Origin of the sequence: Bartonella acomydis (assembly GCF_039543025.1) — a bacterium.
GTDB classification, from domain to species: Bacteria; Pseudomonadota; Alphaproteobacteria; order Rhizobiales; family Rhizobiaceae; genus Bartonella; species Bartonella acomydis.
Window position 1 is genome coordinate 1 of record NZ_BAABIY010000001.1, and the last position, 57,671, is coordinate 57,671.

Consider the following 57,671-nt stretch of genomic DNA (forward strand, 5'->3'; position numbering starts at 1 on the left):
TTCATCTAAAAAAGCCCAAGTGGTAAAGGCACAAAACTCTCTACGCTCATTTTGGTAGAGTTTGTATTGCTCTGTCTGTAAAGCTGGTCTAAGTTTCGTTCAATATCCCAGATTAGCCAGCGGCGGTGTAGGGGGGATTGAAGCATTAAAACAACCATAGCACCCAAAGCCGTTATTGGGTCTATGAATGAGGGCGATGAAGTTTCATTCATACAGATTATCTTTCTTTTAGGGTTTGTTCTAAAACTTTAGTAATAGGTTCAAAGAAATAAGAAATGAGACGCCGTTTTGAAATAATGACATTAGCTTTTAGAGTCATGCCAGGGATAAATTAAACTCTTTTGATTAAAACAGCATAAACACCGTTAATTTCTTGCTCATGGCGCGTTGTTACACCTACATTCATAACGGTACCGTAGATAACACCATAACGTTTAGGTGGAAAGGCAGAAAATTTTATATAAGCATGTTGGCCTTTTTCTAAAAAAACAATATCTCGATTATCAAAGAAAGCTTCAACAATGAGCTCACCTGAGCCAGGGACAATACGCATGAGCGTTTTACCTGCTTCTACAAAGTCATCCAAAGTATGGATATGTAAATTGTCAATGCGTCCATCCACAGGGGCGTAAAGTGATAAGTGGTCAAGACGATATTGGCTGCTGTCAAGTTTGGCTTTTAATCTTTGCAGAGAGAGTTCTGTCTCACGAGAAAGCTGCCGATAGTGGGTGATTTCATCAGAAATAAGGTTTTGACTTTGTTGGGCGGAGAGCTTCTATTTCAGCGCTGTTTTCTTCCAAGCGTCTTTGATTGGCTAAAATTTCATGTTCCACATTTTTAAAGTCATGTAAACGTTCTAAATAAAGAGAATGGCTGATGACTTTTGTTTCCATCAAGCTTTTGGCAGCTTTAAGCTTTTCTTGGCTTAATTGCTGATCATCTCGTAATCTATCTAATTGTGCGTATTGGACAGCACCGCTTCGTGTAACACGATCAGCTTGGGCTTTGAGTGTTTTTATTTTATCTTGTAGTGATTGAAGGATCGTATGGATGAGCTTTTCTCCCTTCATTTTCGCTGTTTTGTTGCTAGAGAAAGAGATTTGCAAATAAGCAAGCCCTTTGGTCACAAAATCTTTATCCAAAGGATCTCTTTCACTCAAGGCAGCTAAAATCGCAGCGGCAATTTGCCCTTGAAGGGTCTGTTGAGCGATATCGGCTTGGGTACGTGCGCGCTCATTTAAAGCTTCACGCGGATCCAATTGAATAAGAAGGTCTTCTTATGGTAAAAAGGTCACCAAAAATATGGCTTAAAGCCCTATTTAAAAGGTGAAATTTACCGGTAGTGAGACTTTGATCGAGGCTGCGGGCTAAAGTTTCTTGCATTCGTATCGTATGAGCAGGTTCTTTTACGTGTGCTTTGATGGCTTCAAGATTGGTAAAGCTTTCAATAAGGCGTGATTATGGGCGGCTTGCAGAGTGAATGTACGGCGTAATTGGCAGCGTAAAAAGGGGCCGACCAATGCCAAAGAGCCCATTTGTAAGGGTAAAATGATAAGGACGATAAAGGTAAGTTTTAGACTAATGGAAAAGAGTGCAGCAAGATAAATAATTGCGAACAGAATATTCAGGACAGTTGTGGCGATGGTTCCTGTTAGAAACCCGCGAATTATATCAACCTCCCAATACGCGAAAACAATTCCCCCACTTGCCAATGACGTAGAGTGGGCAAAGAGAGGCTTAAAAGATGGATATAAATACGCCGTCCAAACTCTAGCGTAAGCCGATTGGCTAAATAAGTATCTAGGTAACCTGATAGAGTGCTAAGAGTGGTGCTAAACAGCATGATTAGCAACCACCAAGGCAACGTAACATAGAGACTTTCAAAGCGCTGAAAAGGGAGAATACGGTCAATAATCGCTTGAAAAATAAAAAAATTACCAAACCCAGCAAACGCAAAACGATGGCCACACAACTGAGTTCGATGACATAATAAATATATTTCTTTGTTGTTCTTGTAAACCAAGAGAAGGCTACAGGTTTTTCTTGTGAGTGCTCCATTTGAATTTATGTTTGTTTAAGAGAAAGAGCGATGGATGACGCATATTTAAACAGTATTGTAAATAGTATTATTACTCATTCTATTTGATATTTATTAATATAGTATAATAATGAAATTTCCACTGTACCATTGTAATACAGTTTTTTAAATAGATATTAGGAGATTAAAAATGGGGAGTTCAAGCTCATCACATGATTCAAATAGTTCACATTCATCAAGTTGGTTTCACTCTGACAGTTGTGATATGGATGGTTATACTCATGATACAGGTCACGGTGCATTGGCAGGAGGAGTTATCGGAGGACTAGTTGGTGCAGGTGCTGGTTTTATAACTGCTGGTCCCCCAGGTGCACTAGCAGGATTGGTCGAAGAAGGGCTAAAGGGCGCAGCAGCAGGTGGGCTTTGGTCTGGTGCACATAAGGTAGATGAATGCATTAATAGGTAAATTAAAGGTATGCTGTTTCTAATTTATTAGAAAATAGCGAGAAAGATATTTTTAATAGTTGGTCAAATATTTCATCAATGAACTTTTCAAGTAGTGGATCACAGCTTGGGTGTACTGTTGAAGATTATCTCTCTGCAGGATTTTCAATGGGACATAATATGGGAGTGGTAATTGGTGGACTTATGGGGGCAGTTGGAGGACCAATGGGTGCTGTGGAAGGTCTATTCTTAGGAGGAAGAGTTGGCTCTGCAGTAGGATTTGTTACAGGTGTGGGATATACAGCCCCTATGGATGTTATCGCTAATATAAAAATCAGCAGATATTTCTAAAATGAACAAGCTTGTAGGCATAATTATGTGTCTACAAACTTGACAGGAAGGTTTAGGTGCATAACTTTACAAAATTATATATTTAATTTGGAATTTTTTTTATGAATGATCTTATTCGTATTATTCTAGAATTATTATCTTCTATAGGTGCTTTATTTATATTTTTCTATGCAATATTTTTACAGTATAAATCTAAAAGTTATAGAAAAAAAGAAATTAGGAAAAAATTTTGTTAAGAACGTTTTTGTTCATTATATTCACTATATTATTTTCTATGACAGTTTTTTTGTATATGTTATTTATATGAATAATGATTATTTATTATCTTTATATGATAATGCTTTGATATGAGTTTTATAATAATTTATTGAAAAATAATCTTTTTTTATGAAATAAAGTACCTTATATCTCTTGATGGTTATCCATCATCTTGTGAAAGAGGAAGTGAAGCGATTTCTGTATCAAGGGCATCCATAAAATCGATAATAAAGGCAGCATTGGTTCCCAAATCTCTTGGCAAATAACGAGAAGCAGAACGCATATCAACAAAGGTGGTAGCACCTTCATCAGTTAAGCGGATCACAATGTCTGAAATGAAACCAAGGTAAAAAGTTTTAGCTCTCGTTTCAATATAAATCTCATTTTCTTCGCCTTTAAATTCTCGTTGCGCTACAATAGGCCAATCATACGCAGCCAAAATATTGAGAACGGATTCGCGAATACGTTCAGGTGAGCCATCATAACGGCGCCCTGACATTTCTGGCCATTGTGATTTCTGTAATGTTGCTTGTTCGATCAAAACACTTTTGAGCGGTAAAGCATCGCTGGGACGTATTGTGCGAAAAAAAGCTGGTGGTCTTTGTGTATCGGTAGAAACATCGTAAAGAGCAGGTAAGGTAAACCAAAGTCCAAAAAATAATACCAATGGTGTTGCAGTTATGAGTGAATAAATAATTCCCTTTAAAGCTTTCATTCCCCCTAGAGCCCCACAGACCCACAGACTATGAAGTGCTTTAATAGCGAGAAAAAGAGAGACAATAACACAGAAAGCAGAGACGATGATCAAAGTGATGAAATCAATGACATCAATTACAGAAAAACGTTGTAAAAGAATTGAAAACAATAAAATAAAGAATGCCAATCCGCCAAAACGAGGAGACCATACGGCTGCTCTTGAGATTAATCGAACATATGCCTTCTTCATGAAGCTTTTTCCCCCTCAACTATAGACTAGAAGCATAATCTTTTTAATTCGATATTTTACAAAAGCTTCTGATTATAACACAAAAATAAAGCACTTTCCTTTAAGATCAAGGATACGTGATGCTTCATTCATTATTCATTTAGTCGTTATTTCTCGTTAGCGCATTGAAGGAAATGGCCACTTTCTTTATAGTTTACCATAGTATCGCATTAATTTTATAAGAAGAATTGTTATCATGTAAAAATCGATTTAGCGAACAAGCTGTATGTTTTCTATAAGTCCGTTTATACAGTCTTTTTAGTTATATTTATGATTTTTGGGGATAAAGAAATGTTTTTCTGTCGAATATAATATGATTATTTGTAACAAAAACCGTATTCTTTTTTATATTTATAATCAACCTATTGGCTTATTCTGTGTATTGAGGTAGCGGATTTATGTTTCAATAGGGCAAACATTTGTAAATGATTTTTATTTCAGTAAAAAATTTGTTTTTTAAAAGTTGAAATGAGAAATATATTTTTGCTCTTTTTATAGAAAGAAGCCTTTATACTATGAGAGGTTCTTGTACTTTTATTCATTCAGTATATGACAGGATGCAGATGAAAAAAAGGCTTCGCTTTTTTTCTTGGCAAGGTCAGAAGGGGCAAAGATACGTAAGAGTGCAAAACCTTTCTGCAAATTTTTAGCAACCAAAATTGCATTTCTATTATTTTGAGAGTTTGACTGTTTGAGCTCTATGATTTGTATGGGTTTTCCAATGATGAGATCGAGTACCGCATCAGGGGCTGTTCGGTCATTAAGGCTGTAAAAAATAATTCCGGTTTGTGTATAAGCTGCGAGTGACCAAAATTGTGTTGTTTTCGAAGCTGTTAAATGAACAGGACCATTTTCGAGATTAAATCTGCAAACTTTAAGAAGAAAGAGTGGATCAGCAGATTGTTGAATAGGATTATCGGGAGTAAAATCAACAAATTGATAAGGGGTTCCAGATTTTTTAAGGCTTGTCCATATATTATTTTGTGCCCAAGTGGGGATCAGAAAAAGAACACAAATATGAACGATAATAACGCCAATGATTGCAAGAAGTGCGGTATGAATAAATCTAGTCACAATTTATTTGTCCTGATGGGATTTGTTCTATTGAGGGCATTGTGAGCTTTTGCAATGGCGTTGCAGAGATGATGGAGGTATCATATAAAGTGAGAATAAGTCCGAATTCTTTTTGACTAACCGTTGCAAGCCAATTACCGGTTTGGGGTGTTGGTGAGATATTGATACGTAATGTGCCATCACTTTCATAGGTAATATTGTTGGTATAAAGTTCGAAAGGTATTTTCTTGGATGAAGTATAGGGTTTGAGTGATCTGTCCGCTGTATAAAGAGTAAAGAGACGGGTTGTAGGGATATTTCCTTTAAGTAAGTAATGGCAATAGGGACGTAGTGGACGTCCGCGATTATCTTGCCAAATTTGAAAAATAAGCCCTTCTGTGTGTCCCATTGAAATATCCCCTCGTTTGGCAGCGCGTGCCCGCGTATAGGGGTCTGTATTGAGAGTTCCCACTTGAGGGTAAGCACTCCAAGCTCCAATTGTGAAGCGTCCAAAATAATTAAAGGAATTGAGTATATAATTGACACTGAGTATCCCACATAAAATAGAAAAAGCAAAAATAAAAAAGGGAATTATAATCTTAATAAACATTATAGGATATCTCGAATTCAAAATTTTGAAGCGCCGATAATTTTTTTCTCAAAGAGAATGCAGATAGCTTTTTCAGATCGTCATGAATCAGACGTAAAATATTTAATGTTTCAGATGAGAGCATATAGGGTATTTGGTGGGAAAATTCAGAATCATTGTGGAAAGGAAGCGTTTGTGGATGATAAGGAAGGAGAGAATTTTTGACACCATAGAGTTGTTTAAGCATGATATTTTGGTGTGCAAAAAGCATAATGCGATGCCATATCATGGCAGGAATACCGCCACCAAAAGCACGATTCATGGGTGAAAAATTATCATTACCCATCCATACAGCTCCTGTATAATTACCGGTAAAACCAACAAACCAAGCATCGCGATAGGATTGTGATGTACCAGTTTTCCCAGCAACAAGGGTCATAGGGAGAGCCGCACGTTTTCCCGATCCTCGTGTTGTAACACCAACCATCATTTGGTTCATATAAGCTGCTGATTGTTCACTGAGTACTCGATGGAGTCTATTACCGTTATGCTCAAAGTCCCAGACGATATGTCCATCTATTGTTCGAATTTGTGTGAAACCATGGCGATTCCCAGCTATCCCTCCATTGGCAAAAACATTAAAACCGGTTGCTTGATCCATAGGCGTCATATTGGATGTGCCTAAAACCATAGTTTTGTGTGATAGAATCTGTGCCTCAATTCCCATATTTTTGATAAGATCTATGATGGGTTTTGTATTACGGTTAAGATATTGATAAGTAAGATAAACAGGCACGGTATTGATGGAAAAAGCGAGAGCCGTTGCCAAATCAATTTTACCAAGATAACGACCAGAGTTATTTTTTGGTGACCAGCCTCCCCAATTGATAGGAGCATCTAAGACGACTGTTGAGGGAGACAGACCATGTTCCATTGCGGCTGCGTAGACATAAGGTTTGAATGAAGAACCAGGTTGTCTGCCGCCCTGTGTTGCTCTGTTAAATTGGCTTTTATTATAATCCACTCCTCCAACAATTGCACATACAGCACCGTTATTATCAAGTATAACAGTAGCAGCTTGTGTAACGCGATATTGTTGTCCATATTGCTGTAAATAATATGCGATTGATTCTTCTGCTGCTTTTTGAATATCTGGATCAAGAGTAGTGTGAATAATTAAATTATGGCTTGGAAGTTGATCCCCCATTTTTTTGATTTCATTGAATGTCCAATCAAGAAAATAATCGGGTTGCGTATTTTTTATTTTTGTAAGTGCCTTAGCAGGATGACGATGAGCGTTAATAATTTGGCTCTGCGTCATAAAACCGCTATTAACAAGATTAGCAAGGACCACATTGGCACGTGTTCGGGCCGCAAACAGATGACTGTGAGGAGCATATTTTGTTGGGGCTTTGAAAAGCCCTGCTAGCATAGCAGATTCGCTAAGGGATATATCGCTTATATTTTTTCCAAAATAAAATTTTGCAGCAGCTGCAATACCAAAATTATTTCCTCCCATATATGCACGGTCAAGATAAAGTTGCAAAATCTGTTTTTTGTTAAAATTTGCTTCTAACCAAAGCGCAAGATAGGCTTCTTTGATTTTGCGTGTTATGGTTCGCTCATTTGTTAAGAACAAATTTTTAGCTAGTTGTTGAGTAAGTGTTGAACCGCCTTGAACCACACTTCTAGCTTGCATATTTTGTGAGATTGCTCGCGTTAATCCTTGTAAGTCAATCCCCCAGTGATCAAAAAAATGACGATCCTCTGTTGCGAGAACAGCTTTAATAACATAATCGGGCATTTCTTCAACGGGGACAGACACAATTGGTAATGCACCACGATGGCCTATGGGATTTCCATAACGATCTAGAAAAAGAATGGAAAAATTTTTTGGTAAATACCAATCTTTTTTTGTTAATTGAAAAACAGAAATACCAACGATAGTGAAAAGAGAAAAAGCAATTAATCCTAATGTCAGTATTTCATCAAGAAACTCTACTATAAAGCGTTTCCATCCACGAATATGAAAATACTGTGAGATAATTTTTGCTGTGTTCCAAAAGGAATTATGAGCAGAACGGATACGATAAACTGCTGTGTCAAACAGTGCATCTAATTCAATAAGTGCAGGGCTGTGAAATGGCTTGTCTTGTTGTTCTTTCTTTTTTTTAAAAAAACCAAACATTTAAAGAAAGCCTATGGCAAAGCAATGCAATAACAAATCTACAATAATCTATATGGAGCAAACGTAATTTTTTGCTATAGCTCTAGCAGTGAAAGAGTTTATTTTTAAAATGATGGTAGTTTAATTATTAAAAATTATGTATAGAGTTTTTATATTTCTTTTAAATTTTCTATTTGCATTTTTATACAATTGTTAAAAAGATTTTAGTTTAAAATTTTAAAAATTTTAAGTACCATAGACCTATGATTTTTTATACAGAGATTAAATCTTTATCCTAGTATGATTTTGAATAAACCAAAATCATTGTTCATTCTATATTCATTTAAAATAGATTATGAAGTGTCTATGATGAAAAAAGTTTTCTTATTCTTGACAATAGCATTTTTTTTAGGAGCGGATTCTGTTTTAGCTGCTGAGTGTACTGAGATGGGGAGAAAGGTTGCTTCCCAAGAAAATGGGGTATTGGTGCGTTCAAAACCGGTTGTTCAGGATGGAAAAGATATGTGTATGATTGTGGTTGTTGTCCCAGCCCGTAACGGTGAAAAACTGCGCCGTGTTGAGGTTGTGGTTCCTGTCGATTAGTGTTTGATAGATGTTATCATGCGTATTTTAATTGCCGAAGATGATCGCAATCTCAATCATCAATTAGCGGAAGCCGTAAAAAATGCGGGATATGTTTCTGATAGTGCTTTTGATGGTGAAGAGGCTTATTTTTTAGGAAGTACAGAATCTTATGATGCTGTGTTGCTTGATATAGGTTTGCCACATATAGACGGAATTCGTATTATTGAAAAGTGGCGCCAAGAAGGGTGCACCATGCCTATTTTAATATTAACGGCACGAGATCGCTGGTCTGATAAGGTGCGTGGAATTGATGCAGGTGCTGACGATTATGTTGTTAAGCCATTTCACTTGGAAGAAGTGATGGCGCGTTTGCGGGCATTAATTCGTCGCGCAACAGGACATGCAACAAGCATGTTATGCTGCGGAAATGTTTTATTGGATACTAAGACTTCTCGTGTTTTTGTTGACGATCAGTTGATTAAATTAACATCCTACGAATTTAGACTTCTTTCATATCTCATGCATCATTGTGATAGGGTAATTTCAAGAACAGAACTTACTGAACATCTTTATGATCAGGATTTTGATAAAGATTCCAATACAGTGGAAGTTTTTGTCGGACGCTTACGTAAAAAACTTGGAGTAGATTTAATTGAGACTATTCGAGGAATGGGTTATCGCGTGAGAACGCTAGGTGATCAATGAATGTTTTAAAGAAAAATAACCGACTTCAGAAGCTATTTTTTTTCATTAGTAGATCTCTTAGTTTACGCGTTATGGTTTTCTCAACATTATGGGTTGTTATTTCGCTTTCATCAATTTCTGCAGTCAGTATTTTATTTTATAGGCGCTCAAGTGAACAAAGCCTAGAACGTATTCTCTCTGCTCATCTGTATAGTCTCATTGCAACAGTGACGGTTTCATCAGAAGGGAATTTAAGAGGAAGTGTTGGGATTGATGATATTCGTTATTCTGATTCAACAACGGGATGGTATTGGGAAGTTGTTGCAATATCACATAATCTAAAAGGAAGATTAACATCACCTTCCCTAGGGGAGGGAAAGATATTTTCACCCAGCGATATCGATGTACCTTTTGATAACAAATTCTTTCGCTCTTATCGAATAGAGGGGGATAATGGTCAGAAGCTACAAGTCATTGAGAGTGATGTTGTTCTTGATAATCAAAATCATATTGCACGTTTTCGTCTTGTTGGGAATATCGATGAAGCTCATGCACAAGTGCAAGAATTTAAGCAGACTTTACAAATTTTTCTTTGGAGTTTTGGTATAGGTAGTGTTCTTATCAATATTGCTCTTATTTTCTTTAGTTTTCAACCATTGAGGCTTATTCGACGAGGACTGAATGATATTCGTGAAGGAAAAGTTCATTATGTGAATACGGATTTAGTAAGTGAAGTCATGCCGCTAGCACAAGAGATGAATGCTCTCATTAATAATAATCAACGTATTATTGAACGGTTTCGCACACAGGTTGGAAATCTTGCACATTCATTGAAGACACCTCTCTCAGTGATGATGAATGAGGTTGATAAGATGTGCGGAGAACAAGCTTTTTTATTAAGAGAGCAAACGCAAATAATGCAGGCCCAAATAAATCATTATCTCCAGCGTGCGCGGATTGCAGCACAATGTGATAGTATCGTTTGTCATACATCTGTTCGCAGGGTGGTTGATCGTTTGGTAAGGGTTATGGCAAAGCTTAATCCTGAAAAACAGTTTGAATTTATTATGGAAGTTGATGATATTGTTTTTTCTGGTGAAAGGGAAGATTTAGAGGAAATTATAGGAAACTTAATTGAAAATGCTGCCCAGTGGTCTCATACAAAAGTCCTCATCTCCTGTTTTTTAGAAGAAAATATTGAAAAAACAGAATATTTTAGTATCTTTGTAGAGGATGATGGCTCGGGTTTAACAGAAGATAAAGTTGATGAAGCGTTAAAAAGAGGGCATCGGTTTGATGAAAGTAAGCCGGGGACAGGTTTAGGGTTAGCGATTGTTTCAGATCTGGTCAATGAATATGGTGGAAGTCTTTTTTTATCACGCTCTATCCTAGGAGGGTTGTGCGCAAAAGTTGTATTACCAAGGAGAAGATAAACTATTTTTTCTTTACTAAGAAACATATTAAAAATAAGCATATAGCATTGTTTTCAAGAGTTATTTTAAAATTCTAAGGGTATCTGTTTACAATAAAAATGTAAAATTTTGTTTTGCTGCCCTTGATAGTTATGAGAAAAATAAGTGATAAACATTCACAATGTTCTTGATAAGAAAAGGGGGGACTATCATCAGTATCTTTGTTAAATGGGGAGGGGGGAAAAATTGGTTAGTTTTTTAATTTTCACATTGGTAACAAAATGACATGCTCTTATTCATTTTGGCAGCATTTTTTCTCATGTTGCTAGCGAATATTCTTTTTTTTTCGCTTCATCATTATGGGACAAAAAAAGAGTTGAGAATTCAAGCCATTGATAATGGTAGAAGCCATATGTATGCGGTTAATTCTGAGGAGACTTATCCGCAAGATAAAAAGAGACACGCTCTTAAAGCTTTGAGTATTTTTTTTGTTCTTCTTATAACATGGAGCATTTATGGTTTTACAGGCAAACCAGAAGTTAAAAGTTATTTTTTTAATGAACTCATGCATAAGGACCCTACAACGCTCAATAAACGTGAACAGCTTGTTCGTCTACAAACACTTTTTTTGCGCTTCCCTTATGATGGCAAATTAGCAGATGCGTTAGCAGTAGGTTACCTCGAAGAAGGTTATTTTCAGGATGCTGTGAATATTTATTTAGACGCGTTGCGCTTGAATGGAGAAACAGCTCCAAGACTTGTTGGATATGGATTGGCATTGGTTGGCTATGAAGAAGGTATGATTACGCAAGAAGCACAAAATGTTTTTCAAAAAGCAGTAGATTTAGCTCCAAAAGATTTTTATCCTCGTTTATTAATTGCTGAAGCGCTTCATCAAACAGGCAAATCTGCGCAAGCAGTACAGTTTTTACAAAATTTTCTTGATACAATGCCTGAAGATTTTACAGGACGATCACGTGTTGAAGCTATGATTATTCAGTTACGTGATGCACCCAATTAGAATCTTAAGAAAGGTAACTGTAGTCAATTTAGATTATGAAAATCAAGAAGGATATTTCTCCGTGGTAAAGACATTGGATAAAAGTTGCATCCCTATGCAAGATATGCCAAGCTTCTATACAATATAAAGCATGGAAATATCCAATGTTTATACACCACATTTATAAAAGAATTTTCGTAGATAGTTTATGAATAATCAATCGTTTCATAGCACTTCTTCATTGAGAGTTATTTTAAAGCAGCGGAAAAAAAATCGATTGCTGATCATTTTATCGTGTTGTTTGGTGATAGCAATTGCAACAAGCCTTATTATCTATGCAATGCGTAATACGGTAAGTTTTTTTCGAACACCCTCTGAAATTACAAGAAAAGATATTTTAACAGGGTACCCTTTGCGTTTAGGTGGTTTTGTTAAAAAGGGAACTGTTGAATATAGTGAAGAGAAGGGCGTTCTTTTTTTTGTAACGGATAATACAAAACATCAAAAAGTAATTTTCAATGGTATCTTACCGGATCTTTTTCGTGAAGGACAAGGGGTTATCGTAGAGGGATATTTTGATCAACATGGCTTTTTTATAGGTACGCGTATTTTAGCAAAACATGATGAGACCTATATGTCTAAAGCAACGGCTGATCGTTTAAAAAAACATCATAGTGTGGAGAAATAATTCGATTGTGCTTATCGAACTAGGTCATATTTTTTTAACTGCAGCCTTTGCAGTAAGTTTATTAGGGGCTTTTTTACCTGCTTTAGGCGTTTTGTGGAGAGAGCGTTTGCTAATGCAAACAGTCGTGCCCCTGACCTATATTACTTTTATCTTATTATTCTTATCTTTTTTAATTGTTGTTCATGCCCATATTGTCTCTGATTTTTCTGTTTTGAATGTAGTTGAGAATTCTCATTCCGAAAAACCAATGCTCTATAAAATCACAGGTGTTTGGGGAAACCACGAAGGTTCCATGTTGTTGTGGGTTTTAAGCCTCGCTTTTTTTAGTACATTAGTAGTGTTCTTTAATCAGCATTTGCCAGAACAATTGAAGACACTTATTTTAATATGCCAAAGTTGGTTGATGAGCGCTTTTCTTTTATTTATCCTTTTTATGTCCAATCCATTTTTACGTGTTGATCCACCGGCATTGCAAGGAAAAGATCTCAATCCTCTTTTACAAGATATTGCGTTAGCAATTCATCCTCCGCTTCTTTATTTAGGCTATGTTGGTTTTTCACTTTGTTTTTCTTTTGCGGTTGCTACATTGATTATAGGATATGTCGATAGACTTTGGGCGCGTTGGGTTCGCCCGTGGCTTTTACTTTCTTGGTGTTTTTTGACATTAGGTATTATGGTTGGGTCCTATTGGGCTTATTATGAGCTAGGCTGGGGTGGTTATTGGTTCTGGGACCCAGTGGAAAATGTTTCGTTTATGCCTTGGCTTTCAGGAACGGCTCTTTTGCATTCTACTCTTGTGCTTGAAAAACGGGAAACATTGAAAAGTTGGACATTATTTTTGTCCATTCTTACTTTTTCCCTTTGTCTTATGGGAACTTTTCTTGTTCGTTCTGGTCTTTTAATCTCTGTTCATAGTTTTGCTGTTGATCCAGCACGAGGACGTGCAATTCTTGCACTTTTATTCTTTTTTACAGGAGGAGCTTTACTACTTTTTGCTGTACGCGTACCTGTTTTGACAGCAGGAAAAATCTTTCAGCCAATTTCGCGTGAAGGTTTTATTGTTTTAAACAATTTGTTACTCACAACAATAGCAGCAACAGTATTGATTGGTACGCTCTATCCTTATTTTATTGAAGCATTAACTGGGCAAAAAATTTCTGTAGGGGCCACTTTTTTTAACCTTACCTGTGGGCCTTTAATGATGTTATTGCTGTTTTTGGTGCCATTTGGATCAATGATAGCGTGGAAACACGGTGATTTACTCGCAGTCTTTGAACGGCTGTGGTTTATTTTTGCGTTAGTCTGTATAGCTTGTTTTATCGCATTTTATGCAGCTTCTTTGCGTGATATTTTTACCATTTTAGGAATTGGACTTTCAGCTTTTGTTTTTTTAGGCAGTTTAGCTGATTTTTGGGGGAAGAGTGGGCATCACAAAGTAACTTTGGGGGTGCGGGTTAAGAGATTTATGAGATTACCATGGTCGGTTTTTGGTGCGGCAATGGCGCATACGGGATTAGGTGTTACATTATTTGGCATTGTTTGTGTGGCATCTTTTGCGCAAGAGCGTATTCTAAATATGCACATAGGAGATGTGGTAATGATAGCAGGGAAAACTCTTCATTTAGATGGAGTCCGCGATGGAGTTGGTCCGAATTATTCGGCAATGGAGTTTCATTTTACAATATATGAAAATAAAGACACAGTGGGTAATATAACAGCATCAAAGCGCTTTTATTCAAGTCAAAATACCTCGACGACGGAAGTTGGTATTAAAAGTCATGGTTTATCGCAACTTTATATTGTACCGGGGCGTATAGATGATCGGGGAGTTGTTGTGCATATATGGTGGAAGCCTTACATAATATGTGTGTGGTTAGGGGCATTGATGATGGCTATGGGAGGATGTTTTTCTCTTTTAGGTTATTTTTTTCGCATCGGGCGACAAGATGCTTTTCGCATAAAATTTTTTAAAAAGTTACACAAATGAAAAAAATATTGTTTTCTATTTTATTTTTTTTAAATATGTTTTTTCCTTTACAGCCAGTAATAGCCTTAGAGCCCGATGAAATTTTACAGGATACAGTGCTTGAATCACGTGCACGAGATATTTCATCACATTTACGCTGTCCGGTTTGCCAAAATCAATCAATTGATGATTCAGATACTCTCCTAGCACGTGATTTACGTCTTTTAATTCGGGAACGATTAAAAATGGGGCATAGTAATCAACAGGTTATGGATTTTCTTGTTGAAAGGTATGGTGCGTTTATTCTCTTGAAACCGCCATTTAATCAAACAACTTGGTTTTTATGGCTGTCTCCTTTGATCATAATTCTCATAAGTGCAGGTGTGATATTTTTTAGGATAAGACAATACAAATCAAAAAATACTTAATCTTAAATGCTAATGCAGAAAAAAAGCGAAAAGAGGCGATATATGAAAAAATTGATGTCGTTGAAATTGGTCATGATTTTATTACTGTATACTTAAACCTTACAAAACTTTAACAATTTAGACAGAAAATGGTAAGGTCTGTTGTTCTATAAAGGATCGGCATTGGGATAAAAATATCATTGAATAGGAGCGTATACCAAATGGGTAAAAAAACTTTCTTTAAAACATTAGCCGCAGTAAGTTTTTCTGCTGCGTTGGAAAGTGCACTGTTTTTTAGTGGTTGTGGATCAAGTTTATTCACGACAGCGGCTTATGCAAGTTCTGTATTTACTTCATTAATACAACAGCAGGGATTTGCAGATATTGTTTCTCAAGTAAAACCTGCAGTTGTAGCGGTGCAAGTAAAGGGCAATAAACAGAAAGAAGAGTGGTCCTTTAGCAATTTTTTTAGTGCTCCAGGAGTAGACCAATTACCAGATCAACATCCTTTAAAGAGGTTTTTTAAAGATTTTTATGATTTTGATAAACCTAAAAATAAGTTTTCACAGCGCTCAAATAGACTGCATCGTATAGCTTTTGGTTCGGGTTTTCTTATCTCATCTGATGGTTACATTGTGACCAATGATCATGTAATTTCTGAAGGCACAAGTTATTCTGTTGTTCTCGATGATGGTACAGAATTGGATGCAAAGCTCATTGGGAAAGATCCCAAAACTGACATTGCAGTCTTAAAAGTAAATGACAAAAGAAAATTTTCCTATGTTGATTTTGGTGATGATTCAAAGCTTCGCATTGGTGATTGGGTTGTTGCTATTGGTAATCCATTTGGTCTTGGGGGAACTGTAACAGCAGGGATTGTTTCGGCACGTGGACGTGATATTGGTAATGGTAGTTATGATGATTTTATTCAGATTGATGCTGCTGTTAATAGAGGAAATTCAGGTGGCCCAACTTTTGATTTGAATGGCAAGGTTATTGGAATTAATACAGCAATTTTTTCTCCTTCTGGTGGGAATGTTGGTATTGCTTTTGCTATTCCGGCGGCCACAGCGAAACAGGTTGTACAACAACTTATCGAAGAAGGTTCAGTTCAGCGTGGATGGCTAGGGGTTCAGATACAGTCTGTCACGAAGGAAATTTCTGATTCGATAGGTTTGAAAGAAGCAAAAGGTGCTTTGGTTACAGATTCATTAAAAGGACGGGCAAAAGGACCTGCAGCAAAGGCTGGTATTAAGGCAGGTGATGTTATTATTTCATTGAATGATGAAAAAATTAATGATTCTCGTGATCTAGGTAGGCGTATTGCAAATATAAAACCAGGAGAAACCATAATCTTAGGGATTTGGAGAGCTGGTAAGGAGGATAAAATCAAGGTTACGCTTGCTTCAATGCCTGAAGATGACGGGAAAAAAGAGGGTTCAAAATATTCAAATGAACGTGGTGATTCAGATGAGACATTGGAAGATTATGGGTTAATTGTTGCGCCTTCTGATGATGGTGTAGGATTGGTTGTAACGGATGTGGACTCGGATTCAGATGCTGCAGACAAGGGGATTCGCCCTGGCGATGTTATTGTGACAGTGAATAATAAACCTGTTAAAAAGGCCTCTGATATTACGGATACAATCAAGAATGCTCAAAAGTTAGGGCGAAAAGCTATACTCTTACAAGTACGGACCAATGAGCAAAATCGTTTTGTTGCTCTTCCAATTTTCAAAAAATAGTACTTTAATTATGAGTGGGGCAGAGATTTTGTAGATTTTTGTCCTACAATACAATTTTATAAAAATAACGGAGATGCGTTTTATGAAAATACTCGTTATCGAAGATGATCGTGAAACGGGACGTTATCTCGAAAAAGCTTTTTTAGAGGCAGGACATTCGGTTGATGTTGCTTATGATGGGGATACTGGATACGCTTTAGCTGAGATGGAGAATTACGATGTAATGGTTATTGATCGAATGCTTTTACATCGTGATGGTCTTTCTATTATTTCTGAATTGCGTGCTAAAGGCAATGAAACACCAGTTCTCATCCTTTCCGCTTTAGGGCAAGTGAATGATCGTGTGACAGGTTTGCGTGCAGGGGGAGATGATTATTTGACCAAGCCTTATGCTTTTTCTGAACTTCTTGCTCGTGTTGAAGTGTTGCAGCGGCGTAAAAATCCTAAAGAGGCGGAAACGGTTTATTGTGTAGGCAATCTTGAGCTTGATCGATTGGCACATACAGTAAAAAGGGGTAAAAGAAATATTCCATTACAACCACGAGAATTTCGTTTACTGGAATATTTGATGCGATATGCTGGTCAAGTGGTGACACGCACCATGCTTTTGGAAAATGTTTGGGATTATCATTTTGATCCGCAAACAAATGTCATTGATGTTCATATATCTCGCTTGAGAGCAAAAATTGAAAAAGATTTTGATGTACCACTTCTCCATACTGTGCGTGGAGCTGGTTATATGCTGAAAGCACCAGATAACAAAACATGAATCGTCTGATCAATATAATGCGCACAACTGCGTTAAGGCTCTCGGCACTTTATATTTTGTTATTTGGGTTGGTTGCAATAGGGTTGTCTATTTATATGACGGATTTTTCTGCTTCTTTGTTAACAGAGCAAACAGAGCAAGCTTTACATGAAGAATTGAGATATATCGAAGATGCTTATAATTATGGTGGGCTTCCTTTATTAATACGTACTATTGATTATCGTTCACGACAACCAGGAGCGTTTCTTTATCTTGTCACGGATCCTATGGGACGTATTTTAGCAGGGAATGTTGCGCGTATTGAATTAGGCCTTTTAAATCATAATGGCTTTATTGAAAATTCTTTTTTGTATTCACGTTTTGGCGAACATGGCAAAACAAGTGAACATCGTGCTTTGGCAATTGTTGTTGATTTGCCCAATGCGATGAAGGTTCTTATAGGTCGGGATTTAGATGAACCAGAACGTTTTGCAGCAGTTATTCGTAAAGCCGTCATGATAGCTCTTGCGGCAATGGTTGGGGGAGCCTTACTCATATGGTTTTTCGTTGGTAGGCGAGCATTACAAAGGATTGATCATGTTACAGCAGCTTCACAACGTTTGATGAAGGGTGATTTTAGTGGGCGTTTGCCTGTATCTGGGGTAGGAGATGAGTTTGATCGATTGTCCGCTAATCTTAATGTTATGTTAGATCGCATTGAAGAATTAAATATTGGTTTGCGCCAAGTATCAGATAATATTGCACATGATCTGAAAACACCACTAACACGCCTTAGAAATCGTGCTGAAGAAGCGCTTTCTGGACAAAAGACAAAGCTTGAATATCGTCAAGCACTTGATGGTGTTATTGCTGAATCTGATCAACTTATTCGTACTTTTAATGCGATTTTGATGATTTCACGCATTGAAGCGGGCAGTACAATTGAGAATCTTGAGATGATAAATATGAAACTGATTCTTGAAGATGCTGTTGAACTTTATGAACCTTTTGCTGAAGAATCTGGTGTTTTGCTTCGATTAGGCGATACATTTGATAAAGAACTGAAGTTAAATCGTGAGCTTATTGCACAATCGATTTTTAATCTTATTGATAATGCGATTAAATATGCCTCTAAAGATGTTAGGAAGGCAGAGGTTTGCTTATCAATGGAATATCGTGATAAACATTTGTTGGTTGTTATTAGCGATAATGGTCCAGGAATTGCAGAGGATAAACGTGAAAAAGTAACAGAACGCTTTTTCCGCCTTGAAGAAAGTCGTACACAACCTGGTTTTGGTATTGGCCTTAGTATAGCAAAAGCTGTAATGAAACTTCACGGAGGCGAATTATTACTTGAAAATGCAAATCCAGGGCTTAGGGCTGTTTTATTATTTCCTTAAAAGGAATTTTTATTTCATTACTTGCCATACTTATGATTATTTCTCTTTGAAATATAAGGCCATGGAAAGAATGCTAAAATATTTTTCACGGGAGCGTAGATGAAGAAAGCTTTTTTAAAAACACAGCTTCTCCGTTTATCTCCTCTCGATAACAGTGGTTCTCAATGGCTGAAAGAGCTTGCAGAACAAGCGAGAAAAGAAAATTTACAATCGCTTATTTCTTTTATTTCCGACAAAGGAAAGCAGGTTGAATTTATAAGCGCGGTTATGACCTTATCTCCTTTTTTACGTGAAGCGTTAATTGCCAATCCATCATATCTTAGTCCCTTATTGCATGTTGATATAGAAACGAGATTAAGCGAGATTATAGATGATATTGCGCATCTTGATAAAAGTGAGGCTATACATGAAATTTCGTTGAAGGCGTCTTTAAGGCACCAAAAACGGGAAGCACATGTTCTCATTGCTTTAGCTGATTTAGCTGGTGTTTTTACTTATGAAGTCTCATGTATTTGGTTAACACACTTGGGGGAAGCGGCTTTAGGTACGGCGTTGCGTTTTCTCTTAAGAGAAGCACATAATCATGGTAAAATAAATTTGTCGAACCGTGAGAATCCGGAAAAAGATTGTGGCTTAATCATTTTAGGGATGGGAAAATTAGGAGCAAAAGAACTTAATTATTCGTCTGATATTGATCTGATTGTTTTTATTGATGAAATGTCACCTCATATTGGTAATCTTGCTGAGAGTGTCGATCTATTCTCCAAGATGGTACGCCGACTAATCCGTATCATTCAAGAACGTACTGCGGAGGGATATGTTTTTCGTCTCGATTTTCGGCTTAGGCCCGATCCAAGTTCCACTCCTTTAGCTTTACCAGTGAGGACAGCATTGCGTTATTACGAAGGGCGTGGACAAAATTGGGAGCGGGCGGCTATGATTAAAGCACGTCCAGTTGCTGGTGATAAAAAAGCAGGTTTTAATTTTCTCAAAGAGTTGTTTCCTTATGTATGGCGGAAATATTTAGATTACGCTGCTATTGCTGATATCCATTCGATTAAGCGTCAAATCCACGCCTATAAAAATTATGGTCAAATTGCGGCTTATGGCCATAATGTAAAATTAGGGCGAGGGGGTATTCGTGAGATTGAGTTTTTTGTTCAGACACAACAACTCATTGCAGGAGGGCGTTTCCCTCAATTGCGTGGACGACAAACAGTAGCAATGTTAGCAGAACTTCATACACTTGGTTGGATTAGTGAGAAAACGCGAGATAGCCTTATTAAAAGTTATGCTTTTTTACGAAATGTAGAGCACCGTATTCAGATGCTTGCAGATGAACAAACGCATCTTCTCCCAAATGATGTTTCTCAATTTGCCAGTGTTGCATACTTAATGGGTTACCAAGAAAGGAACAATTTTATCCGCGATTTATTAAAAACGCTACAGGTTGTTGAAAAACATTATGCTGCACTGTTTGAAAATGAACAAGAACTTGGTTTAGAAATTGGCAATTTGGTTTTTACAGGTGAGGAAGATGATCCAGAAACATTAATCACATTAAGCCGTCTAGGTTTTGAAAGAGCAAGTGATATTTGTCGTATTATGCGCACACTTCATTGTGGGCGTTATAAAGCAACACAATCTGCAGAAGCACGTGAAAGGTTAACAGAATTGACTCCTGCGCTTTTGAAAGCTTTTGGCGCGACAAAACGGGCTGATGAAGTGATGTTGTGTTTTGATCGTTTTTTACAAGGTTTACCTTCAGGAATTCAACTTTTCAGTCTTTTGCAATCTAACCCTTCTCTTTTAGATATGTTGGTGCTTATCATGGGAGCTGCTCCACGTCTTGCGGAAATTATTACACGTAAACCTCATGTTTTTGATGGAATGTTAGATCCAAGTATTTTTTCAGAACTACCAACAAAAACTTATCTAGAGAAACGTCTTGAATATTTTCTTGAAGGAGTTCTTTCTTACGAAGAAATTCTCGATCACTTAAGAGTTTTTGCTGATGAGCAACGTTTTTTGATTGGTATTCGAATTTTAAACGGTGCAATTACGGGGAAGAGAGCAGGTTTTGCATTTACTGCACTTGCTGATCTTATGATTGCAAAAACATTTGTTGCAGTTCAGGAGGAGTTTTCTCGTCTTTACGGCAATATTAAAGGAGGGCGTGTTGGCATATTGGGGATGGGTAAGCTTGGAAGTTGTGAATTAACGGCAGGTTCGGATATTGATCTTATTTTGCTTTACGAACATGATGAAGATGCAGAAATATCTGATGGAGAAAAACCTCTTTATATTTCTCAATATTATACGCGTTTGACACAGCGTTTGGTTGCAGCTTTATCCACTCTTACAAGTCAAGGTATTCTTTATGCCGTTGATTTAAGGTTGCGTCCATTAGGCAATAAGGGACCTGTTGCTGTTTCTTTCCAATTTTTTAAGAATTATTATCGTAGGCAAGCGTGGATATGGGAACATCTTGCTTTAACAAGAGCACGAGGGATTGCTGGAGATTATGATTTTTTACAAAAGTTAGAAAATGAAGTTTGTGCAATTATTGCTTTTCCTCGTGATAAGAAGAGTGTTGCAAAAGCAGTATGTGAAATGCGTACTTTGATTGCAAAAGGAAAACCGCCCAAAAACCAATGGGATTTAAAAACCATGCCTGGTGGTATCGTTGATTTAGAATTTATTGCTCAATTTGCTCTTATTACGCAGGTTATGGAATTTCAGATTGGAGCAACGACGGTAGATATTTTGTCTCAGCTGCCGAACAGTTTTCTTAATCAGTCATTTATTTCGGATTTAAATTATGCTTATAGTCTTTATACCAATCTAAGCCAAATTATACGACTTTGTTTAAATGATTCTCTTGATCCTTATGAGATGCCTCCTGGTTTAAGCGACCTTTTATTAAGTAGTGTTGGAGAGCCTGATTTACTTCGTGTTGAAAAATTGATTGAGGAAACTGGGCAATTGGTATGTTCAGCTTTTGCACATGTAATGAAACATTGAATGTATTTTATAATAGTTTATAGAAGAATTGTGTATAATTTTTGTTTAAAGTATAAAAACTATAATAAATCATTCATTTAAAATTATGTTTTATAAATTGAAACAGTTTTTCTTTTTAAAAAGCAATTTTATTAGTGTAACAATTTTTACATAAGTAACATACAATTATTCAGTTTAGTTATATGGGTTTTTATATTTTTTACTTATACAAGCTGAAAAAAATCTATTTTAAACAAATGATACGAGATTTATATTTACTTGGAAAGTTATAATGTCTCTTTTCTAACTATTGGTGAATAAGACTATTTGCTATTTTTTATTGAATATACACTATGGCATGAAACAATCATTCATATAGAAGAGAATATTAGTTCAAACATGTTCGTGAACTTAGAGATAATACAAAGTTATTTAAACATAAAAGTTTGTAAGAAGCTTTATTATATAACTTAAGATATTTATGATAATATAGATATGTATTAGTTCTTATTATCTTGATACATGAAATATATCAAATAAACATAGATAAGAGTATTCATGAATTATACAGAAAATTTCTTAAAAATTGAGATTAAAATACCCACTCATAAAAAATCTAAATTAGAAAAAAGCTTTAGAAATTTTAAAAAGAATTTATAATATAAATCATTAAAGTTTATTTTTTCTTAAACTGTGTTATTTTTGCTACAGATTTTTAAAAAAAAATATGAAAGTATTTATTTATATAAATATGAATATTTATATTAAGTGTCACTTAGCTTTTAGGGGAGCAATTATGACTAAACAATACTTAATCAAAACATCTATTTTTTCTTTAATTTTAGTTTCTACAGTACAGGCAGCGGATGTTACTATACCAGAACAGCCGGTACCTATTATTGCAGCTCCAAATTTTTCTTGGGCTGGATTTTATCTTGGAGGTCAAATTGGTAATTTTTCAAGTAAAATTGGAGCAAGTTATTTAGCAGATGAAGGTACAGGACAGTGGTTACCGCTTGAAAAGACACACTTACCTAAACTTTCCGGTTTTATCGGTGGTATTTATGCAGGTTCCAATATTGATATCGATAATGGTTTTATTATAGGTGTTGATACGGATTTCATGTGGTTTAATAAAAAGGATACAAAAGATCACGATTTGTCAAAAGTAAGTCAAACTGAAACATCTCCATCATCAAAAACGAAAGTTATAACAGTAGATACTAGTGATGATGACACTCATACGGAAGCTTCTAGTGGAGTGATGCAGCACACTTTAAAACAAAAATGGGCTGGTGCTACACGAATGAGACTTGGTTTTTCTTTTGATCGTTTGATGCCTTATGTGGCCGGAGGTATTTCTTATACACAGCTTAGCAACACAGTTTCTAAAAAGCCTGATGCGGAAAGTAGAGCTGTAGTTGATCTTGCTAATTTGGTGCATGATGAAAAAAAGACCATGATTGGTTATACTCTTGGGGGAGGGGTTGATTTTGCAATGACTGATAATATTCTTTTGCGTGCAGAATATCGTTATTCAGATTTTGGTAAGAAAAAATTTGTGCATGATAAAGTTGAAATGAGTTACAAAACGAATGATTTTCGTGTTGGTGTCGCTTATAAATTTTAAGTTATCACAGGATTAATTATCAAAAAGTCCCATTTTCGAATGGGGCTTTTATTTTCAGATGTGTGCTGTTTTTTTCTCGTTGTTATAAAAGGTTTTAATTGAGCTAACCAAAAAAGCACAAAGATAGAGAGTTTTGAGATAAATAAAAAGTTTCATATATTTAAAACCATCAGCAAATATTTGATGTTTGAATATTTTATACTCTGTATAATAATATACAATGGTACCATTAAAATGCTTTCTATAAACAGTCTTGTGAAGCAATTGATAGGAAAAAAGAATTATTTCAAGAGGTTAACAAAAAAGAGAAAGCAGGGTTATCTATTACTTTTCTAAAATAAAAGACATGATTTTTCATCTTAGGCGTAAGATGAGCAAATATAAGTGTTATTTCTTTCACTAAGAGGAGTAAGATGATACCTTATCCAAAATATAAACAATATTTTGGACTTTAGGCAAAAATATTTATTGAATTTGTTTTATTATACTGAAATTATAGATAGATTTTCATTATTTGAGTTTTTATAATCGTAAGAGTTTTCATATAAAAAAGAACAGAATTTTTACTTATTTTCTTCGTTAATAATTAAGGACCTGAATTTCAGGATAATTTTTCCTCATTTTGTAGAGATTAATACGTTTTTTTATTTCAATCATAATATTTAAATTTTTTTTTAAAATATAAAAAGGTCAAAACTCTGACTATTATTCAAAAAAGAATAGTTTGTTCGAAAAATATCTCGATAGGAGGACTTTTGATAGCAAAGTCTCAAAAGGGGATTTGTAATATAGCATTAGGAGAGAATAAAGAACAATTATTACAGGAATTCACGGCACGTTTTGGTGATGTAGAACAAGCGAAGAATGATAATGCATTTGAACGAGAAGTTGCACATATTGTAGCAATGATTGAAACTCCTAAATTGGTAAAAAAACATGATTTTCCCTTAGATATAAATGGTACAGCTTTTCAGAGAAAAGTATGGATACGATTGTGTGAAGTGCCATGTGGTAAAACAATTTCATACGGAGCATTAGCACAAGATATTGGTATGCCAAATGCTTTTCGTGCAGTTGCGAATGCATGTGCACGTAACGAATTGGCATTACTGATCCCTTGCCATCGTGTGGTGTGCAAGAATAGTTTTATTTCAGGATATCGTTGGGGAATTGAACGGAAAAAGATTTTGCTCCAACGAGAGCGAAATGAGGAAAGTTAAAATCTTTAACTTTGTTGGATTGGCATTGTAATGGTTACAGTTGTTCCTTTCATTTCTTTAGATGTAATTTCAAGCTTTCCTTTGTGAAGTTCTAGCAAGGAGCGTGAAATGGCTAAGCCAAGACCTGAACCTGTATGGGTTTTTGTGAGTTGATTTTCAACTTGTTCAAAAGGTTGTCCGAGTTTTTTAATTGCAGATGAGGGAATGCCAACACCCGTATCTTTAATTCTAAAAACAAGGTTATTTTTTTTCTTGAAAGCGCAAACATTAATACTTCCACCAGAAGGCGTGAATTTAACGGCATTCGAGATAAGATTAAGAAAGATTTGTTTAATGGCGCGTCCGTCAACTTCTGCGTGTAGTTCTGGAGCAATATTTGTTGTAACTGCAATATTTTTTTCTTGAGCCTGTGGTGTAAGCGTTCGCACTGCTTCACTGATAATGGGCTCCAGATCAGTATTTTTACAATCAAGGGTAAATCTACCAGCTTCGATTTTGGACATATCAAGAATATCATTGATAAGGGTTAGAAGATGGGTTCCTGAATTGTAAATATCGTGCATATATTCTTTGTAACGTTGCGAGCCAAGAGGACCAAAGGTAGATTGCAACATGATATCTGAAAAGCCGAGAATGGCGTTAAGTGGAGTACGCAATTCATGGGACATATTGGCTAAGAATTCTGATTTAGCTTTATTAGCACTTTCAGCGCGCTCTTTTTCTGCTTTTAAACTTTTATTCAGTTTTTCAACTTCTGTTGCACGTTGTTGTGCACTTCCTCGTGCACGTTTAAGTTCTTGAATGAAAGAAAAAAGCCGTCTTTCACTGTCTTCAAATTTTTCTTGTTGTTGTTTAAGTTCAGAAATATCTGTACCAATGCACACAAATCCTCCATCTTGAGTACGTCGTTCATTAATTTTGAGCCAATAACCATCTGCAGTTTGTCGGATACTGGTTAAATTACCTGTGCCATCATCTTTAAGAGGATATTCATTGATTGCAGGGCGAGCCATGGCTTCGACGGTTGCACGTTGGATTCCTGATTGTAAAACCTGTTTAGGGATAGCAGCATATTCGCAAAATTTGCTGTTGGACATAACTAAACGTCCTTCCTTATCCCATAATACAAAAGATTCTGAAATATTTTCAATGGCATCACGGATACGAAGATCAGCTTGGGCTGTTTCTTCTGCAAATTGACGCTGTTCACTAATATCAAAAGCAATACCGACCAAATGCGGTTCTTCTTCATCTGTAACTTCAGCTCTAATACGCATCCATACATAATAGCCATTGGCATGTTGCATGGGCACATTAATATCAATATGCTTTTTTCCTCCCTCCATTAATTCTTGCGCAAGATCAAAAAAATTAGCATCATTTGGGTTGATAATAGCGGTAATTTGCGAAATTGACAACAATGCATCTTGAGGCACATAACCAAGCATTTCATACATAGCCCGTGACCAATAAACACGCCCACTTGCCATATTCCAATCCCATAACCCACAACGTCCACGCATCATTGCCATATCAATACGGTTTTGCGTTTTTTCTGAAATTAAATCCGTCTTGCGTGCTCGCACAATTTGATTGTAATAAGCATAAAGAAGAACCAAAATAACGCCGCCTGTTCCTATGAACAAGGTTATATTTAACGAGAAAATTTTGCGCCATTCCATGTAGATATATTGCTTTTTTTCGCTGATAAAGACACCATATTGTCCATTTCTTGTTTGGCTAAATGAGGCAAGGGCAGGATCATCTTTGCCCGTTGTGATTTCCATAATTCCAGCATGTTGCCCCAGAGCTTGTAAAGCAATACCCTCGGAGGTAAAATTCTGTAAGGGTTTTCCTAAAATGATCTCTGAACTAGATGAAGCTAAGACGATACCTTTTTGATCGATTATAGCAATAACAGTATGAGGGCTGATAAGGTCTTTATGAGAAAAACTGTTCAGAATATTTTGCAAATGATGATGAGAAAGAGCAGAAACTTTTCCTTTTTCAGTAACAGTAAGTAAGTCACGATCAATGGTATTACGAATATGAGAAGCGACGAGAGTAAGGGTAGAGCGTGTGTTTTTATCAATAACATGATGCCAATTATAGATTGATACAAAACGAATTGTTGCCAACACAACAAGAAATGCAAGAATGAAAAATGGAAGCAAACGTCGCAACCAGGGTTCAATAAAAAGGAACTTTTGAAAGGCTGAGCCAAAAAACAGATAAATACGCTCTGTCCGTGCTTTATGATTTTGAGCACTCGACTTTGAATTAGCATATACCTCCGTTGGCGCATTATATGCGTCCAATTTAGCCATCTTTCGTTCCTTTAATTATGGAATAATGTGTTATAAAAACTGTTTTAATATTCATAATCAAACCCCATAGGGTGTAGTGAATCAAAACAGGAGTCCTCTGTCCAGTCTTTTTTTTAAAAAAACTATTTTCCTTTAATTGAATGTGGATGAAGGAAATAAAAAGGAACTTTAAAATGACCTCTAAACAGATTTAAATGATCTGTTCAGAGGGTTATTATGGTTAAATTATTCGTTGTATTATTTTATAATATGATATTATAACATACTGATTATAAGATATTTTTCTACTTTAAGTGAGGAGACGGGATATGATCTCAGCCACATCGCTTGACAATTGGGGCGCTTCTGCAATTGTTTTTAATGCAGTTTCAAATTTTTGTTGTCGAATGGGTTCTAATTGTCTCCAAGAGCGCATCATGGTGAGTAATCGTGAAGCGAGCTGAGGATTTTTTTTGTCAATTTCTAAAATGATTTGGCAAAGAAAATGATAGGATGCACCATCAACTCTATGAAAACCTGTTAAATTATGAGCGGCAAAAGCACCAATCAAAGCGCGTACACGGTTAGGATTATCTTGTGAAAAAAGCGGATGCTGCATGAGTTTTTGAACATGCTCAAGTGTTGAAGCTCCCGCAACCATTGCTTGAATGGAGAACCATTTATCCATGACCAAAGGGTCATGCTGATATCGATTTTCAAAATCATTCAAGGAATTTCGCGCTTGCTCACTTTTATTAAAGCGCTGTACTAAAACAGTGATACTGGCTATGCGATCAGTCATATTATCAGCTGTTTCATATTGTAGAGTAGAGCGATTTGGATTGGCTTCGGCGATGGAAAGATAGTCGAGTATTATATTGCGTAATGCTCGTTTTCCAGCTTGTGCAGGAGTTGGTGAATAGGGCTCATTGTTCTCCATTTGCATATAAATTTTTGTGAAGAGTTCCTGATGCGTCTGTGCGAGTGAAGCTAAAAACTGATTGCGCACATGGTGAATACGCTCTGGATCAACATTTTTACCGATTATATGAGCAAGCTCAACTTCACTTGGTAAACTTAAGCAAAAGGCACGAAATTCTGGTTCAAGGCTTTTATCTGTAAGGGTACTTTCCATCAATTTTAGCAAAGTAGAAGGCATATCCTTTTTTTCTTGTGTTTTATCCTGAATAGCCTGAATGAGAGCTTGCGTGATCAAATAATTCAAGGATTGCCAGCGATTCAGCTGATTGTCATCTTTTTGCGCAAGAAAGATGAGTTCACTTTCATTAAGGGAAGTTTGTAGATTAATAGGAGCAGAAAAATCTCTAAGCAGTGATAAAACAGGCTTCTCGCACAGTTCCTTTAATGTAAAAATTTGTTTTTCTTTGGAAAGCAGCAGAACATTTGATTGAATATCTCCATCAGTTTCATAGCTGAGAGATTCTCCATTCTGTCCTAACAGAGCAAATGCAATAGGAATAAGCATCGGCTTTTTTGACTTTTGTTGTGGTGTTTCTGGAATATATTGTTTTGCATGAATCTCTAAAACACCATCGCGATAATGACTGTCAATTTCCACATGGGGAGTGCCTGCTTGTTCATACCACAACATGAATTGTGAGAAGTCTTGATGAGAAACTTCAGCAAAGCAGGCGATAAAATCTTCAATTGTACAAGCTTGTCCATCATGGCGTTGAAAATAGAGATCCATTCCTTTGCGAAAGAGGATTGGGCCTAAAATCGTATGTATCATGCGAACAACTTCTGCACCTTTTTTATAAACGGTTGTGGTATAAAAATTGTTGATTTGGCTGTATTGACGAGGCCGTACAGGATGAGCGAGAGGACCGGAATCTTCAGCAAATTGTGTGGCTTTTAATATTTTAATATTTTCAATACGCTGTAGACTACGTACATTTTGATCTGAGGAAAATTCTTGATCACGGTAAACAGTTAAGCCTTCTTTTAAACAAAGTTGAAACCAATCTCGGCAAGTAATACGGTTACCAGTCCAATTATGAAAATATTCATGCGCAATGACACGCTCAACATTTCTATAATCCTGATCGGTTGCTGTTTCAGGATCTGCAAGGACATATTTGTCATTAAAGATGTTAAGTCCTTTGTTTTCCATTGCTCCCATGTTGAAGTCAGAAACAGCAACAATATTGAAAACATCAAGGTCATATTCACGTCCAAAACATTGTTCATCCCAACGCATGGAACGTTTGAGAGCATCCATTGCATAGGTGGCGCGTTTGGTTTTTCCTTTTTCTACATAGATACCAAGTTTGATATGTCGACCGGATACAGTTGTAAAATGGTCTTCTAACTTATCAAGATGACCGCCAACCAGAGCAAAGAGATAAGATGGTTTTGGATAAGGATCTTCCCAAATGGCAAAATGATAATTATTCTCAAGAGTTCCTGTTTTGACGAGATTACCATTGGAAAGTAAGATAGGGATTGTTTGAGAATCCGCTTCAATTTTTACCCTATAGGTAGAAAGCACATCTGGGCGATCATAAAAATAAGTAAGACGACGAAAGCCTTCTGCTTCACATTGTGTGCAGTAAACACCATTTGAAAGATAAAGTCCCATAAGTTGACGGTTACTTTCAGGATTTACTTTCGTGACCAATTGCAAGGTAAAAGGAGAAACTGGTGGTGTTGGAATTTCTAAACGTGAAGGCGTGGCTTTATAAGCATTCTCAGACAATATTTCTCCATTAATAGCAACAGAAATTAACGTAAGATCATCACCAGAAAGCACAAGAGGTGTTAATTCTTTAGTGTTTTGACGCGCTTCAATAGCCAATGTTGCTGTAACAGAAGTTTTGGTTGGTGCTAAACGGAAATGCAGTTCTATATTTGGGATAGCATAAGGCGTTGGTTGGTAGTCTTCTAAACGATAAACGGGAACTGCTGTTTGTTGCATAATTTTTCCTGACTGTATTTGTAAGAGTGCGAATGATCAAAAGAGCGTTTCTATTTTGTGATGAGATAAAGAATTACGGGAGATTATCTAAGCGGTTTTTTACTTCTAGAAAGTCCATCCATGTAAGCTTTTTTTGACTGGGTGTTCGAAGGAGGTAAGCAGGATGAAAGGTTGGCATAACAGGTATTTTGATATTATCTTCGCTTTCATAGGAGAGCCATTTACCTCGGGTACGAATAATTCCATTTTGCGCTCCCGTAAGAAACTGGGTAGCAACACCACCAAGTGCTACAAGAATACGAGGTTTAGCTAAATAAATTTGCCTTTCAATAAAAGGGCGGCATAATGCAACTTCCCTTGGTGTTGGCGTGCGATTTCCAGGTGGGCGCCAAGGAATAGTATTCGCTATGTAAACACTCTCTCTTGTTAAGCCAATTGATGCGAGGATTTTATTAAGCAACATTCCTGCTTTTCCGACAAAAGGAACACCTTGTATATCTTCTTCTCGTCCTGGTGCTTCTCCTATAAGCATAAGCGGGCTTCCCGGTGTTCCATCTGAAAAACAGGTATTTTTTGCTGTTAATTTTAATGAGCAACCATTAAATGCAAGGAGAGCTGATTTTAATTCATCAAGTGTCTTCGCACTTTTTGCACTCTCTATAGCAGAAGCTTCACCTTGTAGAGTACTGAAGCTAGGCAGCGGATATTTGTCTAACTTTTGAGTTGGTAATGTTTGTTGATGATGGGAAACTATTTCTTGGATTGCTTTTTTTTCTAAGCAAGCGGCCTGATTGAAGCGATCAATAGGTACATTTGTTAAAACAGCATCCGCACCACTTTCTTTATAAAAGTTCAAGAGTTCTTCATATGAGATTAAGTACGGTATTTGATTTAACATTTTATCATTTTCTAATGATCCATTGATTATGAATAGACCAGATAGAATTATCCTTCAAGTGTTATAATGTCTTCGTTAGAGGTTTATGTTTGAAGCAATTCAGTTTTCTTTAAACCCTGCAAAACTATAAAGTGGAATTCTATTTTTTTCAATGTGTTATCTTATTTGTTAAATTATACTAAATTTTTCTCTAATTAAAAACGCATCAAAAATAGGAGAGATAATTTAAGCTATTCTGATAGTGAGATATTAATATAAAAACTCTTTGAATAATTATACCTTAATTTTAAGGAAAATAATCATAGAGATATGTAAAATATGACAAGAAGAGTTCAATATATTATTAAACGTTCAATAATCTTTTTGATTGTAATTGAGCAGTAATGTGTGAATGTATGCTTTTGCATTTTTTATAGCTTGAGGCAGAGCTTCATTTAATGCCAACTGTGCCGCAATAGCGCTTGAAAGAATACAGCCTGTTCCACGCATTGTTTTCGTTAAACGTGGAGTAGAAATATCAATCATTTCAGTCTTATCAACAAAGATATCGGTAGCAAGGGGACCATCTGCATGTCCACCTTTTATCAAAAGAGAACGCAGATCAAATGACAAAAGTTTTCTTGCTTGTTCTATTGCTTGCTTATGATGAGATGCTAATGGACTTTGGCTGAGAAAAGCGAGTTCTTCTCTATTGGGTGTTAAAAGAGCAACATGAGGGAGAAGCTTGTTGAGTATCACTTCTCTAATTGTTTCTGTGGTCAGCTTGCCCCCTGAGGAAGCAACAAGTACAGGATCAAAAATAACGGGAATATGAGGATAGTCTTGAAGTACGTTACAGATTGCTGTGATAATTGCCTTTGTTCCTGTCATGCCAATTTTTATTGCGCCTATAGGTTTAGCTTCCAGAGCACAGCGCATTTGTGCGATAATGAGTTCTTCGCGCATTGGCACAATTTCAGCAACATGGTGATCATCTTGTACATTAACGCAAGTAATAGCTAAATTTGCTTTTGTTTGAAAATGAGCAGCTGTTTCTATATCCCGGATAATACCAGCACCTCCCGTTGGATCAGTGCCTGCGACAATAAGAATAGAAGGTTTTAACGCCATGTTTTTGTGACTTTTATCCACTGCTTGACACGTTCTTCAGGTTTTTTATGGAGAATAATATCGGTGACAACAGCAGTACTATTGGCTCCTGCATTTAAAACACCAATGGCGCGTTCCGGAGTTAAGCCACCAATGCCCACTAAAGGTAAAGCACCAATTCGCATTTTCCATTGTTTGATTTTTTCTAGTCCTTGAGGTTCCCATTTCATTTTTTTTAAGATTGTAGGATAAATAGGTCCCAGTGCAATATAGTCAGGATGAACAGAAAGTGCGGTATCCAATTCTTGTTCATCATGTGTGCTAAGTCCCAATTTTATATCATTTTTACGAATTGCAGAAAGGTCAGCATTGCTTAAGTCTTCTTGCCCAAGATGAATAAAATTGCATTTTTCATCAATTGCGATTGTCCAATGATCATTAATAATTAATTGAGCTCCCCATTTATCGCAGATGTTTTTTGCGCACTTAATATGTTGACGGATTATTTTAAGATTTTCATTTTTCATACGCAATTGTATGAGTTTAACGCCAAGAGGAACCAAACGTTCAATCCATTGCGCGTTGTCAACAATGAGATAAAATGGATCTAATTTCATGAAAACACTGCTTTTCCAATAACTGGTGTTGAAGGAACAGCCACATTACGTGCTTCAAGAATACCTGCTTTATACCCCATACGCCCTGCTTGAATAGCTTTAGAAAATGCTTCAGCCATTAAAACAGGATCAACTGCTTTAGCGACTGCGGTGTTAAGAAGCACTGCATCATAACCTAGTTCCATAGCAACAGCAGCATGGGATGGGCGTCCAATGCCAGCATCAATCACAAGAGTTACATCAGGAAGATAAGCGCGAATAGAACGCAATCCATCGGTATTATGAGGGCCTTTAGCAGATCCGATAGGAGCGCACCAAGGCATAATGACTTGGCACCCAACATCGAGAAGCTTTTCAGCAACAATGAGATCATCTGTCGTATAGGCAAAAATGTGGAAACCTTCACTGTTTAAAATTTTTGCTGCTTCGATTAAAGAAAAAACATTTGGTTGTAAGGTATCGGGATTACCGATAATTTCCAGTTTAACCCAAGAAGTTTTAAAAAGATCTCGTGCAAGTTTTGCCGTTGTAACAGCTTCTTTAACCGTGTAACAACCCGCAGTATTGGGAAGCACTGTTATATCGAGTTTTTGCAAGAATTGCCAAAATTGTCCCCCTTGTTTGCCACCAGCCATTTCACGGCGCAATGAAACTGTCACAATTTCTGTACCGGATTTACAAATAGCATCACGCAGAATGGCAGGTGAGGGATATTGTGCTGTGCCTAACATAAGACGAGAAGAGAATTTACTCCCATACAGATTCAGCATAATTTTATCCTCCTTGCATTGGGCTTAAAATTTCAATTTTATCACCCTCGTGCAAGACAAATTGGCCTCGCTTACTCACAGGAACAATTTCAGCATTCACGGCAGTAGCGAGCCAATCTCCCTCATAACCTAATTCTTCAAGCAAGAGATGAAGAGTGATGACTTCTGTTTGAACTGTTTCCCCATTGACAAATATTTGCATGTTTTATTTCACCGTCAATTTCACCGCGCGTTTTGCCATTTCCGGAGACAAAAGAAAACCATGTCTATAAAATCCATTAATAGAAATATAATTACCATGTTTGCATACAGAAGGGAAGTTATCAGGATAAGATGGGCGAACACCAACGCCGGATTCAACAATTTCTGCTTCAGCAAAAGCAGGATGCAACGTGTAGGCGGCATTGAGCAGTTCCATCATTGATCTTACCGAAATAGCACCATCAAAGTCACTTTCGATCATTGTTGCACCAATCATAAAAATATTATCTTGCCGAGGCACAATATAGAGTGGAATGCGTGGATGGAGAAGGCGAATGGGGCGAGAAATTTTAATATCTCTACTGCGCACGAAAAGCATTTCACCACGAACGCCGCGTATATTTTTGTCTTTTCCCAAACGCGCTATACCTGTTGCATCAATAATAATATCAAAATTTGTTTCATATGTTTCGATATCAACAAAACGTGCTCCATTTTTTATCAAATTTTCTTTTAAAGCAATAAGTGCTTTACGAGGGTCAAGATGAGCTTCATTTTCATAAAAAAGCGCATAGTTAAAACGTTCTGCAAGATCGGGTTCAAGATGCGCTATTTCTTCACCATTGATAATTCTATAATGATGTGTCCGCTCTGAGAATCGTTTAAGTTCTCCCTTATCTCGTTCTGGTGCGACAACTAAAGTTCCTTTTCGGTTGACCAAATAGGGGAGTGTTTTATGCCACCATTTGATGGCTTGTATGCCAAGATCTTCAACGATTTGTTCAGCATTTTCTCTTTCACAGTAAGGCGCTAGCATTCCTCCTGCGTACCAACTTGCCGTTCCTATAGGAGAAGAAGGAGGGGCAGATACAGTAACAGAAAAACCTTTTTGTTGTAACATAAAGGCAGCTGTTAGCCCCCCTACACCTGCACCTTTGATAAGAATATTTTTCAACTGTTTACCCTCTTTTTTTGAAGGGGGATGACCTCCATATAAAGATCACCATCTTTTTGATATTCTTTAGCCATAGCAATCATACCTTCATCTTTTGTTTTTTTCATTACTGTTTCACGAATATCATGGGAAATACGCATAGAACAGAATTTTGGTCCACACATGGAACAAAAATGTACCAATTTATGGGCTTCTTTAGGCATTGTTTCATCATGAAAAGCACATGCTGTATCTGGATCAAGAGAAAGGTTAAATTGATCATGCCATCTAAAATCAAATCGTGCACGCGACAGAGCATTATCGCGTAATTGCGCTCTGGGCAAACCTTTAGCAAGATCAGCAGCATGGGCAGCAATTTTATAAGTAATCACTCCAGTTTTCACATCATTTTTATCAGGGAGACCTAAGTGCTCTTTAGGCGTTACATAACAGAGCATAGCTGTTCCAAACCATCCAATCATAGCAGCACCAATTGCTGATGTAATATGGTCATAACCAGGAGCAATGTCTGTGGTAAGAGGACCCAAAGTATAAAAAGGTGCTTCATGACAGAGCTCTAATTGTTGTTCCATGTTGTTTTTAATTTTATGCATTGGGACATGTCCAGGTCCTTCAATCATAACCTGTACGTCTTTTGCCCAAGCAATTTTTGTCAATTCTCCTAAAGTCTTAAGTTCAGCAAATTGGGCTTCATCATTGGCATCAGAAATAGAGCCAGGGCGTAGCCCATCTCCCAATGAAAGAGAGATATCATAGGTGCGTGCAATATCACAAATTTCATCAAAATGTTCATAGAGAAAACTTTCTTTGTGATGATAGAGGCACCATTTTGCCATAATAGAACCGCCCCGTGAAACAATACCTGTTAAGCGGTCAATGGTGAGAGGAATAAATGGCAATCTTAAGCCCGCATGAATCGTAAAATAGTCAACTCCCTGTTCTGCTTGTTCGATAAGGGTATCACGGAAAATATTCCATGTTAAATTTTCAGCAATACCTTGTACTTTTTCAAGTGCTTGGTAAAGAGGAACGGTACCAATTGGAACTGGTGAATTTCGAATAATCCACTCACGAATATTATGAATATTCCGTCCTGTTGAGAGATCCATAACTGTATCTGCTCCCCAACGAATAGCCCAAACCATTTTATCAACTTCCTCTACCATAGAGGATGTTACGGCTGAATTGCCAATATTGGCATTAATTTTAACCCGAAAATTGCGTCCAATAATCATTGGTTCGCATTCTGGATGATTGATATTTTGAGGAATAATCGCGCGTCCGCAGGCAATTTCATTGCGAACAAATTCTGCAGTATAAATTTCTGGTATTGATCCGTTCGATATTTTATTGAATTGCACTTTCTTTTGATTTTTTATCGCGAGCCCTTCATTTTCTCGTATAGTGACATATTCCATTTCTTCTGTAATAATACCCGCGCGTGCATATGCCATCTGTGTAATTGCTTTGCCATTTTTTGCCCGCAAAATAGGGCGCCTTTGTTCAAAGGCAGGAATAGGTTTTGTATCATAGGTTAACCTATTATCTTCGAATCTAAAAGATAGTGCACAATAAGATTCAATGTTAGCACGCTTAGAGAGCCAGGGTAAGCGAATTTTGGGCAAACCTTTTGTAATATCAATGATCATATCTTTATCTGTATAGGGTCCAGAAGTATCATAAATATTTAAAGGTTCCTCACCACTGTCATTGGTCAATGAAATCTCACGTAATGGAACATGTACATCAGGAAAAAGAGGACTTTGTTGATAAATTTTGCATGAGGCAGGAAAGGGACTGCAACTGATTGATGGAATCTTTTTCTGCATAAACTTTTTCCTTATAAACACAGAGTTCAAAAACAGATTGTGAGGTTAGGGGGAATATTTTCAAATCATCAATGTTGGCTTCTTGAGTGAAGGGGATATAATAATGCTTTTAATACCAAGACACTTCAAATAAATATCAAGAAACTTTATTGAAAAGATTGTTGCAACAGCTCTCATATTATTTACATTCCCCCTCCACTTAAAGCGCCTTTTATTGACGAAGACATGGTTGGCTTAAATATTAGTATTGTCAATCGCAAAGATATGTTTTTAACGATTTTTCTACGTTTGTTAGAAATGAAAGCAGGTAGCTAAATTAGCGAGAAAGAATATGGAAGTCTTCTATAAAGAAACGGTAAGGGCAAAATTCATTGCTAAAACAATGGGTTTTATGATTGGCTCTTCCATTGAACTTTTATTTTTTATTTTTGTGTAGCTCTTTTCCTGATCTAGTTGTGTATCTTCAGAAATCAGTACTTTGTTATAAAAAGATGTCATACTATTTTTTATTGAGCAAAAAGTTTTTTAAGTGATGATCCGTTTGTTTTGGAAATCGTGACACGTATTGTCTTAAACTTATTATTATTATCTGACCGTTTGGTAAATCCTATAATATGTTCTCAATGCTTTGTTGTGTAAAGATTTTATTGCTTTTATATACATAACGATTTCATCTTCAATATAGTTTGAAATATGATTTCTTGCTCAGGTCAAATGGAAAAACATTTGTTTGAAACTTATTTGTTATCATAACAATCTGGAGAAGCTTTATTTTTCCACGAAGAAAAAAAGCCAATCATTGTAAAGCTTTGTTCAGAGAGTTTATTATTCTTGCAAAAAAACTATATATAATAGAATACTAAGTATGAAGGGGCAATAGGCGGTTACGAATCTTCAAAGATTAGGTTATATGCATTTTGTAGAGGGCGGGGTGTGGGTTTGCTGTTTTTCAATTCTTCTAAAGAAATTTATATCTTGTCGATTTGATGAAGGTCTTGTGAGACATCATTCGTATCATGAAGATATTATTTTCAAGTAAAATTAAAGCGTAGAGAATTTATTCTCTTGAATTTCGTATTCTATGAGGTGCTAGACCGTGAACAGAAGGCGCTCAAGAGGACTTTGATATTTATCTGGAAAATTTTTCAAATTTATTTGATACAAATTACTGCTAAAAAATTATTAACTTATTGAAAAAATATAAAATATAATGGGTCTGATAAATATTTCAAATACATTAGCAGTTTTTATGAATTTAAAAAATTGTTACCTTCAAGAAAGATCATGTGAAATTTCCAAAAGGAGATTTTATGAACAATATTTGTAAAGTTTACAAAAGATGCAAAATTGCTCAATAAAATCCCAGAATTATAGTGCCACAACAAAGGTAGTGTCTGATGAGATAATTACATGCATTGGTACTGATGTTATAAAAATTGTGGCGAATTTAGTTTATTTCATTGGAAAGAGCAAAAAGAAATAAATGAATAAATACAAATACTACAGGAGTAAATAATCTATCAACGAATGGTGATGAAGGGAAGCTACACTCTGGTGCACAGAGAATAAATTACTAAAATCATTCTTAGGAATAATGGGGGTATAATGTCTAGTATTTATGATTGGTCGATAAAGGCTGATGAAAATGCGCATTCAGATAATATCATTAATTGGGCAGAAGGTCAGCCGCCTAGTTCGGTCAATGATAGTGCACGAGCGATGATGCGGCGTGTGCGTGAATATCTTGCGGATAATGGTGGTTTTATTCATTCAAATTTTATGGTCAATGTGGAAGATAAAACAACATTGATCACGTTGAAAATAGTTTTGTCTATAGAAAAATACAAAAATGATATCATCATACGTTTTAAAGCGCATAGTGTGAATATTGGTACAACAACAGTAACAGTGAATAGTATGGGAGAAAAGTGTATCTATAAAGCCACTCATACAGGTGTTATACCGTTAGAAGGGGGAGAGCTACAGACAGATGGTATTTATGAGATTGTATATAGCCAGGTTTCCATGGAAGGTCGAGATGGTTGGTATCTCTTAAATCCGACATCTCTTCCAACACCAAAGGTAGAGACTTTTCTGTGCGGATTTATTGCGACATTTGCTATGCAAGAAGTGCCAATTGGTTGGCTTTTATGTGATGGTGCGACCTATAAGTGCAAAGATTATCCGCAATTATTCAGGGCACTAGGCGACAAATGGGGGAAAGACAGTGATACAACCTTTAAAGTTCCTGACTTTAGAGGCATGTTTTTACGCGGTTTTGATAATGGTCGTGGTTTATATACGAAGAGACAGTTTGCAAATGAGCAGCAAGATAGCATAAAATCCCATACACATATTTGCACCATGGAAGAGGCCGGAGAACATACGCATAAGGTTCAATATAATGGAGTTAGGTGGAGTGCCAATGACATCGGGAGAAGAAATCCCTTTTATCACTATGAAGTTATTACGGGGACAACACAACCAGCTGGGGCGCATATGCACAAAGTAACTTTTTCTGCAACGGGTGAAACAGAAACACGACCTGTTAATGCAACGGTTGTTTATGCTATAAAGTCATGAGGCGGCTGAAGAATTAATAATCTATCCACTATTGATAATATCATTAACGCGGAATTATGCCGCGTTATTTTTTATTGTAAAGAATAAAGAGGAGAAGCTATAGTTGAAGAAGATATTTGGGATTGTTAAAAGCTCTTAAAGCGATCAAGAAAAGATTTCAAAGGTATGTAGGGGTAAGATATAAAATATTACCAAGAAGTGAACTGTGAATTATTTTATCAGTGCATGATTTGATGAAAAAATACGTCAAGAGGTCATTAAAGATTTTGTTTCTAACTGATGTGAGGGAAAAGTCTTTTTGTAAAGTATTTTTGAGAATATATAAAATTATAGCATTATTTCATGTGGATTCAAAAGAGAAAGACAAAGTCACAAAGTTATGAATAAAAATGAGAGAGAGCTACGAGACTTTTAACGAATATTGAATAAAATCAGATAGTCCTATAGAGAAGAGTTTATTATAATTCCTGAATGTCTTTTTGCATTTCATTTTGCTGTGTATTTTAACTTTTTGAGTTAAGCAAACAGATCTCTGAAAAATTATGTCCTATCATAGGCAGGATGCTGTTTGAGGGAGTATAAATGGAACATTTGTTTTAGGTAATTCAGAAACAACTAAGGAACAATGATAGACATCGCGCAGATTTTGTGTTGTCAAGACGGTAGAAGCATTTCCTTCGCAATAAATTTCTCCTTGCTTTAACAATATCATTTGATCAGCATAATGTGCGGCAAGATTAAGATCATGAAGAACGGCAAGAACACCACCACCACAACGGGCAAAGTTTCGAGCAATATCCATAACGACAATTTGATGTTGGATATCAAGGTTTGCAATAGGTTCATCTAGTATCATCCAACGAGGAACTCCATGATAAACAGGTTCCCAGATCTGACAAAGCACACGGGCAAGCTGCACTCTAGCCTGTTCTCCTCCTGAAAGTTGGTGATAATATCGATTAGCATAATCAGCAAGCTCCACGCGTTCCAAAGCTCTTTGAGTAAGACTTTGCAATTTAATTTTGTCAATAGCGTCTTGGTTTATAGAAAGACCAAGTTCGACCACTTCATGAACTAAAAATGGGAAGACGAGCACTGTTGATTGTGGTAGCACTGCACGCATTTTTGCCATTTCAGAAGTTTTTGTTTGGCTAACATCATAACCATTTAAGGTTATTTTTCCACAGTAAGGAATTTCACCACTCAGCGCTTTAATAAAAGTACTTTTTCCAGATCCATTAGGACCGATAATGATGGTAAGAGCACTGCTTTTAGCTTGAATATTAATGTGATTAAGAATTTGTTTTTTGCTGCGTTGAACGCAAATATGGGTTGCTTCAATCATGAAAAATCTGCTCCCCGTTTTTTTATAAGAATCCAAAGGAAAAAAGGTGCTCCAACAAGTGCTGTAACGATGCCAATTGGCAATTCTGCAGGGGAAACAATCAAGCGTGCAAATATATCAGCAAAAATAAGCAATGCTGCACCCAAAAGGGCAGAACAGGGAATAAGATAACGGTGATCTGGACCAATTAACTGGCGTAAAATATGGGGAACAACAATACCAATAAAACCAATACCACCACTCACAGCAACTGCGCTACCACACATGAGGGCAACGAGAAAAATAGCAATATTTTTAACTCGTTGAATATGAAAACCAATATGACCAGCAATAGCTTCTCCAAGAGCAAGAGCATTAAGTGCTCGTGATAAAAGGGGAGAAAAAAAGAGACCAATACAGATAAAAGGGAGAACAAGCCAAACTTTTAACCATGTAGCACCCGCTAGAGAACCGAGACTCCAAAAAGTAATGTCACGCAATTGTTGATCATTTGCGATAAAAACGAGTGTTCCCACAACAGCACTGCTTAAAGCACCAAGAGCAATACCGGCGAGAAGCATTGTTGCAATAGAGGTAAAACTATGATGCGTTGCTATTGTATAAAGTACAATTGTTGAGAGAAGGCCACCAAAAAAGGCACCTATGATAACTTTGTAAGGCTCTAAAAAAGGAGCTAATGAGATGGGAAAGGTAATACCAATAACAATTGCTAAAACGGCACCAAGACCTGCACCTGCTGATACGCCTACAATTCCAGGATCTGCAAGAGGGTTCCGGAAAAGCCCTTGCATGAGAACACCCGAGACAGCTAAAGATGATCCAACCAATAGCCCTAAGATAACACGAGGAAGTCTAATATCGATAAGTATGAGATAATCGCGGGTTTTACGACTCACTGAAAAATCTTGTGTAAGCATAAGATGAAAAAAATCAAAAAAAGAAACCTTTGAAGCACCAGTCACAAGCCCTCCCAAAATGCTGCAAATGAGAAATACAATGAGACTTAATAATACAGTTTTCTTTAAATTTGCACGGTCTATTTTTTTACTCTCTTGTGTTTTATGTGCATATACTGCGGATGTCTCATCTACCATTTGTATCAGCTCTTACCATTTTTGCTTGCACCATAAAGGATATTAATAAGCTCTCTCGATGCGTCTGCGGTGCGTGGACCAAATCCTAAAAGATACATAATATCCATTTGTTTAATGGCATGGTTTTTTGCGGCAGTTGTTGCTTGAACTGCTGGTATAGCTAAAATTTTTTCAAGATTAGTGGATTTTTCACCGTGCTTTACAAGTAAAATAACGTCAGGATTTGATTTTAATAATGCTTCACTATTTAATAGCTTGTATCCTTTGTAATCACTGATAGCATTGATACCACCTGAAAGCTTTATCATCGCATCGGCAGCAGTACCTGTCCCAGAAGCCATAATGCGGTCATTTTGTACAGAGAGCACAAAAAGAACACGCTTTGGTTTTGTTACTTTCGCTAAAAGTGCATCATTATCTACAAAATCACGACTTATTTTGTCAATTAATACAGCAGCTTGCGCTTCACGATGAATGGCTTTACCAACGATGCGAATCTTTTCTATTACACTTTCACGAGAATAATTTTCTGGTACAATCACAATTGGGATAGAAGTTTTCTTAAGAATATCAATTGTTGAAGCAGGACCACTTCCTTCAACAAGCAATATGCCCTCTGGAGCAAGTGATAAAACGCCCTCAGGTGATAGGGCACGCATATATCCAAGTACAGGAAGTTTGAGTGCATCTTGCGGATAAACACTTGTACTATCACGCGCTACAAGGTGATCTTGAGCTCCTAGTGCATAAACAATTTCTGTAAGAGAACCACCAATAGAGACAATCCGTGCATTTTCAGAAAAGCGCGTTGTAGGTTCAGCAATTACTGATTGAGGAAGGGAGAGAAGAGAAAATAGTGTAAAAACAAAACAAACGCTTAAAAATTTATGTAAAGAAAGCGCAATCATATCCATCTTTACCTTTCTATGCGACAATAGCTTCTTGACAGGCAGGTAGACTCTTTAATAATGAGCACCAATCTTCACGTTCTTTTTGACCTTCCTTTCGCACTCCAAAGAATTGAACAATCATCTCACCATTTTTATCGAAAATCTCAAGTGAACTGACATAACCATCACTGGTAGGTTTGCGAACATACCATACACGATCAATACCAGAAATGAGTAAATGCAGATCAAATTTAGGATCAAGAACATTAAGCCATGGCCCTACCTGTTTAATATTTTTTACTTGCCCGCTGAAAATTTGAATACATCCTCTGTTCCCAACAAAGCACATAATAGGGATTTCTTGCTTTGCAACTTTCTTGAGCATCATTTCAACAGATTCTACTGTTACTTCATTGGCAAATTCACTACCGGCATGTTTTACAGCATCATGTCGATTAATTTTGAATTCAGAAATAATCTCATGGAGCTGGTGCACATCAGTCATGTTCCGCCAACGGTTTCTGAATTGTTCAACATCAAATTCCATAGAGTTGTGTTGATTTTGAGTAGAAGGTGGAAGAACATCAAGAATAGATGACTGGTCTTCATGAAGCAATTTTTCAACAAGTCCATTCCATTTTTCCATATTTGTGGTGTCTTTAGAATAGATTTTTAAGATAGCAACACCATATTGATCAAAAAATTGCAGACTTTTTGTAGGTTTTCCAAGAACAATTACATCATACTCAAAAGCAAATTTCCATTGTTTTGAAAAAATACGCAAATCGATTTCACCAAGAGTAATAGGGATATGTGAGCTTTGAAAAATCTTTTCAAAACATCCAGTTACTTCGTGAACAGCGGATTCATTGCGTGTCAATGCCATAACTGTTCCAAGCTGAGGAGCATTTTCTAAAAAAACGGCAACATCAGCTTTTAATCTTTTTGCTTTCCCAATTGTACAATAGGCAGCAATAAGTTCTGCTTCAGAGATGCCAAGAGAAACCGCAAAATCACGGTTTCGCATTTCTTTTTTCTCTTCACGCAAACGCATAATCATTTCAGCTGTATATGACATAAACTTTCCTTCAATATTACTTGTACCGAGTTAACTTCCAACATTTTACAGTTTTGAGACAATAAGATGAATCATTCTCAACGAACGATTCAACCCATCACGAAATAAGCCCTTATGATCAACAGCAGAATAACCAAAAGTCGATAAATAAAGAATAGTTAAAGTGTTCCTTTCAACTTTTTGTGATGTAAAGAATGATAAGAATGCAAACACAATAATTTGTCCTTTTATCGATACAATTTTCTATTGGTTTAATAGTTAACAGAAGTGACTAAAACTTTTGCACGAATGACACTTTAAAATTACGACCAGGCTGACTATAATAATCTTTTGGTGTTGAGCTTTTACCTGAAGGAAGATCTGACACATTCCAATATTTTGCATTGAAAAGATTATAAACGCCAGCTCTTATAATAGGTCCCTGTTCACCGAACGGTTTCCACCATCCTGTTATATCGACGACATGATATCCTGGAACTTTTTGGTAGTCAGACCCTTCAGCAACTTTATCACGCTTGGCTGCCAAAGTAAGCATAATATCAGTGCCCCAAACTTCCGTAGCATATCCTAGTCCGATAATAGTTTTCAAAGGTGGTATGGAGCTCAGATATTGATTTTTGTCAAGATCTTTTCCTTGTAAATAGGCAAAGGTAATATTGCTATGAAAACCATTTTGTAAAATCCAATGTGCTCTTGTTTCAACGCCCAAAATTCGTACGCGCGAACGATTGACATAATGCCGACGCGCCAATCTAAATTCTTCTGATGGTCCTTTATCTATGGTATCTATGAAATTCTTATACTGATTAATAAAAGCGCTGAAAGAACCGCCAAAATTCATATTTCCATATTGTATACCAACATCATAACCATTGCTTGTCTCTGCTTTCAGATCAGGATTTCCCTTCGAGTAATAAGCAGAAGGTTTAATATAAGAGACGTAAAGTTCTGAAACACGTGGTGCACGAAAAGCTTGTGCCCATTGAGCATAGAACGTCACTTGATTGCGAATATCCCACTCCATGCGTAACTTAGGAGAGAAACGTGAACCATTTCTTTCTGGAGGAAATTTGTCAGAAATGAGAGCTTTTTCATAAGCAGAGGTTTTTTGAGGGATATATTTATACCAATCATAACGAATTCCAGGTGTTATACGGAAACGGTTATCAGCCAAACCAATTTCATCTTCGAAAGCAAAACCAAAATTGTAACTCTTTGTGTCTGGTGAATCAGATCGATTAGCAGGCACAAAAAGACAGCCGCGTGCATTTTCTGGCAAATGACAATTGTCTTTACCTAACAAATATTGATGAAATTTAGATGACGAAACATTTATAGCAAATTTTAACGTATGGTCTAAAGTACCTGTATAACCTTTTTTGAGAGCATGAGCGTTGAAACCATAACTAGTATTACGCAAAAAATTATTTCTCAAATAATCTCCTGTGGGTGCAGCTACACGAACGCCAGTCATAATGTAACGATCTGACTGTTTTTGCCAATAGATCTGCCCACGAAACGTATCAAGAACAGCATCTCCATTGCCATTATAATTATAAGAAAGGGAAAGACGTTCACGTTTTTTATTATCTTTATCATAAACAGAACCTGGAGCATATCTTTTAGATGCATCCAATGAATGAGTGTTGTTATCATAAGCAAAACGTTCTGCAGTAAAACCAATCCGGTGGTTGTCACTCAAATATTGATGAATTTTAAAGAGCAAATTGTTTTTGTCAAAACGAGAAGGGTTTTTACGTGTACGCTCATCGTATCCCCCTACAGTCCCCATATTCTTACGCTCATGACCTTCATTATGAGATCCTTGAAAAAGTAAAAATGTTTGTTGTGCACGTACTGCAACAGCTTGATCTACATGCCAACTGTTGTTAACAGAATGGTAGCCACCCTTTATGAGGCCTCCCCAATTCTTTCCTTCTTTAATAAGATCTTCAGGATTAAGGGTACGCAAAGCAACAACCCCCCCTAAGGCACCAGATCCATAAAGGCTAGAATCCGACCCTTGAATAATATCAAACGTAGAAAGTGCACTAAAATCAAAAGTTGTGTTTCCACCATTTCCACGTAGTATATCATCAAACCATGGAAGAACAATGCCATCCATTGTTGTAAGAACACGGTTTGCATTCAAACCACGGATCACGAAACTATTATTGAGTGAGTTATAGGAAACAGATGCATTAAGACGATCAACATCATGAACATCACTTATTTGTTTTTCATCAATATCCCTTGCGGTTTTCCTATTGGTGAGAATAGTTACTGAACCGGAAGCATCCTCTATTTTTTTTCCTTTAATAATAATCGGCTTAAGCTCAGTTACAGCTTCCTTATTGCTGTTTTGCGCAAAAACATATGAAGGTATACAGACCGACAAAGCACTTAAAATCACGCAGCTTTTGTGGATGTTTTTTCGTCTTATTCGCATAACACATCATAACCTTTTCTTAAAAATAAACCCCTCCATAGCCTGAAATTTATTATAGAAACGCTTGACACAAACGATCACAAATTGGTCAGTCAAACATAAAGTGATTTGATCACAAAACCACAACAAAACCATATTAAACATGACAAAATCAGTCAAGAAAAAAGTTGCAATTTCAAAATAGCTTGCTTTAATGAAGTTTAATACCAACTATTCAGCTTAGAATAGCGGCGGAAAAAACTATGATTTTTGCAAATACAAGACAGTTACTAATTCTTTGGATTGGTGGGTTTGTTTGTGCTTTCTCTTTACATATAGCATTGGGAGCACAGTTTTACTTTTCCAGTACTGGTGTCAGTAATGGCACACCCTCTTTCCCGATTATGCTAACTTTTAATCAAGAGACTCTTTTACAGGATTTTGATACAGATTCGGCTGATATTGATATAGATCTATCAAATATTAGCACCGAACCAGAAATATTGCAGCCTGATTTTCCAGAGCAGGAGTCAGAGATATTGGAAGCCGTAGATAAAGATCAACTGGAAGAAGCCCATCGTAAAGATGACTTAGCGGTTCTCAAATCTTTGGAAGAATTTTCATCTCAAAAAAGTGAACATGAAATGCGCATCAAAAAAACGAAACCAAAGATTGTGACAAAGCATTCCACTGTAAACGCGGTGCGTTCATCTAGCACCGCTCAAAGTACTGATACGGCAGCACGTGAGGATGCACTATTAATAGAATGGTTAGCAAAGGTACAGGAGCAATTAGAAAAGCAAAAAAAATACGTTATAAGACAGCGTATCAGTCGTACAAAAAGGACAGTAACACTAGAATTTAGAGTGCATGAACAAGGGAGTATTTTTTCTAGTCGCCTTGTAACCTCTGCTGGTGATCCGGAACTTGATCGATTAGCTATAGAGGTGCTTCAACGTGTGAGCTCTTTTCCTCCACCACCACCATCAAAAGTTAATAAAATTATCAGAGTATCTTTGATATTCAGTTGATTTTCAGGAGGAGCTGAGTAGTAATTGTTGCTATATTTTAGTCTATGCATTGAGAAATGAGAATGAACACCTTGAGGGTAAATTGAGATTGGATTACTTCCACCGGCCGGAAAGGAGATTAGCTTTTATATCTGTTTTTCCAGTCAATCTTGTTTGGTAGACTCCGTAATTTTCCATGACACGCATCACGTAATTACGTGTTTCTGTATAGGGAATACGTTCAATCCAGTCGATAACTTTGTCAAGCGTCTGTCCTCGAGGATCACCATAACGTTTTATCCATTCATCAACCCGGCGAGCCCCTGCATTGTAACCAATGAGAGTTAAGATATAAGATCCATTAAAATGTTCTAATTGTTCGCTTAGAAAATAAGCACCTAATGTAGCATTATAACTAGCATCACTACTCAATTTTTGAGGTGACCATGCCATTGAATATTTTTTTGCGAGTGTTTTTGCTGTGGTAGGCAATAACTGTAGTATACCTCGTGCACCTGCTTTTGATATGGCTGTTGGATTAAATTCACTTTCTTGACGAGCAATAGCATACACAAGTGCTTGTCCTGCCTTAGAAATATTTGCAGAAGTTGGTATAGCACCTATAGGATGGGAAAGAGCACCAACATTTTTTCCTTTAAAAACAGCAGTTTTTCCGATTTTGAGGCTTGTATAATAGTCGCCATTTTTTTCTGCCATTACAGCCAGAAGAGCTAATTCGCCAGGACTTTCTATTTTTTCACCGAGTTCTTTATAAAAAAACTTAGCGAGGTTAGCATATCCAACTGTTTCAAGGCGTTGAATGGCTTTAATAGCTTCTCGTGTACTAAACCGTTGTCGTTCAGTGGCTGTTGGCTTAGGAAAGTGGATTTCAAGCTTTTTTTGATTAAGACGTGAAGCTGCTAATTGACCATAATAAGTTGCACCAAAATAAGCGGCGCGATGAAAATAATTCTGGGCATTTTGATGTTCACTTAGAGTTTCTGCAGCTCGTCCCATCCAATAGTATCCACGGGATAAGGCAAGAGGTGCAGAAGATAATTGAGGAATACGTGAAAAATGGTGCATTGCTAATTTAGGATCATGAAGAAATCGTAGCGCATACCACCCTGCGTGAAATTCAGCGTCCACTGCTAATAAAGATGTCATACCATTATGTGTGGCAACGAGTTGATAAGCGATTTTAGGTTTATTTAAATCGAGCATTTCGCGGGAAAGGGCGCGTTTTTCTTTCCATAATGCATGAGGATCCATAAATTTTAATGCATCCTTTGATGTTTTCATCATGAGAGTTACAGCTGCATTATATTGTCCAGTTCGTCTAAGATGGCGAATTTGAGCAAATTGTAATAGGGGAGCTTTTTGCCATGATCGCTCCACCGCGCGTAATTTTTGCATGGCTCTAGGATCATTTTTTTCAACGGCAATAAAAGCATTAAAAAGAGATTGAGCATGGGCTAATTTTGCAACGCGCTCTGCTGAATCAAAGCGATGAGCATAAAGCATAAATTGCATACGTTTCAAATGATCTACAGGTTTTAAGACAGCACTTGCATTTTTAAGAATAAGCTCTTCTTCTTTTGCATTGAGTTTTTCTTTATGCCACCACGGTGCAATAATTTGTTGAGCACGGGCGATTTGTCTCGTTGCAATAAGTGCTTTAGCAAACCGAGCCATACCTTCTGCTGTTAAAGGGGAGTGATGAGCAAATTTTTGCAGGATGACATGTGTGAAATTGTTTTCATTGATAAAAGCACGTTCAGCATTACGTTGCATAATATCTATGCCTGGCCATCCTTTGAGTTCTCTCATTGCATTGAATATTTCAGAGCTTGGTGTATTGGCTTGATTTGATATACCGATTGCCCATGTCAAAATATGACGATCAAGGCTATTTTTTCCCAATGAATTACGAAGACTTATTGTTTTTGCAATATTGTTACTTAAAAGCGCATCTAAACCCACTTTAAGTTGCTTAAGAGTAGAATTATTATTGGGCGTAGGAGAATTTTGAAAGATCTTGTGAACTTGTCTAAGAGGTTTTTTAACTTCTTTTTTTGTAACAATAGGGTTAGGGCGAACCAAAGGGATTGGTGCTTTCCCATGCAAAAGAGGTGTTTTTGTCCACCCACTTGAAAATAAACACGCACTTGAAAATAAAATTGTTGTTGCCAGTATAAGTATAGTAAAGGTTTGTCGACAAAAAAAGAGGGCATGAAATGTGCGCATAAGAAAAAAACCTGGAGACCTATTGCCGTGAAGCCTTGTAATTGAGAAACATGTAACAATTTTTAGAAGAGAAGGGTGAAAAACGGGTTAATGCAAACTGATATTTTAGAGATATTCGAAATTGAAGAAGATACATGTTAAATCTTGAGAGAGTTATTATGAAATTCATCTTGCTTCAATAAGAGAGCAAGATTATGCTCTATCATCCGGTCGATTTATAAAGGCTTTAAAAAATAATAGAGAACATTACAGGGAGTTGATCATGCTCAAGGGAGCCATAACTGCGCTTATCACACCGTTTGATGAGAAAGGCGCTATTGATGAGAAGGCATTTTGCGATTTTATTGAGTGGCAGGTTGCTCAAGGTATTAATGGTGTAAGCCCTGTTGGAACAACGGGTGAATCACCGACTTTAAGTCATGAAGAACACAAACAAGTTATAGAATTGTGTGTTGAGCAAGTTGCCAAGCGCATTCCTGTTTTGGCTGGAGCAGGCTCCAATAGCACAAGTGAGGCTGTAGAGCTTGCACAGCATGCACAAAAGGCAGGTGCAGATGCAGTTTTGGTAGTCACTCCTTATTATAACAGGCCTAATCAGGTTGGTTTATACAAGCATTTTTCGTCCATTGCGAAAGCTATTTCTATACCTATTATAATTTATAATATTCCCGGTCGTTCTGTTATTGATATGGCTGTGGAAACTATGAGGGATCTGTGTCAGGATTTTAAAAATATCATTGGTGTCAAAGATGCGACGAGCAAAATTGAGCGTGTTAGTGAACAACGTGAAAGATGTGGTAAAAATTTTATACAGCTTTCCGGTGATGATAGTACGGCATTAGGTTTTAATGCACATGGAGGAGTGGGGTGTATTTCGGTATCATCCAATGTTGCTCCAAAGCTCTGTACAGAGCTTCAAATTGCTTGTTTACGTGGTGATTATAACACAGCACGTGAATTAAATGATCGTCTGATGCCTCTCAATCGTGCAGTCTTTATTGAACCAAGCCCTGCTGGTATAAAATATGCTGCTGCAAAATTAGGGATTTGTGGGAGTACTGTTCGTTCACCAATTGTTCCACTAGCAGATACCACAAAGAAAATTATTGATGCGGCCCTGTGCCATGCCGGACTGCTTAAAGAAAAGATAGTATAAGGTTGTCATGAGTAAAAAAAAGAACGTGTCAGTACGAAAAATAATTGCTGATAATCGTAAAGCGCGTTTTAATTATGAAATTCTCGATAATCTTGAAGCTGGTCTGGTCTTACAGGGCGCGGAGGTAAAGTCTTTGCGTTCTAATCATGCGAATATCGCTGAAAGTTATGCCAGTTTTGAAAATGGAGAATTATGGTTGGTGAACAGCTATATTCCTGAATATACGCAAGCTAATCGTTTTAATCATGAGCCACGTCGTTTACGTAAGTTATTAATTTCAAAGCGTGAAATGGCACATTTTTTTAATGCGATTTCTCGTGAAGGAATGACTCTTGTTCCTCTCAAACTTTATTTTAATAAAAGAGGGCGCGCTAAGTTAGAAATTGCTCTAGCACGTGGGAAAAAGCTTCATGATAAGCGCGAGACGGAAAAGAAACGTGATTGGGGACGTGAAAAAGCAAGACTTTTAAAAAGATATGGATAACAAAATTGCTATCCTTTATTGTATCTCCCCTCAAAGAGATTTCAGCATTGATCTAGATATGTTTTTGCGGCTGCGAAAATCTGGTGGAACATAGTGTCCGTTAAACGGCCTGTATTGGTGTTATAGCGTGAACAATGATAACTTGAAAAAATACGTAATTTACCAATATTGTTTACTTCTCCATGTCCAAAGGGATGGGCTAAAATTTTTGCATTGAGAGCACGCACTGTTGAATGATGTGCAATAGTACCGAGGGTGATAATAGCTTTAAGTTTAGGAAGATTTGTTAAAAGGGGTGCAAAGAAAGATCGGCAAGTATTAATTTCTGCACCAGTGGGTTTATTTTCTGGCGGGACACAACGAACTGCGTTAACAATTGCAGCATCAATCAATTCAAGACTGTCATCGATTCTTTCTTCAAAGGTACCTTGGGCAAAGCCAAACTTTTTCAAAGTGGAATAAAGTAAGTGTCCAGCATAGTCACCAGTAAATGGACGCCCTGTTCGATTTGCTCCACGCAGTCCAGGAGCGAGACCAACAATAAGAAGGCGGGTTGTCGCAGCACCTTTATAGGGAAAGAATGGGCGCACCGGTGCATTATACCAGTGTGGTTCTTTCATGCGCCAGTCAGAAATGAAGTTATGCAAGCGTGGGCATAAATTGCAATTTGGTGGTGGTTCTGGGCAAAGCGGTGTTAATTGGTTATTCATGGGGCAGCATTCATCATTTTTCGTAAAAATTGTTCTAAGGTATATGAGGGATCATGTTTTTATGAACAACCATAATGAATATAAGTGGATTATTTAATAACAGAGTTTAACATAAAAGATTGCTTTATTTTTCAAAGAGTGAAAATCATTTAGTGATTTGTTTGATAAATAAGATGGGAATGAATACAACATTTAATGGGATAAATTTTCTTATTTATATGAATGTATTATCATAAATAATATGTATGAGGCTCTTTTATAGAGAAAGATTTTTAATGAATTGGAACGATTGATATAATCTTAAAGGATGAATTTCCCAAAGTTTATCGAGTAGATTGAAACGGTGAATGTATTTTTCTTTTTGAATTCAGTACTTTTGGAACGTTTTATTTTAAAGTGATACTGATAACGAACTTGGATAGGCAATGCACTTTTTATAAAGCTTCCAAGAATTTTTTTTAAATGAGATCTTTTAGTAAAAAATATTAAAACCTGCATTGTTTTTCTTGTGTTTTATTTTGTTTATTGTATATACTCTGCGCTTATTAGGAAATTTTTTAATCTTTAAGAAAGAAGCATAAATGGCCCGCGTAACGGTAGAAGATTGTATTGATAAAGTCGATAATCGCTTTGAGTTAGTGCTTTTAGCTGGACATCGGGCGCGTCAGATTTCACAGGGGGCGCAGATCACGGTTGATCGTGATAATGATAAAAATCCAGTTGTTGCTTTGCGTGAAATAGCAGAAGAAACATTATCACCAGCTGATTTGAAAGAAGATCTTATTCATTCGTTGCAAAAGCATGTGGAAGTCGATGAACCAGAAATGGCCAGTGAGTTTATCACGCATTCAGGTGAAACTGAAAATGTTTTTGGAGCATCAACGGAAGAAGAAAGTGCTTTATTCGATCATATGTCAGAAGAAGAGCTTTTAGCGGGTATTGAAGGTTTGGTTGTTCCGGAGAAAAGTGACGATTATTAATTGCCGTGATTTATATTAGAGGGGGAGAATATACGTTGTCATGCGGAGGTGGTTATTTTCGGGTCTTTTATTGATGAAATATTCGTATTCAATAAGGATTAAATTGTGAAAAGATAAAGGATATACTCGTATGATGCGTCAGTGTGAGCTTGTTGAACGTGTTCAACGTTACAAGTCTGACGTAGATGAAGCTCTGTTAAACAGAGCCTACGATTATGCAATGCAGAAGCATGGACATCAAAAGCGTGCTTCCGGTGATCTTTACTTTTCTCATCCCTTAGAAGTTGCCGCTATTTTGACGGATATGCGCTTGGATGAAGCAACAATTGCTGTTGCTCTTTTGCATGATACAATTGAAGATACGAGTGCGACACGTGCAGAAATTGATCAACTTTTCGGATCTGAAATTGGTAAGTTGGTTGAAGGTCTCACAAAACTTAATAAGCTTGATCTTGTATCGAAGAAGGCAGTACAAGCAGAGAATCTCCGTAAATTGCTTATTGCTATTTCTGATGATGTTCGTGTTCTTTTAGTCAAACTCGCTGATCGCCTTCATAACATGCGTACTCTTGGTGTTATGCGTGATGATAAGCGCCGGCGTATTGCTGAGGAGACAATGGATATTTATGCACCACTTGCTGGTCGTATGGGTATGCAGGATATGCGCGAGGAGTTAGAGGATCTTTCTTTCTTTTATTTAAATCCAGATGGTTATCGTACGATAACCAATCGACTTTCTGAATTATCAAAGCGCAATCGAGATTTGCTTTCTCGGATTGAAAACGAACTGACAAAACTTTTTTTCGAGAATGGCATTAAAGCAGATGTTAAAAGCCGTCAAAAGAAATCTTATTCAGTTTTTCGTAAAATGGAAAGTAAGGCATTATCCTTTGAACAATTATCTGATATTTTTGGTTTTCGCGTTATTGTTGAAACAGTAAATGATTGTTATCGTGCTCTTGGTGTAATCCATACGACATGGCCAATGGTTCCTGGTCGTTTTAAAGATTATATTTCTATTCCAAAGCAGAATGATTATCGCTCCATTCATACAACAATTGTAGGTCCTTCGAGGCAACGTGTTGAACTACAGATTAGAACTGCTGCTATGGATGAAGTTGCTGAATATGGCGTTGCTGCACATTCTATTTATAAAGAGTACGGTTCCAATTATTCGACTTCAAAATTATCAAACGAAACCAATGCCTATGCGTGGTTGCGTCAAACGATACAATCTTTGTCAGATGGAGATAATCCAGAAGAGTTTTTAGAACATACAAAGCTTGAACTTTTTCAAGATCAAGTTTTTTGTTTTACGCCCAAAGGTCGCCTGATTGCCTTTCCAAAAGGCGCTACCCCTATTGATTTTGCTTACGCAGTTCATACTGATATTGGTGATTCTTGTGTTGGGGTAAAAATCAATGGTCGTATTATGCCTTTAATGACAAAATTAAAAAATGGTGATGAAGTTGATATTATACGTTCACAAGCACAAATACCACCAGCAGCGTGGGAGTTTCTTGTTGTAACAGGCAAAGCGCGTTCAGCCATTCGCCGCGCAACCCGCGCAGCGGTACGTAAACAATATTCAGGTCTTGGCTATCGTATACTTGAGCGTTCATTTGAGTATGTGGAAAAACAATTTTCAAAGGATGCTCTCAAACAAGCTTTACCACGTTTGGCACGCAAAGATGTGGAAGATGTATTGGCTGCTGTTGGACGGGGCGAACTACCCTCCGCTGATGTTATTAAAGCAATTTATCCTGATTATCAAGATCACCGTGTCGTACAAAAGTCATCTTTTAAGCCTGGAGAAGAAGGTTGGTTTAACATTGAAAATGCTCAAGGTATGATTTTTAAAGTTCCAGAAAATGAAAAGGATACAACTGCAGAGAATCGTCAATCCAAAGCCTTACCTATTCGAGGGACCCACGGTGATATTCCTGTACGATTTTCTCCTGAAGGTGCTGTTCCGGGAGACAGGATTGTTGGCATCATGCAACCCGGTGCTGGAATTGTTATTTATCCAATACAATCTTCGGCTTTGATGGCATATGATGATCAGCCAGAACGATGGATTGATGTTCGCTGGGATATTGATGCTCAAATGAATGAACGTTTTCCAGCTCGGATTAATATTTTGGTTGTTAATAGCCCTGGTTCTTTGGCTGAAATTACGCAAGTGATTTCTGCCAATGATGCCAATATACAAAATTTATCTTTTATTCATACAGCACCAGATTTCACAGAAATTATGCTTGATTTGGAAGTTTGGGATTTAAAACATTTGAATCGTATTTTTTCTCAGTTAAAAGAGGCAGGTTCGGTTAGCGCAATACGGCGGGTTCATGGATAAAAAGTGAGATTTTACAATGAATACACAAGATGTGATTAATATTTTTAAACAAGCAGATGCTATTTTGGAAGGGCATTTTATTTTAACATCAGGTCGTCATAGTGCTATTTATATGCAGAAGGCGAAAGTATTCATGCATGCTAGCTTAACGGAAAAATTATGTTGTGGATTAGCTGAAAAAATCAAAAAGTCTATTGAAGGAAAAATTGATTATGTAGTTGGTCCCGCGATTGGTGGTCTTATTCCTTCCTATGAAACTTCACGTCATCTTGGGGTCCCCTCTTTGTGGGTAGAGCGTGTAAATGGCGTATTTGAGCTGCGTCGTTTTGAAATCAAAAAGGGTGCAAGGGTTGTAATTGTTGAAGATATTGTAACAACAGGTCTTTCCATTCGTGAGACGGTTGAGGCTCTGGTTGCAGCGGGAGCAGATGTGGTGGCGAGTGCGTGTATCCTTGATCGTTCTGGCGGTACGGCTAATGTTGGAGTTCCATTGATTGCTCTTGCTAAATACGAGATAGAATCTTACGCTAGTGATGCACTTCCTGCTGAACTTGCAGCACTTCCAGCGATCAAGCCGGGAAGTCGAAATATTTAATTGTCTTTCTATTTCTTTTTGTGCAAAAAACTTGAATAAATTTATTTAAATGAAGCGGATTATTTTCGTTATCACAAAATGTATATTGAGAGGCATATGCTTTTTCGTCGTCGAGAACCACTAGATTTTATAAAGCGTGTTCGGCTTTGGTTATGGCCACGTCGTTCATTTTCTCGCTCATTTTGCTACATACGTAAACGTATTTTACGTATCTCAGCAACACCGCATAAAATTGCATTGGGGTTTTCTATAGGCATTTTTTTAGCTTGTTCACCTCTCTTTGGCATGCATATCATTTTAGCAATATTTTTTTCTTGGGTTTTGCGAGCAAATTTTGCAGCGGCAATTATTGGAACAATTTTTTCTAATCCACTGACATTTTTACTCATTGTTATGGCTGATTATAAGATTGGTTATTTTTTACTATCACTTTTTAGCAATGTAAATGAGATTTCTCTTTCACAAATTCGCGCTCTCTTTGATAGTTTAACACTGTCAAATGTTTCTCTGCTTTTCAAGGGAGCATGGGACTCAATCATGAGACCGATGATTTTAGGTGGTACGCTTTTGGGAGTTACTTTGGGTAGCTTATCTTATATAGGTGTTTATAGAGCAATAGCTCGTTTTCAAAAAAAGCGATATCAAAAAATTATAAACAAAAAGCATATGTGGCAGAAAAAAACGGGTGATACCTTATGATCATTGGTATTGGGAATGATCTTGTTGATATAAGACGCATCGAAAAAATGTTGATTCGTTATGGTGACCGTTTTGTGCAACGCATTTTTACTGATATTGAACAGATCAAATCTGAAAATCTTCAAAAAAGATCTTCTTCTTATGCCAAGAGATTTGCTGCCAAAGAAGCATGTGCTAAAGCTTTAGGGACCGGGATTGCTTGTGGTGTGGGTTGGAAAGACATGGGAGTAGTCAATTTACTATCCGGCAAGCCAATCATGAAGCTAACAGGTTGTGCACAAATGCACTTACAAAAATTATTGCCTCTTTCTTATGAAGCTGTCATTCATTTAAGTATAACGGATGATTTTCCTTGGGCGCAGGCATTTGTTATTATTGAAGCGCTTCCACGTGGATAGATCTTGTGGGAGATTGTACTTTTTTTATTTGAACATTATGATAAAAAGTGAATTATATCTGTAGTGGGAAGGGTGTTTATAATGATCCAGAAAGAAAAAATACATAAAAAGGAAGAAAAAGGCGGAGTTTTTGAATTTATTTGGGTTTTGATACAGGCTCTATTGTTAGCAGCGCTTATTCGTACAGTTTTTTTTCAGCCTTTTAGTATTCCTTCCGGTTCCATGCGTCCTACTTTGCTTGTAGGGGATTATCTGTTTGTTTCAAAATATGCATATGGATATTCTCGTTTTTCTATTCCTTTTTCTCTTCCGCTTTTTTCGGGACGGATTTGGGCTTCTCAGCCTCAGCGTGGCGATGTCGTTGTTTTTCGTTTACCAAGTGATCCAAAGATTGATTATATAAAACGTGTTATTGGACTACCTGGTGATCGTATACAAGTTCGTCAAAGTGTCCTTTATATTAATAATGAAGCTGTTTCGCGTCATTTTATGGGGAAAATTGATAATTCTGATATAACGGAGGTTAATTATCCTGTTAATGTTTATCGTGAGACACTGTCCAATGGTGTTAGCTACGATACACTTGATTTAGCTTTTATTTCAAAAGTTGATGATACGAAAGTTTTTGAAGTTCCAGCAGGTCATTATTTTATGATGGGTGACAACCGCGATAATTCAGACGATAGTCGTTTGGATGTAGGCTATGTTCCAGAGGAGAATCTGGTTGGTCGAGCAAGTATGATTTTTTTCTCTATTTGTAATGGTTCAAGTGCTTGGCAGATTTGGCGTTGGCCATTTGATATACGTTGGAGTCGTTTGTTTTCTTTTATCAATACTGTTCATGATTTGCCGCTTATCAAACAAGGAAACAATAATGAAGCGTCCAATGATTGATCAGCTTGAGAAGCTGACGGGGCATCGCTTTAAAGATGAAGAGAGATTAAAAAGAGCATTAACACATTCTAGTGTCCAAGATTCGGAACAAGGGAATTATGAGCGACTGGAATTTCTAGGTGATCGGGTTCTGGGACTTTTGATTGCAGAAATGCTCTATCAATTTTTTCCGCAGGCAAGTGAAGGCGAATTATCGGTGCGTTTAAATGGTTTGGTGAATGCACACACATGTGCCGATGTTGCGCGAGAAATGGGGTTGCCTAACATGATCCATGTTGGTTTTGAGATGAGAAATTTCGAGAGGCGTCGACTCATCAATATGCATGCTGATGTGGTAGAAGCTTTAATTGCTGTGGTCTATCTAGAAGGAGGATTGGAGAGCGTTCGCCCCTTTATTCAAAGATATTGGCAAAGCCGAGCAAAACAAATGGACGCTGGTCGGCGTGATGCCAAGACAGAGTTACAGGAATGGGCTCATATGCAGGGTAATGTGCAACCACATTATCGTATTATAAAGCGTTCGGGTCCAGATCATGATCCTATTTTTATGGTAGAGGTAAGCATTGTTGGTTTTGCTCCAGAGATTGGGCAGGGCAGTTCTAAAAGAAATGCCGAAAGAATGGCAGCTGAGAAAGTGTTACGACGAGAAGGGATATGGGAAACAATGGGCAAAAGTTAATCATGGATGACGTTATGAAAATGCGTTCTGGCTTTGTTGTACTTATTGGGATGCCGAATGCTGGCAAAT

The 57,671-nt window shown here is 36.9% G+C and carries 51 protein-coding genes and 1 pseudogene (1 of these 52 running past the window's edge); 27 read left to right on the forward strand and 25 right to left on the reverse strand.

The features are described 5' to 3' along the window. The 4 genes and pseudogenes from ABD909_RS08565 to ABD909_RS00015 all read right to left on the reverse strand — a co-directional run. A pseudogene (locus ABD909_RS08565) lies at window positions 1-51 on the reverse strand (toxin-activating lysine-acyltransferase); the annotation flags it as partial. Window positions 52-331: 280 nt separating this feature from the next. After that, the gene (locus tag ABD909_RS00005) at window positions 332-622 is read right to left on the reverse strand and encodes a beta-barrel domain-containing protein (protein WP_345095891.1); all 291 of its coding nucleotides are present in this window, start codon (window positions 620-622) and stop codon (window positions 332-334) included. A gap of 115 nt (window positions 623-737) precedes the next feature. Further along, entirely contained in the window at window positions 738-1,259 is a 522-nt protein-coding gene (locus tag ABD909_RS00010; RefSeq protein WP_345095892.1) for a hypothetical protein, read from the reverse strand. Window positions 1,260-1,666: 407 nt separating this feature from the next. After that, a complete protein-coding gene (locus tag ABD909_RS00015) occupies window positions 1,667-1,972 on the reverse strand; it encodes a 6TM ABC transporter family protein (RefSeq protein WP_345095893.1) in 306 nt (101 codons plus the stop codon). A 256-nt stretch (window positions 1,973-2,228) separates the two neighbouring features. Between ABD909_RS00015 and ABD909_RS00020 the strand changes: the two genes are divergently transcribed. Beyond that, entirely contained in the window at window positions 2,229-2,504 is a 276-nt protein-coding gene (locus ABD909_RS00020) for a hypothetical protein (RefSeq protein WP_345095894.1), read from the forward strand. A 77-nt stretch (window positions 2,505-2,581) separates the two neighbouring features. After that, entirely contained in the window at window positions 2,582-2,833 is a 252-nt protein-coding gene (locus ABD909_RS00025; protein ID WP_345095895.1) for a hypothetical protein, read from the forward strand. 418 nt (window positions 2,834-3,251) lie between these two features. Here the strand turns inward: ABD909_RS00025 and ABD909_RS00030 are convergent, their stop codons facing one another. The 4 genes from ABD909_RS00030 to ABD909_RS00045 all read right to left on the reverse strand — a co-directional run bounded on the left by ABD909_RS00030 (window position 3,252) and on the right by ABD909_RS00045 (window position 7,906). After that, on the reverse strand, window positions 3,252-4,037 hold the full coding sequence (locus ABD909_RS00030; protein ID WP_345095896.1) for a DUF1499 domain-containing protein: 786 nt from the start codon (window positions 4,035-4,037) through the stop codon (window positions 3,252-3,254). A 573-nt stretch (window positions 4,038-4,610) separates the two neighbouring features. Further along, window positions 4,611-5,150 (reverse strand): DUF1254 domain-containing protein, encoded by a 540-nt coding sequence (locus tag ABD909_RS00035; protein WP_345095897.1) that lies wholly within the window; start codon window positions 5,148-5,150, stop codon window positions 4,611-4,613. After that, a complete protein-coding gene (locus ABD909_RS00040) occupies window positions 5,143-5,739 on the reverse strand; it encodes a DUF1214 domain-containing protein (RefSeq protein ID WP_345095898.1) in 597 nt (198 codons plus the stop codon). The genes ABD909_RS00035 and ABD909_RS00040 overlap by 8 nt, the downstream gene beginning before the upstream one ends. Further along, window positions 5,729-7,906: a transglycosylase domain-containing protein gene (locus ABD909_RS00045; protein WP_345095899.1), complete on the reverse strand. Its 2,178-nt coding sequence runs from the start codon at window positions 7,904-7,906 to the stop codon at window positions 5,729-5,731. Before ABD909_RS00045 ends, ABD909_RS00040 begins: the two co-directional genes overlap by 11 nt. A gap of 345 nt (window positions 7,907-8,251) precedes the next feature. Between ABD909_RS00045 and ABD909_RS00050 the strand changes: the two genes are divergently transcribed. The 13 genes from ABD909_RS00050 to ABD909_RS00110 all read left to right on the forward strand — a co-directional run bounded on the left by ABD909_RS00050 (window position 8,252) and on the right by ABD909_RS00110 (window position 24,373). Continuing rightward, window positions 8,252-8,488, forward strand: a complete 237-nt coding sequence (locus ABD909_RS00050) for a hypothetical protein (protein WP_345095900.1) — start codon at window positions 8,252-8,254, stop codon at window positions 8,486-8,488. Window positions 8,489-8,506: 18 nt separating this feature from the next. Then, window positions 8,507-9,175, forward strand: a complete 669-nt coding sequence (locus tag ABD909_RS00055) for a response regulator transcription factor (protein ID WP_345095901.1) — start codon at window positions 8,507-8,509, stop codon at window positions 9,173-9,175. Continuing rightward, window positions 9,172-10,587: an ATP-binding protein gene (locus ABD909_RS00060; protein ID WP_345095902.1), complete on the forward strand. Its 1,416-nt coding sequence runs from the start codon at window positions 9,172-9,174 to the stop codon at window positions 10,585-10,587. Before ABD909_RS00055 ends, ABD909_RS00060 begins: the two co-directional genes overlap by 4 nt. Window positions 10,588-10,852: 265 nt before the next feature. Further along, window positions 10,853-11,587 carry a tetratricopeptide repeat protein gene (locus tag ABD909_RS00065; protein ID WP_345095903.1) on the forward strand — a complete coding sequence of 245 codons (735 nt, stop codon included), beginning with the start codon at window positions 10,853-10,855 and terminating at the stop codon, window positions 11,585-11,587. 187 nt (window positions 11,588-11,774) lie between these two features. After that, window positions 11,775-12,254 carry a cytochrome c maturation protein CcmE gene (gene ccmE, locus ABD909_RS00070; RefSeq protein WP_345095904.1) on the forward strand — a complete coding sequence of 160 codons (480 nt, stop codon included), beginning with the start codon at window positions 11,775-11,777 and terminating at the stop codon, window positions 12,252-12,254. A gap of 7 nt (window positions 12,255-12,261) precedes the next feature. Then, the gene (locus ABD909_RS00075; RefSeq protein WP_345095905.1) at window positions 12,262-14,241 is read left to right on the forward strand and encodes a heme lyase CcmF/NrfE family subunit; all 1,980 of its coding nucleotides are present in this window, start codon (window positions 12,262-12,264) and stop codon (window positions 14,239-14,241) included. Continuing rightward, entirely contained in the window at window positions 14,238-14,648 is a 411-nt protein-coding gene (locus ABD909_RS00080; protein ID WP_345095906.1) for a cytochrome c-type biogenesis protein, read from the forward strand. Before ABD909_RS00075 ends, ABD909_RS00080 begins: the two co-directional genes overlap by 4 nt. A gap of 200 nt (window positions 14,649-14,848) precedes the next feature. Beyond that, complete coding sequence (locus tag ABD909_RS00085; protein WP_345095907.1) at window positions 14,849-16,372, forward strand: Do family serine endopeptidase; 1,524 nt, start codon at window positions 14,849-14,851, stop codon at window positions 16,370-16,372. Window positions 16,373-16,454: 82 nt separating this feature from the next. Then, entirely contained in the window at window positions 16,455-17,141 is a 687-nt protein-coding gene (locus tag ABD909_RS00090) for a winged helix-turn-helix domain-containing protein (protein WP_345095908.1), read from the forward strand. Further along, a complete protein-coding gene (locus ABD909_RS00095; RefSeq protein ID WP_345095909.1) occupies window positions 17,138-18,520 on the forward strand; it encodes a sensor histidine kinase in 1,383 nt (460 codons plus the stop codon). Before ABD909_RS00090 ends, ABD909_RS00095 begins: the two co-directional genes overlap by 4 nt. 99 nt (window positions 18,521-18,619) lie before the next feature. Beyond that, window positions 18,620-21,544, forward strand: coding sequence for a bifunctional [glutamine synthetase] adenylyltransferase/[glutamine synthetase]-adenylyl-L-tyrosine phosphorylase (locus tag ABD909_RS00100; RefSeq protein WP_345095910.1), 2,925 nt, complete (start codon window positions 18,620-18,622; stop codon window positions 21,542-21,544). Between the two features lie 775 nt (window positions 21,545-22,319). Next, window positions 22,320-23,153: an outer membrane protein gene (locus tag ABD909_RS00105; protein ID WP_345095911.1), complete on the forward strand. Its 834-nt coding sequence runs from the start codon at window positions 22,320-22,322 to the stop codon at window positions 23,151-23,153. Window positions 23,154-23,908: 755 nt separating this feature from the next. Beyond that, window positions 23,909-24,373: a methylated-DNA--[protein]-cysteine S-methyltransferase gene (locus ABD909_RS00110; protein ID WP_345095912.1), complete on the forward strand. Its 465-nt coding sequence runs from the start codon at window positions 23,909-23,911 to the stop codon at window positions 24,371-24,373. A 5-nt stretch (window positions 24,374-24,378) separates the two neighbouring features. Here ABD909_RS00110 and ABD909_RS00115 read toward each other — a convergent pair whose 3' ends face one another. The 9 genes from ABD909_RS00115 to thiC form a co-directional block, all read right to left on the reverse strand. Continuing rightward, on the reverse strand, window positions 24,379-26,700 hold the full coding sequence (locus ABD909_RS00115; RefSeq protein WP_345095913.1) for an ATP-binding protein: 2,322 nt from the start codon (window positions 26,698-26,700) through the stop codon (window positions 24,379-24,381). 289 nt (window positions 26,701-26,989) lie between these two features. Then, window positions 26,990-29,617, reverse strand: coding sequence for an aminopeptidase N (gene pepN / locus ABD909_RS00120; protein ID WP_345095914.1), 2,628 nt, complete (start codon window positions 29,615-29,617; stop codon window positions 26,990-26,992). 73 nt (window positions 29,618-29,690) lie between these two features. Further along, on the reverse strand, window positions 29,691-30,515 hold the full coding sequence (locus ABD909_RS00125; protein ID WP_345095915.1) for a uracil-DNA glycosylase: 825 nt from the start codon (window positions 30,513-30,515) through the stop codon (window positions 29,691-29,693). A 351-nt stretch (window positions 30,516-30,866) separates the two neighbouring features. Next, window positions 30,867-31,625, reverse strand: coding sequence for a hydroxymethylpyrimidine/phosphomethylpyrimidine kinase (locus tag ABD909_RS00130; protein ID WP_345095916.1), 759 nt, complete (start codon window positions 31,623-31,625; stop codon window positions 30,867-30,869). Continuing rightward, on the reverse strand, window positions 31,616-32,221 hold the full coding sequence (locus ABD909_RS00135; protein WP_345095917.1) for a thiamine phosphate synthase: 606 nt from the start codon (window positions 32,219-32,221) through the stop codon (window positions 31,616-31,618). The genes ABD909_RS00130 and ABD909_RS00135 overlap by 10 nt, the downstream gene beginning before the upstream one ends. Beyond that, the gene (locus ABD909_RS00140; protein WP_345095918.1) at window positions 32,218-32,991 is read right to left on the reverse strand and encodes a thiazole synthase; all 774 of its coding nucleotides are present in this window, start codon (window positions 32,989-32,991) and stop codon (window positions 32,218-32,220) included. The genes ABD909_RS00135 and ABD909_RS00140 overlap by 4 nt, the downstream gene beginning before the upstream one ends. A 4-nt stretch (window positions 32,992-32,995) precedes the next feature. Beyond that, a complete protein-coding gene (gene thiS, locus ABD909_RS00145; protein WP_345095919.1) occupies window positions 32,996-33,193 on the reverse strand; it encodes a sulfur carrier protein ThiS in 198 nt (65 codons plus the stop codon). Between the two features lie 3 nt (window positions 33,194-33,196). Continuing rightward, window positions 33,197-34,147 carry an FAD-dependent oxidoreductase gene (locus ABD909_RS00150; protein WP_345095920.1) on the reverse strand — a complete coding sequence of 317 codons (951 nt, stop codon included), beginning with the start codon at window positions 34,145-34,147 and terminating at the stop codon, window positions 33,197-33,199. Further along, the gene (thiC, locus tag ABD909_RS00155; protein ID WP_345095921.1) at window positions 34,144-35,976 is read right to left on the reverse strand and encodes a phosphomethylpyrimidine synthase ThiC; all 1,833 of its coding nucleotides are present in this window, start codon (window positions 35,974-35,976) and stop codon (window positions 34,144-34,146) included. Before thiC ends, ABD909_RS00150 begins: the two co-directional genes overlap by 4 nt. 1,605 nt (window positions 35,977-37,581) lie before the next feature. Here thiC and ABD909_RS00160 point away from each other — a divergent pair. After that, entirely contained in the window at window positions 37,582-38,559 is a 978-nt protein-coding gene (locus ABD909_RS00160) for a phage tail protein (RefSeq protein ID WP_345095922.1), read from the forward strand. Between the two features lie 550 nt (window positions 38,560-39,109). Here the strand turns inward: ABD909_RS00160 and ABD909_RS00165 are convergent. Genes ABD909_RS00165 through ABD909_RS00190 form a run of 6 tightly spaced genes read right to left on the reverse strand, consistent with a single transcriptional unit; the run spans window position 39,110 to window position 45,415 of the window. Next, window positions 39,110-39,904, reverse strand: a complete 795-nt coding sequence (locus ABD909_RS00165; RefSeq protein ID WP_345095923.1) for a heme ABC transporter ATP-binding protein — start codon at window positions 39,902-39,904, stop codon at window positions 39,110-39,112. Beyond that, entirely contained in the window at window positions 39,901-40,998 is a 1,098-nt protein-coding gene (locus ABD909_RS00170; protein ID WP_345095924.1) for a FecCD family ABC transporter permease, read from the reverse strand. The genes ABD909_RS00165 and ABD909_RS00170 overlap by 4 nt, the downstream gene beginning before the upstream one ends. A gap of 5 nt (window positions 40,999-41,003) precedes the next feature. Continuing rightward, window positions 41,004-41,906, reverse strand: a complete 903-nt coding sequence (locus tag ABD909_RS00175) for a heme/hemin ABC transporter substrate-binding protein (protein WP_345095925.1) — start codon at window positions 41,904-41,906, stop codon at window positions 41,004-41,006. Window positions 41,907-41,922: 16 nt separating this feature from the next. Next, window positions 41,923-42,966: a hemin-degrading factor gene (locus ABD909_RS00180; RefSeq protein ID WP_345095926.1), complete on the reverse strand. Its 1,044-nt coding sequence runs from the start codon at window positions 42,964-42,966 to the stop codon at window positions 41,923-41,925. A 45-nt stretch (window positions 42,967-43,011) separates the two neighbouring features. Continuing rightward, window positions 43,012-43,179, reverse strand: a complete 168-nt coding sequence (locus ABD909_RS00185) for a hypothetical protein (RefSeq protein WP_345095927.1) — start codon at window positions 43,177-43,179, stop codon at window positions 43,012-43,014. A 58-nt stretch (window positions 43,180-43,237) separates the two neighbouring features. Beyond that, entirely contained in the window at window positions 43,238-45,415 is a 2,178-nt protein-coding gene (locus ABD909_RS00190; protein WP_345095928.1) for a TonB-dependent hemoglobin/transferrin/lactoferrin family receptor, read from the reverse strand. A 242-nt stretch (window positions 45,416-45,657) separates the two neighbouring features. Between ABD909_RS00190 and ABD909_RS00195 the strand changes: the two genes are divergently transcribed. Next, entirely contained in the window at window positions 45,658-46,425 is a 768-nt protein-coding gene (locus ABD909_RS00195; RefSeq protein WP_345095929.1) for an energy transducer TonB family protein, read from the forward strand. A gap of 93 nt (window positions 46,426-46,518) precedes the next feature. Here the strand turns inward: ABD909_RS00195 and ABD909_RS00200 are convergent, their stop codons facing one another. Further along, window positions 46,519-48,651, reverse strand: coding sequence for a lytic transglycosylase domain-containing protein (locus tag ABD909_RS00200; protein ID WP_345095930.1), 2,133 nt, complete (start codon window positions 48,649-48,651; stop codon window positions 46,519-46,521). A gap of 262 nt (window positions 48,652-48,913) precedes the next feature. On the opposite strand from ABD909_RS00200, the gene dapA reads away from it, so the two are divergent. Next, complete coding sequence (gene dapA, locus ABD909_RS00205; RefSeq protein ID WP_345095931.1) at window positions 48,914-49,807, forward strand: 4-hydroxy-tetrahydrodipicolinate synthase; 894 nt, start codon at window positions 48,914-48,916, stop codon at window positions 49,805-49,807. 7 nt (window positions 49,808-49,814) lie between these two features. Further along, window positions 49,815-50,291 (forward strand): SsrA-binding protein SmpB, encoded by a 477-nt coding sequence (smpB, locus tag ABD909_RS00210; RefSeq protein WP_345095932.1) that lies wholly within the window; start codon window positions 49,815-49,817, stop codon window positions 50,289-50,291. A gap of 41 nt (window positions 50,292-50,332) precedes the next feature. On the opposite strand, the gene ABD909_RS00215 is transcribed toward smpB, so the two are convergent. Next, on the reverse strand, window positions 50,333-51,001 hold the full coding sequence (locus tag ABD909_RS00215) for a uracil-DNA glycosylase (protein ID WP_345095933.1): 669 nt from the start codon (window positions 50,999-51,001) through the stop codon (window positions 50,333-50,335). A gap of 581 nt (window positions 51,002-51,582) precedes the next feature. Between ABD909_RS00215 and rpoZ the strand changes: the two genes are divergently transcribed. The 8 genes from rpoZ to era all read left to right on the forward strand — a co-directional run. Continuing rightward, window positions 51,583-51,981 carry a DNA-directed RNA polymerase subunit omega gene (gene rpoZ / locus ABD909_RS00220; protein WP_345095934.1) on the forward strand — a complete coding sequence of 133 codons (399 nt, stop codon included), beginning with the start codon at window positions 51,583-51,585 and terminating at the stop codon, window positions 51,979-51,981. A 130-nt stretch (window positions 51,982-52,111) separates the two neighbouring features. Continuing rightward, on the forward strand, window positions 52,112-54,337 hold the full coding sequence (locus ABD909_RS00225; protein WP_345095935.1) for a RelA/SpoT family protein: 2,226 nt from the start codon (window positions 52,112-52,114) through the stop codon (window positions 54,335-54,337). A 16-nt stretch (window positions 54,338-54,353) separates the two neighbouring features. Beyond that, on the forward strand, window positions 54,354-54,932 hold the full coding sequence (gene pyrE / locus ABD909_RS00230) for an orotate phosphoribosyltransferase (RefSeq protein WP_345095936.1): 579 nt from the start codon (window positions 54,354-54,356) through the stop codon (window positions 54,930-54,932). 96 nt (window positions 54,933-55,028) lie between these two features. Further along, window positions 55,029-55,631 carry a DUF2062 domain-containing protein gene (locus tag ABD909_RS00235; RefSeq protein ID WP_345095937.1) on the forward strand — a complete coding sequence of 201 codons (603 nt, stop codon included), beginning with the start codon at window positions 55,029-55,031 and terminating at the stop codon, window positions 55,629-55,631. Beyond that, window positions 55,628-56,029, forward strand: coding sequence for a holo-ACP synthase (acpS, locus tag ABD909_RS00240; RefSeq protein WP_345095938.1), 402 nt, complete (start codon window positions 55,628-55,630; stop codon window positions 56,027-56,029). The genes ABD909_RS00235 and acpS overlap by 4 nt, the downstream gene beginning before the upstream one ends. Window positions 56,030-56,110: 81 nt before the next feature. Next, complete coding sequence (gene lepB / locus ABD909_RS00245) at window positions 56,111-56,923, forward strand: signal peptidase I (protein ID WP_345095939.1); 813 nt, start codon at window positions 56,111-56,113, stop codon at window positions 56,921-56,923. After that, complete coding sequence (gene rnc / locus ABD909_RS00250; RefSeq protein ID WP_345095940.1) at window positions 56,904-57,602, forward strand: ribonuclease III; 699 nt, start codon at window positions 56,904-56,906, stop codon at window positions 57,600-57,602. The genes lepB and rnc overlap by 20 nt, the downstream gene beginning before the upstream one ends. A gap of 2 nt (window positions 57,603-57,604) precedes the next feature. Next, on the forward strand, window positions 57,605-57,671 hold the 5' end (the start) of the coding sequence (gene era, locus ABD909_RS00255; RefSeq protein ID WP_345095973.1) for a GTPase Era. The gene runs 839 nt beyond the window's last position; the window shows 67 of its 906 coding nt (coding positions 1-67); its start codon is at window positions 57,605-57,607; its stop codon lies beyond the right edge, outside the window.

Excerpts from the sequence above, each read along its gene's own strand:
- ABD909_RS00115 (WP_345095913.1), bottom strand. The coding sequence starts at position 26,700 with ATGGCTAAATTGGACGCATATAATGCGCCAACGGAGGTATATGCTAAT.
- ABD909_RS00080 (WP_345095906.1), top strand. The coding sequence starts at position 14,238 with ATGAAAAAAATATTGTTTTCTATTTTATTTTTTTTAAATATGTTTTTT.
- ABD909_RS00160 (WP_345095922.1), top strand. The coding sequence starts at position 37,582 with ATGTCTAGTATTTATGATTGGTCGATAAAGGCTGATGAAAATGCGCAT.
- ABD909_RS00180 (WP_345095926.1), bottom strand. The coding sequence starts at position 42,966 with ATGTCATATACAGCTGAAATGATTATGCGTTTGCGTGAAGAGAAAAAA.
- dapA (WP_345095931.1), top strand. The coding sequence starts at position 48,914 with ATGCTCAAGGGAGCCATAACTGCGCTTATCACACCGTTTGATGAGAAA.
- ABD909_RS00090 (WP_345095908.1), top strand. The coding sequence starts at position 16,455 with ATGAAAATACTCGTTATCGAAGATGATCGTGAAACGGGACGTTATCTC.
- ABD909_RS00095 (WP_345095909.1), top strand. The coding sequence starts at position 17,138 with ATGAATCGTCTGATCAATATAATGCGCACAACTGCGTTAAGGCTCTCG.
- ABD909_RS00060 (WP_345095902.1), top strand. The coding sequence starts at position 9,172 with ATGAATGTTTTAAAGAAAAATAACCGACTTCAGAAGCTATTTTTTTTC.
- ABD909_RS00225 (WP_345095935.1), top strand. The coding sequence starts at position 52,112 with ATGATGCGTCAGTGTGAGCTTGTTGAACGTGTTCAACGTTACAAGTCT.
- pyrE (WP_345095936.1), top strand. The coding sequence starts at position 54,354 with ATGAATACACAAGATGTGATTAATATTTTTAAACAAGCAGATGCTATT.
- rnc (WP_345095940.1), top strand. The coding sequence starts at position 56,904 with ATGAAGCGTCCAATGATTGATCAGCTTGAGAAGCTGACGGGGCATCGC.
- ABD909_RS00165 (WP_345095923.1), bottom strand. The coding sequence starts at position 39,904 with ATGATTGAAGCAACCCATATTTGCGTTCAACGCAGCAAAAAACAAATT.
- ABD909_RS00215 (WP_345095933.1), bottom strand. The coding sequence starts at position 51,001 with ATGAATAACCAATTAACACCGCTTTGCCCAGAACCACCACCAAATTGC.
- ABD909_RS00125 (WP_345095915.1), bottom strand. The coding sequence starts at position 30,515 with ATGTTAAATCAAATACCGTACTTAATCTCATATGAAGAACTCTTGAAC.
- ABD909_RS00135 (WP_345095917.1), bottom strand. The coding sequence starts at position 32,221 with ATGAAATTAGATCCATTTTATCTCATTGTTGACAACGCGCAATGGATT.
- rpoZ (WP_345095934.1), top strand. The coding sequence starts at position 51,583 with ATGGCCCGCGTAACGGTAGAAGATTGTATTGATAAAGTCGATAATCGC.
- ABD909_RS00170 (WP_345095924.1), bottom strand. The coding sequence starts at position 40,998 with ATGGTAGATGAGACATCCGCAGTATATGCACATAAAACACAAGAGAGT.
- ccmE (WP_345095904.1), top strand. The coding sequence starts at position 11,775 with ATGAATAATCAATCGTTTCATAGCACTTCTTCATTGAGAGTTATTTTA.
- ABD909_RS00020 (WP_345095894.1), top strand. The coding sequence starts at position 2,229 with ATGGGGAGTTCAAGCTCATCACATGATTCAAATAGTTCACATTCATCA.
- acpS (WP_345095938.1), top strand. The coding sequence starts at position 55,628 with ATGATCATTGGTATTGGGAATGATCTTGTTGATATAAGACGCATCGAA.
- pepN (WP_345095914.1), bottom strand. The coding sequence starts at position 29,617 with ATGCAACAAACAGCAGTTCCCGTTTATCGTTTAGAAGACTACCAACCA.
- ABD909_RS00100 (WP_345095910.1), top strand. The coding sequence starts at position 18,620 with ATGAAGAAAGCTTTTTTAAAAACACAGCTTCTCCGTTTATCTCCTCTC.
- ABD909_RS00055 (WP_345095901.1), top strand. The coding sequence starts at position 8,507 with ATGCGTATTTTAATTGCCGAAGATGATCGCAATCTCAATCATCAATTA.
- ABD909_RS00025 (WP_345095895.1), top strand. The coding sequence starts at position 2,582 with ATGAACTTTTCAAGTAGTGGATCACAGCTTGGGTGTACTGTTGAAGAT.
- ABD909_RS00195 (WP_345095929.1), top strand. The coding sequence starts at position 45,658 with ATGATTTTTGCAAATACAAGACAGTTACTAATTCTTTGGATTGGTGGG.
- ABD909_RS00190 (WP_345095928.1), bottom strand. The coding sequence starts at position 45,415 with ATGCGAATAAGACGAAAAAACATCCACAAAAGCTGCGTGATTTTAAGT.
- ABD909_RS00235 (WP_345095937.1), top strand. The coding sequence starts at position 55,029 with ATGCTTTTTCGTCGTCGAGAACCACTAGATTTTATAAAGCGTGTTCGG.
- thiC (WP_345095921.1), bottom strand. The coding sequence starts at position 35,976 with ATGCAGAAAAAGATTCCATCAATCAGTTGCAGTCCCTTTCCTGCCTCA.
- thiS (WP_345095919.1), bottom strand. The coding sequence starts at position 33,193 with ATGCAAATATTTGTCAATGGGGAAACAGTTCAAACAGAAGTCATCACT.
- ABD909_RS00065 (WP_345095903.1), top strand. The coding sequence starts at position 10,853 with ATGCTCTTATTCATTTTGGCAGCATTTTTTCTCATGTTGCTAGCGAAT.
- ABD909_RS00175 (WP_345095925.1), bottom strand. The coding sequence starts at position 41,906 with ATGATTGCGCTTTCTTTACATAAATTTTTAAGCGTTTGTTTTGTTTTT.
- lepB (WP_345095939.1), top strand. The coding sequence starts at position 56,111 with ATGATCCAGAAAGAAAAAATACATAAAAAGGAAGAAAAAGGCGGAGTT.
- ABD909_RS00045 (WP_345095899.1), bottom strand. The coding sequence starts at position 7,906 with ATGTTTGGTTTTTTTAAAAAAAAGAAAGAACAACAAGACAAGCCATTT.
- ABD909_RS00050 (WP_345095900.1), top strand. The coding sequence starts at position 8,252 with ATGATGAAAAAAGTTTTCTTATTCTTGACAATAGCATTTTTTTTAGGA.
- ABD909_RS00130 (WP_345095916.1), bottom strand. The coding sequence starts at position 31,625 with ATGGCGTTAAAACCTTCTATTCTTATTGTCGCAGGCACTGATCCAACG.
- smpB (WP_345095932.1), top strand. The coding sequence starts at position 49,815 with ATGAGTAAAAAAAAGAACGTGTCAGTACGAAAAATAATTGCTGATAAT.
- ABD909_RS00105 (WP_345095911.1), top strand. The coding sequence starts at position 22,320 with ATGACTAAACAATACTTAATCAAAACATCTATTTTTTCTTTAATTTTA.
- ABD909_RS00140 (WP_345095918.1), bottom strand. The coding sequence starts at position 32,991 with ATGCTGAATCTGTATGGGAGTAAATTCTCTTCTCGTCTTATGTTAGGC.
- ABD909_RS00200 (WP_345095930.1), bottom strand. The coding sequence starts at position 48,651 with ATGCGCACATTTCATGCCCTCTTTTTTTGTCGACAAACCTTTACTATA.
- ABD909_RS00030 (WP_345095896.1), bottom strand. The coding sequence starts at position 4,037 with ATGAAGAAGGCATATGTTCGATTAATCTCAAGAGCAGCCGTATGGTCT.
- ABD909_RS00085 (WP_345095907.1), top strand. The coding sequence starts at position 14,849 with ATGGGTAAAAAAACTTTCTTTAAAACATTAGCCGCAGTAAGTTTTTCT.
- ABD909_RS00040 (WP_345095898.1), bottom strand. The coding sequence starts at position 5,739 with ATGTTTATTAAGATTATAATTCCCTTTTTTATTTTTGCTTTTTCTATT.